Source organism: Achromobacter piechaudii NBRC 102461 (assembly GCF_001571245.1).
Classification (GTDB): domain Bacteria; phylum Pseudomonadota; class Gammaproteobacteria; order Burkholderiales; family Burkholderiaceae_B; genus Achromobacter; species Achromobacter piechaudii.
Genome location: NZ_BCTK01000013.1, coordinates 170,249 through 226,027 on the forward strand (window position 1 = coordinate 170,249; position 55,779 = coordinate 226,027).

Genomic DNA, 55,779 nt, shown 5'->3' on the forward strand with positions numbered 1-55,779 from the left:
AGCCATAGACGAGCGGGCACAGCGCGATGTCATCGCGCGAGCTCATGTGGCCAAGCAGGGCGATGGGGTTGTAAGCCAGGGCGTGCGCGGGGGTGAGCCGCGCCAATTCACTGAGCACATCGCACGCGTCGGCAAGCGTCGCATCGTCGTGCCAGGCGCCGTGCGGTCGCAGGTCGGTCTCGGGCGCGATGGCGGCCGCGATCGACAGCAGCGACAGGAATGGGTGCGGGCCGCCCCAACTGAGCGCGACCGCGCCGCTGCGTTGCGACAGCGTCAGCACCTCGCGCCAGGTGCGCGGCGCGGGGCCGTCGAGCCGATCGGCGCGCGTGGCCATGACCTGCGTGGCGGCGTCCAGCGGCAGCGCCCATTGGCGATCGGCCATGCGATAGCTGTCGTACGACAGCCCGATGCTATCCCGCGCTATCCGCGCCAGCTCGTCGGGCGCGAACACGGTGTCCAGCGCTTGCAGGCAATCGTGCGCCAGCGCCTCGCCCAGGTGGGGGTGATCCAGCACCACCAGGTCATAGCGGGCGCACAATTCGGCGATGGGCGCCGATTCGAAGCCTTCGAGCGACTGCGTGTCCCATTGCACAAGCGGCGTGTGCGCGGAGGCGGCGTGCAGGGCATTGAAGCCGCGCGGATGGTCCCAGGTCAGGCCACGGTAGGGCAGGGCGCGCTCGCTCATTCCGAGGCTCCGCGCAGCACCGCGCCCGAGGCCGCATGCGCGGCGATCTCGTCGGCGCTGAAGCCAAAATCGCGCAGCACTTCGTCGGTGTGTTGGCCGGTGAGCGGCGCGCCGCGCACCACCTGGCTTGGCGTCTTGGAAAAGCGGATCGGAAAGCCCGGTGTCTTGATCCGGCCTTCGGTCGGATGCTCGTACTCGACGAAGGTGCCGTTGTGCGCTATCTGCGGGTCTTCGACCAGATCGGCGTATCCATAGACGGGGCTGCACCAGATGCCGGCGGCATCGAGCTTGGCGAACCAGTCGGCCGTCGAGGCCTTGGCGAGCGTGTCGCGCACGAGCGCATAGATCTCGTCGCGCTTTTCCCAGCCGTCGCGTTCGCCGGCGTAGTCCGCCAGGCGCGGCTCTTCGGTCACGCGCGCCAGCACGTTCATGTCGGGCATGGCCAGCGCCAGATAGCCGTCGCTCGTTGCGAAGGTGCCATAGGGGGCGCGGATGTACACGTGGGCATGCGGCTCGGCACTGCGCACCTGCGGCTTGTGCCCCACGGTGTAGACCGAGAGTTCCTGCATCTGGATCGTGGTGATCGCATCCAGCATGTTGACCTCGACCTTCTGGCCTTCGCCGGTACGCTCGCGGTGCAGCAGTGCGGCCAGCACGCCTTCGAAGGCGCAATACGCGGTGACGGCGTCGACCACATACTGGCCCGCCGCGCGGGGCGCTTCGCCCGCACGGCCCGACGACAGCATCGCGCCCGACATCGCCTGCAACAGCAGGTCCTGGCCTGGGCGCGTGGCATAGGGGCCGTCTTCGCCGAAGCCCGACATCGATACATAGATAAGGCGCGGGTTCAGCGCCGACAGGGTCTCGTAGTCCACACCCAGACGGCCGGCGACACCCGGACGATAGTTCTGGATGAACACATCGGCCTGCGCCGCGAGCTTCTGGATGATCTCCTTGCCTCCGGCGCTTTTCAGATCGATTGCGAGCGAGCGCTTGTTGCGGTTCAACGAGAGAAAGGACACGTTGATCTTGTTGCCCGTGATGCCGCCGGCTGGCGCATGCCGCTGCCATTCGCCGGTGGGCGGCTCGATCTTGATCACGTCGGCGCCCAGGTCGCCCAGGCGCTGCGCCGCGAAAGGCCCCGCCATGGCGATGGAGCAGTCCAGAACCTTGTAGCCAGAAAGAATACTCATGCTTCTACCCTCTGCGTGCGCCGATGCGCCTCAATGCATGACCCAGCCGCCGTCAACTGCCAGCGTCTGTCCGGAAATGAAACCCGCCTCGTCCGAGGCAAGGAAAACGATGGCTGCGGCGATGTCGCCTGCGTGCCCCCGGCGCTTCACCGACTGGCGTTCGAGCACCATGCGGTTGTAGCCCTCGGGATCGGGATGGATCTTCTCGGCGTCGGTGGGAAACGCACCCGGCGAGATGGCGTTGACCGTGATGCCCCACTTGCCGAATTCACGGGCGAAGGCGCGCGTGGCGCCCACCATCGCGCCCTTGGATTGCACGTAGGGCAGCAGGTTTTCCCAGCCGCCGGACAGCGTGATCGACGAGATGTTGATCACTCGGCCCCATTGCTGCTCGCGCATGCCGGGCAGCGCTGCGCGGACGATCTGAATGGCCGCCTCGACGTTCACGCGGTGCACACGCGCCAGCTCTGCGTCGCTGTATTCCTCGAATGGGCGCGAAGGGTAGATCGCCGCGTTGTTGATGACCACATCGATCGGGCCCTCGGCGGTCAGTCGCTCAAGGTGCGATTGCAGCGCGCTGGCGTCAGCGAGGTCAGCCTGAAGGATGTGAAGCTGGCCGGAAAGCCGCGCCGGCACGGTGCTGCGCAAGCGATCGATATGCCCGGCGTGGTTGTCGAGCGCGATCACACGCGCGCCGGCTTCCAGCAGCGCAATCGTGGTGTCCACACCGAAGCCGCCCGCCGCGCCCGTGTAAAGCACGCGCCGGCCTTGCAATGAAAAGCGTGCGCTCATGTGCGCCCCGCGATGGGCGCAAAGCGCCCCGACAACGGCGGATAGTCGGCCTCGGGCTGCACCGCGATTGCGCGGATGCGTGCTTCGCATGCCGCAATATCGGCGGCCGAGCCCAGCACGCTGAACGTGGTGTCGTAGCAGCGCTCTTGCCCATGTTCCAGCCAGATCAGCTCGTTGCGCTCACGCGCCGCGCCCTGGCCCAGCACATGGTTGGTCGAGGGCTCGATGCCCATCGCGTACTGGCCCGATTGCAGGTTCTGCCATTGATACTGGCAAGGGAATTGATGCTTGAAGGTGCTGACCTGCATGCCCAGGGCCAGCTTATCGTTGACCAGGGCCACCGGGACGCTGCCGTCGTCGGCGGCGGCCATCTCGTGCTGCCACACCTGCTCATGAAAACCCAGTTGCGGCGCCGGCATGCGGCGGTAGCCGACGCCCTGCTCGCGGTAGGTTTGCTCGTGCGCCGCCCACACCACATCGCGGATCGGCGCCAGATAGCGCGAGTCGGCGTCCAGCACCGGATAACCCAGATTGATGTGATAGCAGAGCATGTGCGGCGTGCGGTAGAAGCCGCGATTGACCACGCGATCCGACAGTTTGATGTCGTTGGTGCCCACCTCGATCTCGATGCGGCGGTGCAGCTCCAGGTGCTCGCCGAACACGGTGCCCTGGCTGACGACGCCCTCCGCCCACAGCACGCAGCGGTCGCCGTCCCAGCGTTCGCCGTAGCCGGTCAGGCGTGCCGGAATGGTGCCGACGCGGCCATGGATGGATTGCCTGGCGGTCTTGCGCGGGCCGTACACATAGTTGTCGGCCGGTGCGTCGTACATGAACAGGATGTGGTCCAGTCCGCAGGTGATCATGAGGCCCGAGAACGAGCGCATCCAGCCCAGCCCGCCTTCGCCTTCGTAGTCGTGCAGGCCGGGATGGCGAAAGCCCGAAGGCGACTGCCATCCCATGGCGAAGCTGCGATACTCGCAATCGGCGATGTCCATCGCGCGATCCACCAGCACCGTAAAGCGCAGGCCCGTGCCGCTGCGGAATTCCAGCATGCGGATACCGCGCTCCAGCCCGTCGTCCAGCGTCATCAGGCGTACGCCGGCAAACTGCGCAAGCTGCCCGGTGCGCGCCTCCACGTCGCGGCGCGTCATCCAGGTTCCGTAAATGTCAGGCATGAGTTCTCCCTGGCGAAGGCGCGGGTGCGCGTTTGCCGGTGTCGGTGTTCAGAATCGTGTTCGCTGGCGCGCCGCGGGCTTTATGGCATGGTGCCTCGCGGCGCGCCGCTGTTGCGGCAGGCGGCCTACAGGCCGTTCGCGCGCAGCCGCTCGTCCAGGAAGCGCTTGGCGCGCGGCACGTCGTCTTCGGTCAGGTGTTCGATGATGATGGGAATGTTGGGGTGCTTCTTCGCCAGGCGTTGCAGGTAGAGGTCGTAGTTGAGCGCGCCCAGGCCCGGGGCCGGCAACTCGATCTCGCCCACGCCACGGAAGGTATGGCTCTCGGCCGCGCCCTCGTCACCGATGTCGCTGTGCTTTTCCGACTTGTCATCGCCCGAACGCTTCACGTCCTTGGCATGTGCGATGCAGATCTTGTCGGAGAGCGCGTCGAACACCTGATTGAGCGTGCGGTCCATCTGGTCGATGTTGTGCGCTTCGAAGTAGTTCGTCGGATCCATCAAGAGGCCAAGGCCAGGGTGATCCACCTCGGCGAACATGCGCAGCGTTTCCTCGACGGAGCCCACCACGTTGTTCACGTAGGTCTCAAGCAGGAACACCGCGCCATGGTCATAGGCATGTTGCGACAGCTCCGCGATCACCGCGCGGCACTGGTCCCAGCCTTCCTCGGTCTTGTTCCTGGGGTGATGCACCCAGTCGCTGTCGGTGGCGAACGTGCCGGTTTCCGAGATCACGTAAGGCGAACCCAATTGGCGCGCGTGCGTCAGGATCTCTTTGAGATAGCCGTTGCGGCGCTGACGCTCCGCCGGGTCGGGATGAACGATATTGGTATAGGCCGAGATGCAGGACACGGGCAGGTTGTAGTTGCGGAAGGTGTCGCGGATCTGCGTGCATTTCTGCGCGGTCAGCTGTCCCGGGCCGAGCTCCATGTCCTTGAAGTGCAGGTCCAGCTGCACGGTGTTGAAGCCGTGCGAGCGGATCACCTTGGCGGTGCGTTCCAGCTCATAGGGAAAGTAGCCCGAGAAGATTCCGGTCTGGATCATGATGCTTGTCTCCGTCTGTTTTTTCTGTCTGGTTATTCAACAGCCGGCAGCCGTACTGTGCGGCTTTCGGCGATGGACGTATACGCGGCCTCGACCAGCGCCATGGTGCGTACGTTGTCGGACACGCTCAACGCAGGCTCGGTGCCGCTGGCCAGCGCGTACTGCAACTGCTCCATCACGCCGATGAAGGCATGCGGAAACCACATCGTGTCCCACGTGGGCGTGATCCAGCGCCCGTCGGTATGGCCCTGGGCCGCGCGCGAGGCGTAGCTCAGGGTCGACGGCTCGCCGGTGGGCCAGCCGATGGTGCCGCGCGCGACGCCCTCGGTGCCTTCCACGCGCCAGCGGATGTGCTGGTCGTCGGGGTATCCCTCGGCCCGCGGGCCCGACCACACATCTTCGAGCGACAACGCCAGCAGGCCGTTGCCAAAGCGCAGCGTGGTGCTTACCAGCCCGTCCTGATGCGCGAACTCGGTGCGCGGATCGGGGCGGGTGATGCTGGTGATCTCGGTGGGCTCGCCAAACAGATAACGCAGGGCATCGAGGTGATGCACGCTCATGTTCGAGAGCGTCAGCCGGTCATAGCCGCGCAAAAAATCCTGCCAGTGCGGGATCGCGTGCATGTCGATCTGCGCGAACACCGGCGTGCCCAGCACGCCCTGGTCGAGCAACTGCTTGAGCGCGCGCATCGATTGGTCGTAGCGCATGTTCTGATTGACCGACAGGATCTTGCCAGCGGCCCGCGCCTCGTCGCGCAAGGCGCGGGCTTCGTCCAGCGATAGGGCAAGGGGCTTTTGCGCCAGCACGCCGCGCACGTGCGGGGCGCGCAATGCGGCGCGAATCAACGCGGGCTGCTGGTCGGGCGGATACGCGATGTCGACGATCTCGATCTGCGGATCGGCGATCAGGGCCAGGGGATTGTCATGCACTAGCGGGATGCCGTAGCGTTCGGCGACCTTGGCCGCTTTGCTGCGGGTGCGCGACGCGATTGCCGCCACGGTGAAGCCCGCCTGCTGGTAGGCCGCCAGATGGCACTCGGCCATGATCATGCCGGCGCCGATGCAGCCGATGCGAAAACGCCGTTCCCGAACGGGCGGGTCGGGCACCAGGGTAGGGTGCGACATGTGCTCCTCCTGCCGGCCTGGTATGCCTTGTCGACTGCCTGGCATCCTGCCGTGCGGTGTTTGATGTTATTGAGCCGCGATATTCACATCAAAACAATCAGGGGTAAAGACAGATGCCGCCTATAGGGCAGCAACGTTACTTTTTTGATCACGAATGATTGCAAATGATGGTTTATGATGGCCCCGCTACCATCGTCCTGATGGTTTCTTAAGAGCCTAGTCCCCCAATGCGCCCCACCATTTCCCTCATTGCCCGTGAAGCCGGCATGTCCACCGCCACCGTGGACCGGGTGCTGAACGACCGCGACGGCGTGCGCGGCAAGACGCGCGACCGCGTGCTGGCCATCGCCAATCGCCTGGGCTACTTCGTCCAGGGCGCTGATGCGGCCAGCCAGGAAGTGCGGGTCGATTTCGTTTTGCCGGCCGGCACCAACAGCTTCATGACCGCGTTGGGCCAGCACCTGCTTGAAGAAGCCGCCACCCGCCCCGATGTGCGGGCCCGCCTGCATCTGATCGAGGGATTCGACGCCAATAAGCTCGCGCAAAAGCTCTACGAACTGCGCGACCAGACGCAGGCCGTTGGTCTCGTCGGGCTGGACCATCCCCAAGTGCGCGACGCCATCATGGCGCTGCGCGACAGCGGCGTGCATGTGAGCACCCTCGTGTCGGACATTCCGATCTCGGCGCGCCTGGGTTACGTGGGCATCGACAACCGCGCCGCAGGCCGCCTGGCCGCGCTGTTGCTGGGCCGGTTCCTGCCACAGCACACAGAGCGCAAGGTCGCGGTGTTCGTCGGGTCACTGGCGTATCGCGGCCACGAAGAGCGAGAAATGGGCTTTCGCTCGCTGCTGAGTGAAGAGTTTCCGCACCTGCGCATCGCACACATTCTTGAGATCGGCGACGACCGCGACCGCGCCTTTGCCGTCACGCAGGATCTGCTGCGCAAAGAGCCGCCGCACGCCATCTACAACATCGGCGCCGGCAATCAAGGCATCGCGCGGGCGCTGAAAGAGGCGCGCCTTGCCGAGGCGTGGCCAAGCGAGCCGCGCGCAAGCAAGACAGCCTCTGCCCATCGCATTGTCTTCGTGGGCCACGACCTCACCGAAGCCACGCGCCGCCTGCTGCTCGATCGCACCATGGACGCCGTGATCGACCAGAACCCGCGCGTCGAAGCGCGCGAGATCGTCAAGCTGCTGGTGGCGGCCGTAAAGGGCGCGCCCGAACCCAGCTACCTGCCGCGGCTTCAGGTCATCTTCCGGGAGAACATTCCGGAGCCGTGATGGGTTGGGGGCGGTGTTCAGGGCTCAGGGCCGGTCGGGCGACTTCCTGGTGTCCGTACTCGCTGCGTCCAGGGGCGCTGAGATCAATCCAGGGGGACAGCCAAGCCAGACCAAGCCCGGCCTGCTTGGCTTCAGGCCGCCTGGTTACTGGCTGCTGGCGGGTTGTTCCTGGAACGCCCGCGTTTGACGATCCAGGCTTTCCTTCCATTGTTCGCCCGGCTGAAACGCAAGTACCGCCGCGTCGCGCCCCGACGCGGCCAGGAAGGCGGGGTCTTGCAGTGTGTCTTGAAGTGCCTGCTCCAGCTTTCCCCGGATCGACTCGGGCAGATTCGCCGGCCCGCCCATGCCGCGCTCTGACGAATATCGCAACGCAATGCCGGCCTCTGCGGCCGTGGGGATGGTTCCGTTGTGACGCTTGTCGCTGGTGATGGCGATGGCCGCGAAGGGACCGTTCGGATCGGTCAGTTCCGGCACTTCACTGACCGTGATCAGGCCGTAGTCGATGTGATTGCCGAGCATGCCCAAGCGGATGTCGCCGCCGCCCTTGAACGGAATGCTGTTGCCGCGTACGCCCTGACTGTGCTCAAGGTCCATCAGCGCGAGGTGTCCCGTCGTGCCGTCGCCGCTGTGCCCGAAGGACAGCGATTCGGACGATTGCCTGAGCTTTTGCACCAAGCCCGGCAGATCGTCTGGCGCGCTTGATCCGCGCCGCTTGATGAACAACAGCGGATCGTCGACCAGGCGGGCGATCAGGCGGATATCTTCGGGCTTGTACTTCGCGCCCTTGCGCAGGGGCAGATACACGAAGCCCGGAGCGTTGATCATGCCCAACGTGTAGCCGTCCGGCTTTGCCGCTGCGACGTAACGCACGGCGATCTCGCCGCCTGCGCCGGGCTTGTTGATGACGATGATCCGCGCATTGGCGCCAAGACGCTTCTCCAAGTGCTGCGCCACCAACCGGGCCATGACGTCCGTGCCCCCGCCAGGCGCAAACCCTACGACGAGCTCGATCGGGCGATCATCCGGCCAGGCGGCGCAGGCCGCGTTGGCAACCAACGCCAGCGTTCCGGCCGCGAAAATCCGTTTCAAGGTAAGTGCTTTCATGCTGTCTCCCCAAGCGGCTGCTGTGAGCCGTTATTCCCTAGTTGACCTGAATGCCTGCCGACAGGATGAGCTTGCGATACCGGTCCAATTCCTGCGCCCAGAACGCAGTGAAGGCAGCCGGCGTGCTCTGCCGCAATTCCGCGCCCATCGCGATCAACCGTTGTGAATAGTCGGGATCCGACATCACGGCGTTCAGCGCGCCGCTCAGTTTGTCCACGATGGGGGCGGGCGTGCCGGCTGGCGCCGCCAGGCCGAACCACGTTGTCAGCTGCATCCCCGCCATGCCCAGCTCCTCGAACGTCGGCACGTCGGGGATGGCCTTGAGCCGCGTATCCGATGCGACGGCCAATGCGCGCACGCGCCCGCTCTGGATGTGGCCAATTGCGCCGTTGTCGAACATGAAGTCGAGCCGCCCGCCCATCAGGTCGGTCAGCGCGGGGTTGTTGCCCTTGTAGGGAACGTGAGTGACCTTGATTCCGTTGATCGAACTGAAAAGTTCGCCGGACAGGTGCCCGGAATTACCTGTGCCGCCGGAGCCATACGACAGCGTGCCGGGCTGCTTGCGCGCAGCAGCCACGACGTCGGCGGGACGTTTGAAGGGGGACTCGGCGGAAACGATCAGTACGCTGGGCACCAGCGCGACCTCACCGATGGGTGTGAAATCCTTGATGGGGTCGAAATGAACCTTGGCGTAGAGATTGGGCGCCGACACGTTCGCCGAACTGCTGGCGAGCAGCAGGGTGTAGCCGTCTGGCGCGGCGCGCGCGAACTGCGTGGTCGCGATCGTGCCGGATGCACCGGCCAGGTTTTCCACGACAACCGTCGCGTTCAGGCGTTTGCCCAAGGCATTGCCCAACGATCGGCCGATAGTGTCCGCCGAGCCGCCTGCGGGCCATGGCACGATAAGTCGTATCGGCTTGTCCGGGTACGGTGCGGCAGCCAGTGCCATGGCGCTGAACGCGGATGCCAGGGCGCCGCACGCCCAACGCCTGATGGGAAAGCGCATGTTTGTCTCCTTGGTGGATCCTCCCTCTTGCTCATTGGCGTATCGGGGAGGTGTAGGCAAGAGCCACGATCAATCTGTACGAGCCTTGGCGGACTCCTTGGGAAGGTGCGCAAGGACGAGGGACAGCAGCACGTCCTGCGAATGATTGAAGAAATGGTCGGCACCCGGGACCACGATGATGGGATGCGAGGTGGGACGCGCCCAGTCCAGCAATGGGGGCAAGGGCGCCTGCGCGTCCATTTCTCCATGAATCAACACGACATCGGCAGGCAGGGGCGGCGTGTTGTAGACGCGGTCCCCTTCGACCGTGCCGACCGGCAGGCCGGCAAGAATGGCGACGGTGGGCGCCACGCCGCTGTCGGCCAGCACGCGGATCGCGCGGGCAAGCACATAGGCGCCAAAAGAAAAGCCGATCAATGCCAATGGCGCCCGCCCGGATTCGTGGCGCACCGCCTCTACCACGGTCAGGATGTCCAGGGTCTCGCCCACGCCGTGGTCGTAGATGCCGGCGCTATTTCCGACGCCCCGAAAGCTGGGGCGCAGGACGAGCCATCCTGCATCGCGCAGGCCGTGAGCGAGCTTGTGCGGAATCTTGTGGCGGGGGCTGCCGCCCAGCAGGGGTTGGGGGTGCGTGACGATCGCCATGCCCACAGGCGGTGCGACGGGGCGGTCGATAAGCACTTCGAGCGCACCGGCGGGGCCGGGCATCAACCGTGATTCCGTTTTACCGGTGGACGGCTGGTCCAGGTCGATGAGAGGAGGCATGTTGACCACATAACGCAATCGGGATGCCCCAGATTAATCCGTTATGAAAATGCTGAATAAATAGAATTTCGTGATGGATATGATCACACCGGGAGATGGCGCAGCGGCGGGCTATTTGGCGAGCCATCGCGCTGAAGGCCAGCGATCCTGCCGGACCGCGTCGCGTGCGCACTGGAGCAGTTCGTTCATGACGCAGTGCACAGAATTTGCCACTGCGCGCGTCGCGGGTTGCGCCAGCACGATGCGACGCACCAGAAGCGGGTCGACGACCGGAGCCGCCGCCAGGATTCCCCGATCCACATCGTCGGCCACTGCAATCGAGGGCAGGATGGTGTAGCCATGGCCGTCCAGCACCAGACGCTTCTGCACGCTCATCGCGTTGGTCTCAGCCACGATATGTAGATCCGTTTCCTGCGCGCGCGCGGCTTGCTCGACAAGCGAGCGCAGACCATGCGGCGCGCTCGGCAGCACCAGCGGACGCCCGATGATGTCGGCCATGCGCACGGGTTTGCGCTTGTCCAGCCCGCTTGTCGGCGGGCCCACGAACCACAGGCTTTCTTCCAGCAACGGCCGGAACTTCAAGGCTGGGTTCGGCTTGGAGTCGTAGAGCAGCGCAAAGTCCACGTCGCCGGTTTCCAGCCAGGATTGCAGGTGCCCGGCGTAGCCGGCCGTCAATCGCAGGCGAATGCCCGGGTAGTGGGCCGTCACCGCACTGAGCAACGCACTGGACAGCATGTCCGCAGTGCTGGGCAACAGGCCGACGGTGACGATGCCTCCCACGGTCCCGCTGGACGGCCGGATCTCGGCCCGCGCCCGATCCAGCTCGTTCAAGGCGCGGCGGGCGTAGTCCTCAAGCGTCTTGCCGGCATCCGTCAGCTCCATCCCAAGGCGGCCGCGAGTGAAAAGCGGCGCACCGATGTCATCTTCCAGCAGCTTTAACTGGCGCGAGACCGCTGGCTGCACGATGTTCAGCAGACGCGCGGCGCTGGTCACGCTGCCAGTCTCCGCCACGGTCACGAACGCCTTCAATTGCTTCAGATCCATCCCTGCCTCCGGGGTATGCAGATGGGTGATGAGATCCATCAACAAATTCTATTTAGTTTGCGATTCTATAGCGATATAAGATGGATCGAACGACTCAGCCCCTGGGAACAGAACCATGACTTCGACCACTACCGAGGCGCCGGCTTGGCAGCAAGCCGTGTTTGACGCCTTGAAATCCGGCGGCATCCGCCAGATTGCCTATGTGCCGGACGCCGGCCATGCCTATGCCATTCGGCAGGCGCAGCTGGACCCGGACATCAACGACGTCGTTCTGACGACGGAAGAGGAGGGCGTGGCGGTGGTCAGCGGTGCGTGGCTTGGCGGCCAGCGCGCCGCGCTGCTGATGCAAAGCAGCGGCGTCGGCAATTGCGTGAACATGTTTTCGTTGCTGCGCAGCTGCAACTTTCCCTTCCTGACGCTGGTGACCATGCGCGGAGAGTACGCCGAGTTCAATCCGTGGCAGGGCCCGATGGGCAAGACGACCCAGCAGGCGCTGGAACTGATGGGCATCACGGTACTTAGGGCTTCGAATCCCGAGGAGGTCGGCGAGATCGTCAGCGCCGCGCTCGATTCCGCCTTTCTGGCGGGCGAACAGGTGGCCGTACTGCTATCGCAGACCTTGATCGGACGCAAGAAATGGGAGCGCAACTGATGTCGACCAACATGAACTCATCCGGCGCCGCCGAGCGCCGCGCCTTCGTGTCGCAACTGATCGCCGCTGCTCCTGACGCGTTGGTCATTTCCGGCCTGGGGTCGCCGTCCTATGACGTCTTTGCCGCCGGCGACCGGGACCACAACTTCTATCTCTGGGGCGCCATGGGCGGCGCCGCGGCAATGGGACTTGGGCTGGCGCTGGCGCAGCCCGAGCGCTCGGTCGTCGTGATAACGGGGGATGGCGAACAATTGATGGGTGTCGGCACGCTGGGCACGATCGGCGCCAAACAACCAAAGAACCTGACGATCGTCGTGCTGGACAACGGCCACTTCGGCGAAACCGGGATGCAGCGCAGCCACACCAGCCTGGGCACCGACCTGGTCGCGGTGGCCCGAGGATTCGGCATCAAGGACGCCTTCAGCATCCGCGAAACGGATCAGGCGAGCGAGGTCGTGGAACGGGTGAAGGCCCGGCGCAGCGTAGCGTTCGTGCAGGTGTTCATCCGGCCCGACGAGCCGCCGCGCGCGCTTCCTCCGCGCGATGGCGTCCACGTCAAGAACCGGTTTCGGGCCGCCTTGGACTTGCCCACATTCTGAGCGGATGCGGCCACGCAGGCCGGCCCAGTCACCACGCTGCCGCAGGGGCCGGCATGCGGCAATGATGCAGCCGCATCTTCGTCCAATTTCTAGTCCATCCGCACTCCGGCCTGCTTGGCCAGCTTGCCCCATTTCTGGCTCTCGTTTCGAATGAAGATGGCGAACTCCTGGGGTGTGCCTCCCATCGGATCGGCGCCTTGCCCTTTGATGAACGCGTCGACCTCGGGGGCGCGCAACACGCGGTTCAGCGCGGCGTTGATCTTCTCCACCACGTCTTTGGGCAATTGTGCGGGTCCCATGATGCCGTACCAGGTCCCGCTGATCACATCTGGCAGGCCTTCCTCGTTCGTCGTGGGCACCTGAGGCAGAGTGGCGATGCGATTGGAAGAAGTGACCGCCAGCGCGCGTAGCCGGTTGTCGGCAATGAAGGCGGACACGGCGGGCGCGTCCGCGACCATCATGTCGACGGTGCCGCCGATGACGTCGGCAATGGCGGGCGCGGCGCCACGATAGGGGATATGCGTGATGGACACGCCCGCGGAACGCTTCAGCAATTCCGCGCCGAGTTGCGTGGTGGTTCCATTGCCCGCCGACGCAAAGTTCAACGTATCCGGCTTGGCCTTGGCTGCCGCCAACAGGCTGGAGAGCGAGGTGTAGGGGCTTTTGGCGGCCACCACCACGACCTGCGGCGTGTTCACCGCCAGACCGACGGCGACGAGATCCCGGTCCGGGTTGTAATTGACGTTCTTTGTGATGGCGGGAATGATCACCAGGGCGCCGGTCGATGAAAAAAGGATGGTGTGACCATCCGAGGCCTTGGCCACTTCGGCCGCACCTAGCGTGCCGCCCGCGCCGGCGCGATTCTCCACGATCACCGTCTGTCCCAGCTCGGGGCCCAGGCGCGCCGAGATAAAACGGGCTAGCGCGTCGGCGGGTCCTCCCGGCGCGAACGGGACGATCAGACGAATCGGTTGTCTTGGCCACGATACCTGTTGGGCTTGAACAGCCGAAGAAAGCGGCAGCCCGCCGCAGACGATCAAACTGGCCAATAGGGCCGAGACTGCGCGGCGCCGAGCCGGACTCTGGGGAATTGTCATGATGTCTCCTGTTATTGATTTGTTGTGGCCGCCGTGACGCTGGCAGCCCGGTCCTTGCTGATTCAGCTTTCGGGTGGCATGCGCGTGCGCGCCAGCTCCGCCAGGATCTCGGGAAGTCTCTGCCGCGCGCTGAGGCGGACATCCTCGTACAGACTGTTGCCGTGGGCGTCGATTCCCACCGTGGCGGGCCCCAGGCCTTCGACGCGCAGGCGCACGATGCGGTAGTGGGTCAACATGTCGGGCCATCCGACTTCGACGACTTCCTTCACGGCCAAGGTGAGCGGCGTGCAGCCTCCGCCGAGGAATGACAGATATACGCCGCCCGTAAGCCGCAGCGCCTGGACGCTCGCCGAATCCAGGCCGCCCTTGCCGCCGACGGCGTGCAGGCCTAATTCCCGGATCAGCGTGGGCATGTAGGGGTTGAAGCGCGTGCTGGTCGTCGGGTTGATGTAGCGCACGTCGAAATGGTCGCCGCGTTGTTCGCTGTAACTGCCGATATGGAACAGGCTTTGATCCCGCATCGCCAGCGGCAGCGGTTCATGCCCCTCCAGCGCGCGCAGTAGTCGCTGGTGCGTGGGCAGTCCAGCCGTCACCAGGATTTCTCCGTCGAGTACCACCAGGTCGCCCACGCGCAGCTTGCGCGCGGCCTCGGCGGAAAGCGGGAAGCGCATTCGGTGCAGGGATGGCGTCATTCGATCACCTCAACGCGGCCATCGTTATGCAGGCGAGCCCGCGTGCGTCGGTTGATCCAGCAGTTGAACGCGACCGCTACAGGGATGAATCCGTGCCCCGCAGCGTAGTTGACGTGCACGGCGTAGGCGGTGCTTGTTCCGCCCGTGCCCATGGGGCCAAACCCGGTCTGGTTTACCGCGGCTGCCAGCCGGCGCTCCATATCTGCCACGAATGGCTCGGGATGAACCTCGCCGATGGGACGCAGCGTGGCTTCCTTGGCCATTTTGGCGGCGTAGTCAAAGGTTCCGCCAATTCCCACGCCAACGACCACGGGCGGGCAGGGCTGGGTGCCGGCTTCCATCACGGCCTCCATGATGAAAGCTTCGATGGTCGCCAGGTCGGGGAAACTGAATATCTTTAGCGCTGCCCACCGCCCTGAACCCAGTGCCTTGGGACTGCAGGTGATGTCCAGGCAATCGCTGCCATCGACCATGTCGAACGTAATGATGGGCATGCCGGGGCCGGTGTGGCCGCGTTGCAGGGTCAGCGGATGCGTGACATGGGGAAGCAGCGGCGGGTTGATGGTGTCCACCAGCGCTTCATAGCCGTCGACGATCGCCCGGCGCAGATCACCGTCCAGCTTGGCCTGCGTACCCACGCGCACGAAGTAGACGGGTATCCCTGCGTCGGAGCAGACGAAATGATTGGATTGCCTGGCTGCATCGGCGCTTTGCAGCATGATCCGCAGCGTGTGCCGGGCGGTTTGATTTGATTCGCGCTGTTCAGCTTGCGCAAGCGCCTGGCGAGTGTCAGCAGGGATGCCGCGCAGCGATCGGTCGAACAGCTCGGCGCACACGGAGGCGATCAGTTCAGCGGAGATTGCCATGGGGCGTCTCCGTATTCGATGGCGCAACCAGGGACCGGGCTCGGAGCGCCGCCAACGCATGAACCGTGCGGCAGTGAGGCATGTTCACGTCCGTTCGCACGGCCAGCTCGATCGCCGCGCCCAGGATGGCAGCCAGCTCGATTGGACGTCCTGCCTCGGCGTCCTGAAGCATGGACGTTTTCACGTGGCCAAGGCGCCGCGTCGTTGCGATACGTTCCGCGGGCGACACCGCTGGTGCGATACCCAGGGACTGACCAAGCGCCAGCAACTCGCTCATCATTTCCGTGAACACGCCATGTACGCCTGGATCGTCGATCATGACGTCGGTAGCGCAATGGGTCAGTACGCTTACGGGGTTGAAGCATGCGTTGCCCAGCAGTTTGTTCCAGACTTCTGTGCGGATGTCTCCTGTCGTATGGGCGTCCAGCCCGCAATGGCGTAGCAGCTTCACCCATTGCGACAGCCGTTCTTCGTCGGAATCTGACACGACATTGCCGAAAACCAGCCGCGAGCCCGCGCCGTGCCGGGCGAGGCCGGGCTCGGGGCAGGAACAGGACGGGTACACGACCGCGCCGATGATCCGCTCTGGCCGAATCGCGTTGCCGAGTTCGCCATGCGGGTCCGTGCTGGTCAGCGGCTCTGCCAGCGAAGTTTGGCCCGCACCGAACCACCACGGAAGACCATTTATCGCTGGCACGACGATCGTCTCCGGGCCGACCACGCGCGCCAGCAGAGGAGCGAGCGACGGCAGGGAATGGGATTTGACTGCCAGCAGGACGACGTCCGGTATCCATGGGTCGTCCTGCCCGAAGCCGCTAACGACGTCGGTGTCGAAGGCGGGAACGCTTTCGACAATCCGCCGCCCGTCTATATCGAGTCGCCAGCCGTGCTTCCTGATGGCGGCCAGCGTCTGACCTCGTGCAATGACGCGGACATCGACACCAGAATGCGCCAGTTGGACACCAAGAAAGCCGCCGATGGCGCCCGCGCCGATGACGCAGACCCGCGATAAGGGGTTGGGTCGGAGATCAACAGAACTCTTTTCCATGCTTTGATCCTTCGGGAAAGTACTGAATTGAATCCGTTGCTCCGCCGCGGGATAAATGAATTCTTCGGCTAGACTCATAAGTTCCACTTATAAATATCGCGCCATGCATGTCACTTTGCGTCAGTTGCGGGTCTTGCTCGCGGTAGCCGAGACCGGCAGTTTCAGCGCGGCGGCGCGAGCAGTGGGCTTGTCCCAGCCAGCGGTCAGCCAGAGCATCCGGGCCGTGGAGCAGGCGCTCGGGGTCTCGTTGCTGCAACGAAGCACCCGCCACGTCGTTCTGACTCAAGCAGGCGAACAACTGGTCGCACCATTGCGCGACGCGCTGAGGGCGCTTGAGGACGTCCTGACAAAAACACAGCAGGCTGGCGAGCGCCTGAAACGCGTAGTGCAGGTGGCTGCCACCCCATCCCTGTCCGGCAGTCTGTTGCCACGGTGCCTGGCCGATGTCTCGCAGCAGCTCCCCGGCGTTGCCGTGCAACTCAAAGAGCAGGCCCAGGAAGCAGCGCTCGAATCCGTCAGGCAAGGGACGGTCGATTTCGCGCTGGCAGTGGGTGATTCCGGGCCTTGCGAATTGCAGCGCACCTCGCTATTCAAGGATCGCTTCGTGCTGGTGTGCCGGGGCGATCATCCGTTTGCCCGCCGTGACAGAGTCTCGATTGGGCATCTTGGCCTGGAGCGCCTGATCGTGCTCGACGCGGCAAACGGCGGACGTCAGGGGCTGGACCGTGTGCTGCTTGCGCACGGTGTCTCGGTCGACGTATTGCAGGAGGTCGCGTCGGCCTCGACCGCATTCGAAATGGTGAAGGAGCGGTTGGGCGTGGCGCTGCTTCCGGCCAGTTGTGTGCCGACGTTCTCAATGAAGCAGGTGCGCTCGGTCGGCCTGGAGCCTGACGTTCTGCGCGATGTGTCACTCTTCAGCCGCCGGCACGAGACCTTGTCTGCGGATGCGCGCGCGGTACACGACATCATTCTTGCGCGGGCGCAGGGCGGAACCCGAGGGGTGTCGCGGCCGCTCACTGTCCTCGTTCCGTTTCCCAAGCGAGGGCCGGTTGATAGTTACGGCAGAGCGTTCGCGAAGTTGCTGGGCGCACGCTTGGGCAAGGATGTGGTCGTGACGAATACTGTCGGCTTGGGCGGTGCGCAAGGCGTGCACGCCGTCACGCGTTCACGGGCGGACGGCTATACCATTGGCATCGCCGGCAACGGTGCGACCTTATTTACGCCGGCCAATGGTCGGCAACCGTTGTTCGATGTCTTCCAGGACCTGACGTTTCTCAGTGGTTTGGTGCGTGTGGCGTCAGTGCTGGTGGTGGGCGCTCATACCGCCGCCCGAGATTTGGCGCAGTTGCGTGCCCTGGCACGGCTGCATCCCGGGCGTTTCGTTATCGGGGCTGCGGGCACAGGTTCGAGCCGCATGCTCGCGGAAATGCTGGAGCGCCAGACCGGCATCAAGCTGACCCATAAATCCTATGACGGACTGGCACCCGCGCTGGACGACCTCGCCAAAGGCAAACTTGACATGGTCTTCGGGGAGCCGGTCGGCGTGCTTACGCTGGTGCGAGCCGGAAAGGCATTTGCGCTGCTCACGACCGGCGATGAGCGTTGCTCGTTGTTGAGCGACGTGCCGAGCGCGGTTGAGGTCGGCTTGCCGGATCTTGCGACTGACGGGGGCTACTGCCTGGTTGCGCCGCCATCATTGCCCGCCAGCGTCCTTGAGCGGCTGTCAGGCGCAATTGCGGAAGTGCTCCAGTCCGACGAGCTGAATCAGACTTTCGCTTCGCTGGGAGTACGGCCCGACTTCCGAAGCGGGCCGTATTACGAGAATTTCGTCAGGGCAGAGCAGTCCCGCTGGCAAGCATTTCTTGAGAGAGATTGATCGTGGGCGTTTTGGATCAGCGGGGGCGGGCTCGTATGGACGAGGGTAGCCAGCGAATCGCGATTGCGGCATCATCGCGGCGACGGATTTTCACTGTTTAGGATGTCTGCCATGAAATATGAAGGAAGCTGCCATTGCGGCCAGATCCGGTTTGAAGCCGAGGGGGAGATCGGCCAGGCCATGTCGTGCAATTGTTCGATCTGTCAGCGCAAGGGCGCGCTGATGTGGTTCGTGCAGCCTGAGGCAATGCACCTGCTGACGTCGGAATCGGACATGAGCTCTTATGTGTTCAACAAGCATCTGATCAAGCACCGGTTTTGTCCGGCCTGCGGCATGCATCCCTATGCGGAAGGCACCGCGCCGTCGGGGCAGGCTATGGTGGCGATCAACCTGCGCTGCATTGAAGGAATCGACCTGGACGCGCTCCCGGTCAAGCATTTCGACGGCCGCGCGCTTTAAGCCTCGGACAGCGATTCCTTTGGCTGGAGGGGCGTTGTCGCGAAGTATCGGCCGTCACTCCGACCACCCCGCGCCGAGCGCCTTGTACAAGGCAATGCCCCCTTGCAACTGCGCAAGTTGGCTCAGGGCCAGTGCATCGCGCGCCTGGATCAGGCTGCGTTGAGCCACCAGCACCGGCAGATAGGCGCTCAACCCACGCGCGTAGAGTTGGGTGGCCTGTTGCAGGGCTTGTTGGCTGTCGGCCACGGCCTTCTGCAACGCGGCTTGTCGTCGGCGCTGGCTGGTCCATGCGGTCAAGGCGTTTTCCACGTCGCGCAGCGCCAGACGCACGTCCCGCTCGTAGACGCGCAGTACGGCGTCGGCGTTGGCCTGTGCCGCAGCCACGCCTGCGCGCGCGCGATCGGCGTCGTAGAGGGACTGGTTGCCCTGCACGGCCGCCGACCATGCCAGGCTGGCGCCCGAGAACAGGTCGTGGATGACGCTGGCGGTGGTGCCCAGCCCCAAGGGAATACGGAATGTGGGAAAAAGTGCGGCCTGCGCCACGCCGATTTGCGCGGTGGCGCTGGCCAGGCGTCGTTCGTCCGCGCGCAGGTCGGGGCGTTGGCGAATGACGTCCGACGGCAGTGACAGCGGCAAGTCGGCTGGCATGGGCAAAGCCGGCGTGGAAGTTGCGAGGTCAGCATGCCAGTCTCCGGGGAACCCGCCCGCCAGCACTCCGATGGAATGGCTGAAACGGGCGACGTCCGCGTCCAGCAAGGGCGGCTGCGCCTCGGCAGTTTCGCGCTCGGCGCGTGCCAGGGTGACGTCGGCCAGCGTGCCCAGCCCACTGCGATGCGCTTGTTCGGCCAAGCGTTCGGCTTCGGCCAGCGTACGAATGCTGTCTTGTGCGATGGCCAGGCGCAGTTGCGCGGCACGCAGCCCGGCGTAATCGGCCACCAGTTCGGCCACGAGGCTCACTTGCAGCGCACGATGGTCCTCGGCCAAGGCCTCGATACCCGCATCGGCGGCCTCGACCGCGCGGCGTGTGCCGCCGAACAGGTCCAGCTCCCAACTCGCATCCAACCCCAGGTGCCAGGTTCGCGCCTGTCCGCCCGGCTGCGAGCTGAGTGCCTTGCTGCCGCGTGCAGCCTCGCCGCCGGCTCCGACCGAGACCTCGGGCAAGGCGGACGAGGCGATTTGCACGCGTTCGGCGCGGGCCTGGCGCAGGCGTGCCAAGGCGATGTCCAGATCCTGATTGTGCGCCAGGGCCTGCGCGACCAGGCGTTCGAGCAAGGGATCCTGGAAGGTGCGCCACCAGGTGCGCAGGCCGTCACGGTCGTCATCTGACATGGAGGCGTCGGCATCGATCCAGTGCGCGGGCACATCCAGCGTCGGCGTGCGGTAATCCGGACCCACGGTGGTGCAGCCGGTCAGGAATGCCAACAGGGAAGAAAGCAGCGCCTGCCGAAAGCGCGACTGGGTGCAAGGGATGGGTACATGCATGGTCGGGTCCTCACATCCAGCGGTGTAGCAGCGAAATCAGACGGCCCTGGGGCACCCGCGCGCCTGCCAAGGGCGTGACCTCGATGCTGCCGGTCATGCCGGCCGCCAGCAGGACGTCATGCGGCACATGCTGGAATTCGACGCGCACCGGGATGCGCTGCGCCAGACGCACCCAACTGAAGCTGGGTTCCACGCTTGGCAGGCCCTGCGCGTCGGCCTGCTGGTTGCTGTCGGTAATGCCTCGCCCGATGCTGGCCACCCGCCCCGGCAACTCCTGGTCGTAGCCCATCAGGCGGATCCGCGCCAAAGCGCCGGGTTGGATGCCGCGCAGTTTGGTTTCCTCGAAGTACCCGGTGATCCAGAAGCTGTGGGCGTCTATCAGGGCGATGTTGGCCTGGCCCGTCACGGCGTAGTCGCCCTTGTTCAATCGCAAGCGCGTGACGTAGCCGTCGGTGGGCGCACGCAATTCAGTGCGTGCAAGATCCAGCTTCGCCCTTTCCACGGCGACCTGTGCACTGCTCAGGTCGGACCGGGCGATGGCGGCCGCCTGGTTCGCCCGCTGGATGTCCTCGGCTGGCACCAGGCTTTCCATGCCGCGGCGCCGCCGCGCCTCCTCGGTTTTCTGGCGGAAAGACACTTCGGCGGATGCCAACTGCGCTTCGGCCTGGGCCAATGCCAGCGCGAAGCTGGAACTGTCGATGCGATAGAGCAGGTCACCCTGTTTGACGTATTGATCGTCCATGACCGAGACCTCGGCGACGGTGCCTGATACCTCGGGAGCGATACGCACGATCTGTGCGCTGACACGGCCATCGCGCGTCCAGGGGGCGACGACGTAGGCGCGCCACAGCGCGCTGACCAGAAACCCGGCGGCAACGACCACCGCGAAGGTGAGTCCTGCCCGCAGGAGTTGGGCGGGAAATGAGCGTTCAGACATAAAGCACCAACAGGGAAACAAGGCAAAGGGAAATGGCGAACTCGAACAAGCCTGGATGCCACACCCAGCGCAGCACCCCGCAACGCACTAACACGAAGCGAAGGCCCATATAGATCGGCAGGGCCACGCAGGCGTAGACAAGGAAAGGCGGCAGGTAAATGCCGGCCAAAGAAAATTCACTGAGCATGGGTATGGCCTTCAGAGGGGGGCGGAACGTCGTTTGCATGGCGCTCCAGCAGCGCGGCGATGTCGAGCAGCACGACCGCCACGCGCCGCGCGTCATCCATCGTGGCGCTGGACCGCACCGGCAAACGCGCCAAGGAGGTCGCTGCGCGGCGAGCATGGCGTGCGGCCCGCGCGGGATCTCCGGCCTGCTGGCGCAGATGGCGCAGCGTGCGCGTCACCACGCGCGGCCACTCGGCGTCCCGGGGCGCCTGGCGCAGCCAGCGTCGCAGGCGCAGCATTTCCCTACCCAGATGCAGGCTGGTCAGCGCCTGGGCGATGGCGCTATCCATCGCTTGCGGCTGCCCCCTGAGCAAAGCGCCGAGTTGCGCGATGCGGTGTTGTTGGCGCCATTGCCAGGCCGGCGCATCTGGGGGCTCGTTGCGCAAGGTGCCCAGCGCCGCGTGCCGGATGCGCTGGCGTAAGCGTATGACGTCGCGCGCCCCGCTGCGCGGCAGCACGATCGTGAAGCCAAGCAGCGTAAAACATGTCGCCAGGATCCAGGCCACCGCGCCATTGAGGAACAGTGCAAAGTCGTAGCGCATGGGGTTGTCCGCCGCCGCCAGTGTCGTGAACGCCACCAGATAGGCCACGCCCGCCAGCGCATAACGCGGCATCGTGGTGGCATATACGCCAGGCAGCCAGAACAGGCTCAGGATCAGCAGCAGCAGCGGCAGGCCCGAGACATGCGGCAGCACGATGAAGGTGCACAGAAAGGCCATCGCCGTGGCGGCCACCGTGCCCTTGATGAATTCGACCGCACCCAGCGCCGGATTGGGCGCAGTGGACAGCAGGGCGCATGCCGCCGCCAACCCCGCCAGCATCATGTTGCCTTCCGTCCAGCCGGTGGCGATCCAGAAGGCGCCTCCCATCAACACAGTCAACAGGGCGCGCACGCCATTCTGGAAGGCCGCCACAGTGTCGCGGTGAAACGGTACGGACACGCGCGCCGGCGTCGGTCTGGGTTGGTGGAAACGCTCGATGCCTTCGAGGGCTTGCAGGTAATCGTCGAGTTGTTCGATCAAGCGATCACCTGCGATCATCAAGGCTGCCTGCTCGGAGGCATCGTCCAGCGAGGTAGCGGAAAGGACGCTCAACACCCGAGCGCGCAGAGCGTTCAGTCGACCGATGGCTCGCGTCCTCGAAGTCGGGCCGCGTCCGGCCGAGTCACCTTTCTGCGCCAGCGCCTGCGCGACCTCCCGCCACGCCTCCTCCCAGTCCGGCTGCAACGCACTCAGCACAGCGAGGCTGGCGCTGTGATCGCGCAGAGGCGGCGCGCCGCCCACGATGGCGGAGAACAGCGACACCATCGTGTGCCGCACCGTGCCGGCACGATGGGCCAGATCGGCGGACTCGGCTTTGCCCAGCGCCAGCAGATCGTCCACGCCATACGCCTCGGTGATGACCGAGCGCCGTTCGGCATCCAGGGGCTTGGCGCCCGGCTCCGCGCTGCCTTGAATGGCCTGGTGATGCGTGGTCAATACGTGCGCCGTAGCGCCCGCCAGGCGGTCGAGCAGTATGGCCAGGCGGCTGTGCACGCTGCGGCTGCTGAACAGGGCCGACACCAGCGCCAGGCAGACCACGCCAACCAGCACGGACGCGCCGCGCCCCATCACCTGATCGAAGGTGCGTTCCGGATGCTGCATGGCGCCGTAGGCCGCCAAACCCACGGTATAGCCCGCCAGCGCGGCGCCATAGGCCCGGAAATGACGCAGCAGCGTCATGCCCACCACGCACACCCCCAGCCATGTGCCGAAGCCGAACAGAAAGAGCCACGGCATTTGGCCGAAGGCGCTCATCAGCACGAAGGCTGCAAGCATCCCGACCAGCGTGCCCAGCACCCGCCACACCCCTTTGCCGATCACGCCGCCTTGGACAGGGTTGATGACAAGCAGCACGCTGGAAGCCGCCGCGTAGGGCGCGTGCAGTTCGAGCAGATAGGCCACCACCAAGGCCAGGCAAGCGGCCAGGATCGAACGCATCACATAGGTCGCGCGTGGCGTCGTCAGATCGAGATAAGGCAGTCCACGCGCCCACCGATCCCGAAACCGGGAATGGCGTGGAGAGACGCCCGAGTTTGCTTCAGGCACGTTCGCCGAATGCACGATGCAACCCTTCTACAGTGATTAATACGCATCACTGTAGGTAGGGTCAATCATTCAGAAAAGTGAATTTATTGCATTCCAATGATTGCGTCATACGCACGCATCGCGGCAGGCACCCCTGCTACGGCTTGCTGCGCGTGGCGGCCTGTGCCTGGCTCTCGTGCGAGAGCGTATGAATGGTCTGCCGCAACCATTGATGGGCCGGATCACTCTCGAGGCGCGGGTGCCAGGCCTGCGTCAGCAGTACCGTTTCCAGCGGCGTCGGCAGATCGAACACGCGAATGTGCAGGCCCGCGGACAGCGCGGCGCTGGCCAGATGCCGCGGCAGGGGCAATAGCAGGTCCGAATCCTGCAATGCGAACAGCGCCGTGTACGGATTGGGCACCACCAAGGCGACGTGCCGGCGCAGCCCCTGCGCCTCCAGCGCGGCATCGATAGGCCCGGCTGCCTTGCCGCGCCGCGACACGTTGATGTGCTCCCAGCGCGTGAGGCGTTCGGGCGTGATCTCGTCTTCGAAAATGGGATGGTTGGCTCGCGCGACACCCACGAACGTCGTGGTGAACAGTGACTGCACGCGGATCTCGGGCCCCAGTTTGCGCGAGGCGCTGATGAACAGGTCGATGCGGCCACTGCGCAGCGCCTCTTCGTCCACGTCGTCTTCCTCTGGCGAAAAGCGCAGCATGGCTCTGGGCATCTCTCGCGCCATCGCATCCAGCAGATGGCCCAGATGGATGCTCACGAACTCATCCGTGGCGCGGACGTTGAAGCGCCGATCCAGCGATTTCAGGTCGATCTCGGTATCGGAGGCGAACACCTTCGATGCCTGTTCCACCACCACCCGCACCTGTTCGCGCAGTGCCAACGCCTTGGGCGTAGGCATGAGGTTGCGGCCGACTTGGACGAACACCGGATCGCCCAACGCCTCCCGGATGCGGCTCAAAGTGCGGCTCATCGCCGGCGCACTCAAGTGCATGCGGCGTGCGGCGCCGATGACGCTGCCCTCGTCGAGCAGCGCATCCAACGCCAGCAGAAGATTAAGATCGGGACGTGGCACGGCTGACCCCCTATGGATTTACATTTTTGCAATCATAGTTTCCATTGAACAACGGGCGCGGCGCCCACCGCTTTGCGGCACATCCGCCCCTTGCACAGACAACGCTCAAGCAATCCGCTTTCATCAACACTGAACTCACTCCTGTCGTGAGTGCCGTGAGTCCTGGTGCGATCGGCACCACCGTCGCAGCGATGTTGCATGAGGTCGGCCGGACGCCCTTGCTATGTGTGTGAGCTTCTGGCGATCAGCTGACGCTGCTGGAGCAGGCCGCGCTATGACCCTCTTCCTTGTCGCCCTTGATGCCGGAACTCTCAGGGGCCGAAAGCCACTGAGCCGCGTATGGCGATCTCTCGTACCCCAAATTCGGTATGGCTCAAGTCTTTTTAGCCGACTAGCGTGTTGAGTGCTGCCGCGCGAGGTCGGACACCGGGATAAGGCTGTTGAGGGCCAATAGCTGCGCTTCCAGCGTTTTTGTTGCTGGGGCGGCAAAGCGGCCAGGGAGCTTACGGTATCCACCCACGGAGGCACTCTCATGTCACGTCGACTCACTCGTCGTTCGTTTCACCGTCTAACCGTCTATGGTGCGACGCTCATTGGAAGTCACGCGTTGTGGCCTCTTGCGAAGGCCGACGAGCCGGTCGATGTGCCCTGGGCCTACGACGACCCCCATCTCAGTGGCAACTTTCTCCCAGTGCTGCGCGAGGTCGATGTTCAAGATCTGCGGTTGGTCGCCGGGCGTATTCCGTCCGACTTGCGAGGCGTCTATCTGCGCAACGGACCCAACCCGGAATTCAGGCCGATCAGCTACGCCTATCCGCTGGACGGCGATGGCATGATCCATGCCGTGCACATCGAGGACGGGAAGGCCCGCTACCGCAACCGTTTCGTGAAAACGGCCAGCCTGGCGGTGGAGCGCCGCGCAGGGCGCGCGGTCTTTGGCAGCTTCACGCGTCCGTCGCCTGTTGATCCCGGCATGTTCCTGCCGGGCGAAGCGCCGTCGCAAATCAAGAATGGCGCCTTCGTCAACATCATTTGGCACGGTGGCCGCTTGATCGCGCTTAACGAAGCCACGACCAGCTACGAGATGAGCGCTGAACTGGATACCGTGGGCCAATGGACTGCGGGAGGCTCCGAACCGTTGCGTCTGGGCGCTCACAATCGGCGTCACCCGCGCACGGGGGATCTATTTGCGATTGAATACAGCTGGCGTACGCCGACAGTCAAGATTCATCGCATCAATGCGTCAGGGACGTTGGTGGATACAAAGGCCGTGGACTTGCCGATGCCCACGATGATCCACGATTTTGTCCTGACAGAGAACTACGTGGTGCTCATCGCAGGGCCGGCGGTATTTGATATTCAGGCAGCAAGGGCCGGCCAGTCGATGCTGCAATGGCGCCCCGATCTGGGCCTGCGCATCGCCTTGCTGCCACTGGCTGGCGGCGCCCCTATCTGGATTGAAGGCGAGCCTTTTTTTGTCTTTCACTTCGCCAACGGCTTCGAGCGTGGTCAGCAGATCATCGTGGACTACGTGCAGCACGACAAATTCGCATTGGCGAACGGCCCCGCGCCGACCTTCAAGCGGATGACCATCGATCCGGCTGGCCGCAGCTTCAAGGTTGCCAGCTTCTCGGACGAGCTTACCGAGTTCCCGCGCTTCAACCATCTACGCGAGGCGCTTGCCACGCGTTACGTCTATATGCCGACCCTGACTTCCTCGCTGAAGGAACTCAGCCCGCCGTCGGCGGTGTTCAATACGGTGCTCAAACTCGATACCGAGACCGGCAGGTACACACGCCACGACCTGGGAAACCAGATTGTCGGTGAGGCTGCGTTCGTACCGAAGCCGGGCGGCGGGACGGCGGAGGACAATGGCTATCTGGTGGCCTTCACCTACGATCCCGTGGAGCGCCGCAGCAACCTGTTGCTGCTGGATGCGCGCCGGATCGAGGAGCCCCCTGTCGCCGTAATTGAAATGCCCCAGCGAGTACCGCAGGGACTGCACGGCAACTGGGTCGCCCGCGTATGAAGCAAATCGACACGCCCATCAATCTGTAGAGAGGGCGTTTGCAAAGATGCCGCGCATTCGCGGCTTTCCTTGACGGTGACGCCTTGTCTGCATCAGGACAGCGCTTTAGCCACCATCACCGTATCGACGTACTGCGTCATGCGCACGATCTTGCCTTCCTGGATTTCATACAGGTGGGCGAAGGCGGCCTGCATCGACTTTCCTGTGGCTTTGTAGGTGCCGGAATACAGACCGAAGGCGGCCACCCGGTTGCCATCGGCCAGGTAGGTATGCACCTGGGCGCGGTAGTCGATCCACTCTTGCGCCAGACGTGAGAACACGCCCGCCATCAATGCGTCGACACCCACGTAGGTGCCGGCATAAGGAAACCCTTCTGCCTCGGTCCACTCTACCTGCGGGTGAAGAACGGCCATCAGGTTGCGGCCATTTTCCTCGGAAGACCCTTCGTAAGTGCGGCGGATCAGCTCAAGATTGCTGTTCATTTCCAACTCCGATCTTTGATGAATAGGGCGGCGAGCGGCCGATAAAGGCCCCTCGCCACGACGCGACATCCCGGTTCAGAACGACTTCTTCAGCCGCCGATCGATCGACCACAGACCGCCGCCGAAGGCGGCAAAGAACAGGCAGCCGAAGGCCCAGATGCTGGATAGCTGGACTGCCTTGTCCTGCAGGAGATTGGTGAACGCGACACCCGCATCCATGAGCCGCTTTGTGCCGTTGGGCGTCAGGAATTCTGGATGTGCCTTGATTGCCCCCAGGCCCGCGCTGCTCAACAGCGGTTCGGCGTTGTACGGATAGTGAAAGTGAAACCACACAGTCACGAACAGCATCACCGCGTTGGCCAGCGCAAAGGGCCGCGTCAGGAGCCCCAGGATGAGCGCGATACCGCCGAAGACTTGCATGATGGCCAGGATCGGCGAGAACAACCAGCCCGGGTGAAATCCGATCATTTCGACGAACTGCACCTGGCCCATGGGGTTGAGGATCTTCGGCCAGCCTTCGTGCAGCAGCCATCCGCCTACGGCCAGGCGAAGCAGCAGCCATCCGGCCGGCTGGGCGAACCTCTCGTAGATGCTTGCTAACGCCGGGATGACCAGGCTTTCCCTGGGAACGCTGAAATCAAGGGGGGTGCGCATAGAGGACCTCAGAAAGTTGGGGAGGGGAATGCTGTGCACCGGAGCGCCTTCATGCTGCTCGCGGGCACAGCAGCAAGGGTCTATCAGTCCTTAAGCGGAGAGATGCCTTGGACAGGTCCGATCAGACGCTCGAACAGGCTCTTGAGACGCTCGACGCGGGCGCGGTCCCGCATGAAGGCAACAAAGTCCTCGGGACTGGTGTTGTAGTGGTCCAGGGTCTGGAAACCCGGCAGCGGCGCCACGTCCTTGCGGATTGGGAACTGTCGCGGGTTGGAGGCCACCGGCAGCGACAACTGCCAGCTCATGTACAACTTGGCCGCAGCGGGGTGCTTGGCGTTCTTGAAGATGGCGCCGGTCTGTGCCCAGGTGAGAAAGGGATCGTTCTTGGGCAGCACGAAGCGCAGTGCCGACGATTCCACGGGAACGAAGCTGCCTGACGTGCCGGTCGAGATGGCGTACTTGCCGGCTTCCACCGCGTCCCGAGGCGTCTGCGTGCCGCGCACCCACTGCACGCCGTTGGCCTTGAGCTGGTCGATGAACCCGATGCCGTACTTCTGGATGATTTTGTCGAACATGTACAGCACGGCGTCGTCATCGTTGGGGTAGGCGATGACGATGCGGTCCTTGAACTCGGGCTTGAGGAAATCCGAGTAATCGCGCGGTGCGTTCTCCGCCGACACGTAGTTCTTGTTGTAGCTGTTGGCAAAGGTCAGCATGAACAAGCCGGTGAAGCGGCCGTCCGGGTCCTTGTAGGCCGTGGGAATCTGGTCCCAGCCGATGGGCTTGTACGACAGCAGAAGCCCGCGCGCCGCCCAATCGTCGAAGTCGTGCAGCGTCTGCAAGTGCGCCACATCCACGTCGAGGTTCTTGCGCAGCAACTGCTCCTCGATGCGCGCGTCGTGGTACTTGCTCAGGTCGACCACGATGTTGAGCTTCATGCCGGGAAAACGGCGCTCGAAATTGGACTTGATGCCGAAGCCCTGGGTCACCTCGTCGCCGCCGGCGTACACGGTCAGTTGGCCGCCTTCCTTGAGGGCTGCCTTATAAAGGTCGTCGATCGATTGGCCCGCGCCGTCGCGTTCGACGGCGGCGCCGGTTTGCGATTGCGATTGCGGTGTCTGGGCCACGCTCGGGACGGAGAAGCTGGCGGCTGCAAGCGCGAGAGCCAGGCAAGTGAGGCGCAACGGGAGAAGAATTTTCATGTCTGTTCTTTCAAGGTCAACGGAATCAATCAAGCACGCCGCGCGGGCGGCAAGTCACAGAGGCGGGACGCTTCGATCAACCCCACTTCATCTCGCCCTTGGCGACCTTGGCGCCGATCTGCAGCGCGGCGGGCAAACCTGCGTTCGGGTAGCGCTTGTTCATGGCTGCGATCAAGGCATCGCTATTGGCGGCCTTGCCGACTTCTTCCTCGAAGGCCAGCAGATAGTCGCGGGTGTACGTCACGGCCGAAACGTCCAGCGCGCCCGTGGCCGACATATGGCCGGGCACCACCACGGCCGGCTTGCGTGCGGCGATGGCGTCCAGGTTCTTGACCCAGGCCGCGCGCAAGGCGGGCGTCGCGGTGTCCGCCGTCCACACGTGCAGGCCCGAGAAGACCAGCACGCCACCGAACACGGCGTTGAGCGAAGGCACCCACAAGTAGCGGCGCGCACCCAGGTCCTGTGCCTTGACGATCTCGATGACGTTGCCTTCCAGGCTCAGCGAGGGGCCGTCGAAGGGCTCGGGGAAGACGATATCGGCCAGCGTCTGCGGGCCGTTTTCCTTGAGCTGCGGTGCCCAGATATCGATCTTCTTCTGCACGTTGGCGCGGATGGCCGCGATGGTGTCGGAAGCGGCGATCACCTTGGCGGCCGGGAAGGCGGCCTTGATCGGGCCCAGGCTGAAGTAGTAGTCGGGGTCGCTCTGGCTGATGTAGATCGTGGTCAGCGTCTTGCCCGAGGCCTTGATCGCTTCAGCCACGGCGCGGCCGTCGGGTAGCGAGAAGCCGCCGTCGATGAGGATGGCTTCCTTGGTGCCCGAGAGCAGCACCGGGGCGCGGAAGAAGCCCTTCTCGCCGGCCGGGAAGTGCTTCCATTGCAGGGGGGCGACAGTCGCCGAGGTAGCAGCGCAGCCGGCCAGAGCCGTGGCTGCGCCGACAGCGGCGGCGGCTTGAATGAAGTCTCGGCGAGTCATCATGATGGTTCCTGGTGTGAAAAAAAGGTGAGAGAGACGCGGGATTCAGGCGCTGGCTACTTGCGCCAGGAAAGCTTTCGGGTTGGAGAACACGGCGTTCGAGGGCAGCAGTTGGCGCTGTCCGTTCTGTTCCAGGATGAAGGTGGGCACACCGCGCGCACCGAACTGCTGCAGCAGCGCCTGTGCCTCGATCACGCGCGCACGGTTGGCATCGAGCAACGCAGCATCAGGCTGGACCAAACGCTGGGCGGCATCGTCAAGGCCCTGCGCCTTCAGCACGGCAACCAGCGTGTCCAGCGACGTGACGTCGCGGCCTTCGACGTAGCGGGCTTGCTGGATGACCTTGAGTGCCTCGAATTCACGCACGGGCGTGGTCAGCGCCACCGCTGTCAGTGCCACGGTGGCAGGCCCGCTGTCGAACATCTGGCGCTGGTCGGCCAGCACGTCGCTGCGGTACTGCTCTGAGAACCGCTGGCCCGTGAGGCGTTCGATGCGCTGGTCATTGCTCCAGGCGTAAGTGGCGAAGTCGTGGGTCATCGGACGCGCGCCTTCACCGGAGAACAGGCCGCTGGGCAGCAGACGCAACTCGACGCCAGGCATGGCTGCGAGTTCCGCCACCGTGGCGCCAGCGCCGTAACACCAGCCACAGAGAGGATCGAAGAGGTAGTGCAATGTCTTGTTCATGGAGGGCTCGAAAAGGGCGTTTGGATGCGCTTTGAACGGCTCGGTTTTGTTCGATTCATGGATGGTAAGCAGCCGGCGTTGACAGATAAATACGGACGGAGTAGATAATCTGTATGGAAAAAGCAAACAATGCAGAGCAATCTGACGCCAGCCATCTCGCCAATCTCAAGCGCCTCGCGTATTTCGCGGCGGTGGTCGAGACAGGCAGCTTTACGGCGGCCGCGGAACGACTGGGTATCACCAAAGCAGTGGTCAGCCAGCAGGTGGCACGGCTGGAGCGGGAGTTCCGCACCACGTTGCTCACGCGCACCACTCGCAGGGTGACGGTCACGGATGCGGGCAAGGCATTTCACGAGCGCTGCGCCTTGATCCTGAAAGAGGCGCACGACGCATTCGATGCCCTCGGCGAAGGCGCCACGGAGCCTTCTGGCACGCTGCGGCTGACGGCCCCGCTGGACTACGGCATCACTACCATCGTGCCGGCCATCACCGAGTTCACGCGCCGTTTTCCGCAATGCAAGGTGGACGCGGTGCTGAGTGACCAGTCGCTCGACCTGATGTCGGGCCAGGTCGAGCTGGCGATCCGCGTGGGGTGGTTGACGGACCTTAGTGTGCAGGCGCGGCAGATCGGCAGCTTCCGGCAACTGCTGGTGGCGGCGCCCTCATGGCAAGGCCAGGTTGCCGGGTTCAAAACCCCTCAGGACATGGTCCAGCTCCCCTTCGTGGCCAACACCGTCTTGCGCGAGCCCGCGCGCTGGAGCTTCTCGCGCGGCGAGCTGGAACGCCAGAGCGTCACGGTGCGCGCGGTGATCTCGATGGATGCGACGTTGGCTGTGCGCGAGGCCGTGCGCTATGGCGCGGGGCTGTCCGTGTTGCCTGACTATGCCGTGGCCGAAGACCTGGCAGCCGGGCGGCTGGTCCAGGTGCTGCCGGAATGGGCACTGCCTTCAGGGGGCATCCACGCGGTGTTTCCTACCGCGCGCTTCAGGCCCGCGAAGGTGCGTGCCTTCGTGGATCTGCTGCAGGAGACGGCGGCGGGGGCCGCGCGTTTGGGTCGGTTGCTTTGAAACTGCGGTCGACGCGCTTTTGATTCGTGCTGGCCGGAGCGACCTCGATCGTAGAGGCACGTCGATTTGTTGAGAGCTAGAGGCTCGCCTTTTCGAAAAGCAGCATTTTCGGATTGGTGGTTCTTCCGTCAAAGTACGCCTTTTTGAAGGGTACCGTCTAAACCGCGCAGCATCTCGACCGGCGACTTGCCTGTCCTGGAATATGTCCTTTACGTCAGCGCTCGAAGAAAGCGATCAGATGGGCCATGCCCTATAGAGCGTCCGCCGCCGGCCATTGGAAGCGCTGCGCCACCTTGTCCAGAAAGCGGCCTGCCGCCTCGCGGTGGTACTCGGAGGAACGAGCCACGCCCTGGCCGGCGGCTTCCAGGTCCAGCATGGCGCTCAGGTCGCTGTTGAGCGAAGCGTTCAAGCCGCGCTTGGTGATCGCCAGCGCCGCCATGGGCAGTTCGGCCATGGACAGGGCGATCTGCCGCGCTCGTTCGTGGATCCGTTCCTGCGGCTGGATCTCAAACACGATGCCCATCTCCTTCGCTTCCTCGGCTTGGAACTCGCGGGTGGAGAAGGCCAGTTCCTTGGCGCGCTGCAGGCCCACCATTCGCGGCAGGGTGTACATGGTGGCGCAGTCCGGGATGGCGCCCAGCCGCAGGAAGGATAGGCAGAAGCGCGCCCGCGGCGACGCCAGGATCAGATCGGCGGTCAGGGCAAGGCCCAGCCCGGCGCCGTAGGCCGCGCCGTCGACCGCCGCGATCACCGGCCGGTCCAGCGTGATCAGGCCTTCTATCGTTTGCAGCAGGCTGGCCATGCGCTCATGCGCTCCTTCAGCGGAGCCGCCCGAGCCCATCGTGGCGATGTCGCCGCCCGAGCAGAAGGCCCCGTCGGCCCCGGCCAGGATTACGACGCGCACGCCGCGGTCGCGCCGGAGCTGGCCCACCAGATGGGCCAGCTCTTCGCGCATGACCATGTCCAGCGCATTGCGCTGCGCTGGACGGTTCAGGGTGATGGTGGCAACGCCGCCTTCCACGGCATAGAGCAGGGTCTTGAACTCGCTAGAGCTGGCTTGCATCGTATTGGTCTCCATGTCTTCCATGATGGCCGGGCCGCGCCATGCGGGCCTGGCCGCAAGCTGTCGCGGGCCGTCAGGCGATGGCGCCGCATTCGCGCAAGGCCTGGATCTCGGCTTGCGCCAGGCCCAATTGCGCCAGCAGTTCTTGCGTGTGCGCGCCAGGTGCGGGCACCGTGCCGGCCTGTCCCGGCGTTCGCGAAAGGCGCGGCGCGGGGGCGGGGTGCACGATGCCGTCGGTTTCAATGAAGCTGCCGCGCGCCTGATGGTGCGGGTGCAGTGGCGCTTCTACAAAGTCCAGCACCGGCGCGAAACAGGCGTCCGTGCCTTCTAGCAGCGCGCACCAACGCTCGCGAGTCTTGCCAGCAATGATGCCCGCCAGCTTGGCGCGCAGCTGGGGCCATTGCGCGCGCTCCCATTGCTGCTCGAAGTCCGGGTCGTCGATGCCGCAGCGTTCCAGCAATAGGCGATAGAACTGCGGTTCGATCGCGCCGATGGACACATACTTGCCATCCGCGCAGGCGTAACAGCCGTAGAAGTGGGCGCCGCCGTCCAGCATGTTGGATTGGCGCTGGTTGACCCAGCTGCCGTCTTGCAGCTTGCCGTGGTAGGCGCTGGCCAGCAGCGAGGCGCCGTCGCAGATGGCGGCGTCCACCACCTGGCCGTTGCCCGAGCGGCCGACTTCGAGCAGGCCGCACAGCACGCCGAAGGCCAGCATCATGGCGCCGCCGCCCATGTCGCCGACCAGGTGCAGCGGCGGCGTCGGCGGCAGCCCGGCATATCCCATGGCGTGCAGCGCGCCGCTGATGGCGATGTAGTTCAAGTCGTGGCCGGCGGCCTGCGCCAGTGGGCCGTCCTGGCCCCAGCCCGTCATGCGTCCGTACACCAGCCGCGGATTGCGCGCCAGGCACTCGTCGGGCCCTAGGCCCAACCTTTCCATGACGCCCGGCCGGAAGCCTTCGAGCAAGGCGTCTGCCTTGTCCAGCAGCCGCAGCACGATGTCGGTCGCCCCGGGTTTCTTGAGGTCCAGCGCGATGGTGCGGCGGCCCCGGTCGATGAGCGTGCCGCCTCCGCCCAGGAACCCGGGCGTCAGCCGGTCGATGCGGATCACGTCCGCGCCCATGTCCGCCAACATCATGGCGCAGAAGGGGCCGGGCCCTATGCCGGCCATTTCCACCACCGTAAATCCACTCAGGGGACCAGCCATGTCTATCGTTACTCCATGATGAATCGGGGTTCTCAGGATTCGAAGAATTCGGCGCGCGCGTCCAGGATAATCTGGACGTACTTCTCCATGTTGGCGTCCATGCGGTGGGTCGGGCCGACGATGGAAAGGGCGGTGAGCTGCCCGCCCACGCGCCCCGCAATGCCGACGGCCGATACCCCTTCATTGCCTTCGTCGCGGCTATTGAAGTAGTGCTTGGGCAACTGCGATTCGATCTGCGCGCGCAAGGTGTCAGGGTTGGTGATGCTGCTGGCCGTGACGTGTTCAAACGGCAGCGTATCGATTAGCGCATTGCGTTCCGCCGCGTCCATCTCGCCCAGCAGGGCTTTGCCCAATGCTGCAACCTGCAAGTCGAAGGTGGTGCCGGGCTGCACCACGTAGCGCAAGGCGCGCGGGCTCTCCTGGCTGGCGTAGATCTTCACCTTGTTGCCGTCGAGCAAGCCGCACATCGATGACTCGCCGGATTGGCGCGTCAGGATCTCCAGCGCTTCCGAAGCGAAGGACTGCAGCGGGTCGGCTGCCGAGATGCCTTGGGCCACGTCTAGCAGCCTGCCTGTGGGGTGGAAGTAGCGCGATTTCGGCGTGCGCAGCAGGTAGCCCGCCTGACGCAGCGTGTAGAGCAGGTCCGAGCAACTGCTGTCGGCCAGATCGAGAAAGCGCGCCATTTCCGAGTTCGTCAGGGGACGGCGTTCCCGCGCATAGACTTCGAAGACTTGTAGTACACGCTGTGCGGTAGGGAGGATTTGCGGCATAGGATGTCGGAATTGAGTGGGGAACCGGCCCGGGCGGTTGCGTAGTCGGTCATTTCAACGCGGAAATGCCCAGCACGCTCTGTGCCATGAGCAGGGCCTGGATCTGGTTGGTGCCTTCGGCAATGCTCAGGTGGCGGGCGTCGCGGTAGTAACGCTCGACGGGAAACAACGCGGTGTAACCCGCGCCGCCATGCACCTGCATGGACAGTTCCGCCACGCGCAGCACGGCGTCGGTGGCGTGGCGCTTGGCCATCGAACATAGCATCTGGCTGTCGGCGGCGTTGCGGTCCAGCGCGTCGGCGGCGCGCCAGCACAGCAGGCGCGAGGTTTCGACCAGCGTCATCATGTCGGCGATCATATGCTGGACCAGCTGGAAGCCGCCGATGGGCCGGCCGAACTGGACCCGGTCGCCGGCGTATTTTACCGCTGCCTCATAGGCCGCCTCGGCAATACCCAGCGCCGAGAACGCGACTACGCAGCGGCCGATGTTGAGGTATTTCTTGGCCAGCGCGAAACCCTTGCCCTCGGTGCCGATCAGGTTGGCCGCGGGGATCTCCACGTCTTCGAACAGCAACTCGCCCAGCGGGCAGCTCAGCATGCCCATTTTGTGGATGGGGCTGGACGAGAAACCCGGCATGGCGCGCTCGAACAGCAGACAGGACACGCCGCGTTCGCCGCTTTGACGCTGGGTCTGCACGAACACCACGCCCAGCTCGCAAACCGTGCCCAGGCTGATGTAGAGCTTGCGGCCATTGACGCGCCAACCGCTGGCGGTTTCGACGGCGCGGGTTTCGACGTTGGCGGCGTCCGAGCCGATGTTCGGTTCGCTGAGCGCGAAGCTGGCGATCGCCTCGCCCGACAGGACGCGCGGCAGGTACTTTTCCTTGAGATAGGGCGAGCCGCCGTCGCTCAGCACCGAGGCGGCGAGATTGCTGGTGCTGACGATGCTGCGCAGCGAAGGCCAGACGCGCGCCAGCTCGGCGATCAGCATGCCGTAGGTCGTCATCGGCAAGCTATAACCGCCGTCCTTTTCCTGCAGCATGCCGCCCAAGAGGCCGAAGTCGCGCATCGCGCGGACCATTTCCTGCGGGACCACGCGGGCTTCGGCCTCGTAGCGGTTGACGATGGGGGCGACTTCGGCCGTCAGGTAGCGACGCAGCGAATCGCGCAATTCGATCTGGGTGGAGTCCAGTGAGAAGTCCATGCGGGTCCTAGGCGGGTATGGTCGAAAAGAGAAATCCGGTGGCGGTCATGGCAGGCGTTGCCCCAGGCCGGCATCGGCGTCAGGCCGCAGGCCGATCAGCGCGTCCAGCGGCATCACGCCTTGCCCCTCGGCGCCGACCCAGACCGGGTTGAGCTCCATTTCCTGCAAGGCGTCGCGGTGGCTCCAGGCGAAGTCCGAGACCCGCAAGATCAGCGCCTCCAGCGCGGCGAGATCGGCAGCCGCCTCGCCGCGCACGCCGTCCAGCACTTCGGCGTAACGGATCTCGCGCAGCAGCGCGCGCGCATCGTCGCGCGACAGCGGCAGCATGCGGTGGGCCACGTCACGGATGGTTTCGACGAAGATGCCGCCCAGGCCGAAGGTCAGCACCAGGCCGAAGGCTGCATCGCTGTGCACGCCTACCAGCACCTCGCGTCCGCCTGGCGGCAGCATGCGCTCCACCAGGATGCCGTCTATGACGGCGCCAGGGCTATGGCGCGCGACGGCCGCATGGATGGCCGCATAGGCCTCGCGGGCGGCGCCCGTGCTGGCGATGCCGAGCTTGACGCCGCCCGCTTCCGTCTTGTGCGCGATTTGGGCGCTGACGACCTTCATCACCACGGGAAAGCCCAGGCGCTCGGCCTCGCGGGCCGCATGCTCGGCGCTGGTGACTACCTGCCCTTCAGGAATCGGCAGGCCGGCTTCACGCAGTAAGGATTTGGCCGCGGCTTCGCTGAGCATGCGGGCCGGCGCGACGGCGCCATCTGCGTGCCTGGATGCAGCAGCCGTCCCGCCTTCGGGCCGCTGCCACGGTATGGCTTTGGACAGGGCGGCAATGGCGTCTGACAAGGACAGGAAGGGCAGCAGGCCGGCGGTTTCCAGCAACTGGAAACCGCCGCCCAGGCGCCGGCTCATCCAGACCGGGACGATCAGGGTTTCGGTTTCGGCCGCCACCGTGGCGACAGCCTGCGCCATGCCGTCCGTGATGCTGCCGTAATCCATGGGAATGGGAAACAGCACCGTGCCTACCGCCGGGTCGGCGCAAATCGCGCGCAGGCACGCGGCCGAGGCTTGGGGGTTGCGCAGGATGTCGGCGGTGGTGTCGACCGGATTGTCCATGCTGGCGAAATCCGGCAACAGCTTGCGCAGAGCGGCCTTGGTCTCGGGCGCGAACACTGCCATCGGCAGACCGGCGGCGCCGGCAATGTCGGCGGCCAGCGCGGCGGTGCCCCCGGAAAAGGTATAGATGCACAGGCCGTTGCCGCTTTTACGGGTGATGCGCGTCAGCAGGCGCGAGACTGCGAGCAGCTGGTCCAGGTCATCCACTTCGATTGCGCCGAATTGCCGGAACACGGCGCTGTTGACGGCGGCCGTGCCGGCCACCGAGGCCGTGTGCGATTGCGCGGCGCGCACGCCGGCTTCGGAGCGCCCCACCTTCAGCACAACCACCGGCTTGTTGCGGGCGCGCGCCAGCTCCAGCGCCGATGTCAGGCGCCTGCCGTGCTTGACGCCTTCCATCAGAAGGGCGATCACGCTGATCTTCGGATCGTTCGCCATGTGAGCGATGAAGTCCGGGATTTCCAGGTCGACCTCGTTGCCGGCGGAAAACCACAGCCCCACTCCCTGGCCATAGGACAGGCCCTGCAGCAGGTTGCGGCCCAGTCCGCCTCCCTGGGTCGCCAAGCCGATGGAACCGGTGTTCAGATCGTCCTTGAAGGCGGGCGAGAAGGTCATGCCCAGGCGGTCGCGCACATTGACGAAGCCAGGGCAGTTCGGTCCGTAGACGTGCAGGCCGGTGGACTCGCACAGCTGGGCGATCTCGCGTTCCAGGCGCTGGCCTTCCTCGCCGGCTTCCGAGAAGCCGGACGTCATGACGACCGCAAACGGAATGCCGCGCGCCGCGCATTGGCGCAACGCATCCAGCACCAGCGAGGCGTTGATCATGATCAGGGCCACGTCGATTTCGGCCTCGGGCAAGGCGCTGATCGACGGCCAGCAGGGCCGGCCGCCGATCTCCTGGTAGGCCGGATTGACCGCGTACACCTCGCCCGGGACCGCCGAATGCAGCACCAGATTGTCGTACAGGCGGCGCCCTTGGCTGGATTCGCGGGCGGAGGCGCCCACCACGGCCACGTTGCGCGGATTGATGAAGCGGGTCAGGTCTGCGAACGGTTTCATGCCGAGCCCTCCAGGGACCGCAGCACCATCGCGAAGTCGGCCTGGACCACCACGTCGCCGCGCTGGTTGACGGCTTCACGCCGGAACACCACCTTGTCCTTGCCGGGCCGGTACTGCTCGGTCTTTTCCGTCACCGTCACCTGCACGACGATGGTGTCGCCGATGAAGGTGGGTTTGGGAAAGCGGCAATTGATGTCGATCAGCGCCAGCACGTAGGGCTCCAACAAGCGGTAGCCGTTGGATTGGGTGGTCAGCCCGGATAGCACGGACAGTACCAGCAGGCCGTGGGCGATGCGCTGGCCGAAGGGTGTGGACCTGGCGTACTCATGGTCCACGTGCAGGCGGTTGAAGTCGCCGGACAGACAGGCGAAGTTGACGATGTCGCTCTCAGTAATGGTGCGGCCGGCGGACTCGAAGCGGTGGCCGACCTCCAGCGAGGGCAGGCATGTTGGCGGTGGCAGCGGGAGCGGGGTGGCGGGGCTTGCGCTTTGCATGGCTGATCGGATTCCGGAGTAGGGGCGCGGTTAGGGCGTTTTACGAAGCGTAGCGGCCGCCGGTCACGTGCAGCAGTTCGCCCGTGATGAAGGAGGACCGCTCAGAAGCCAGGAAGGCCACGGCGTTGGCGATGTCTTCGACCGCACCCAGGCGCGGCACCGGCTGGCGCGCGAGCGCGTTGGCGCGCAGGGTTTCATAGGTGGACAGGCCGCGCACCAGCGGCGTTTCGATCAAGCCAGGGGCGATGGCATTGGCGGTGATATTGAACTTGCCCTGTTCCAACGCCAGCGCGCGGGTGAAGCCGATCAGGCCAGCCTTGGCGGCCGAGTAGTTGGTCTGGCCGGGGTTGCCCCAGTGCGCGCGCGAGGCGATGTTGATGACGCGGCCCCATTTCCTTTCCATCATCGAGGGCAGGGCGGCCTTGGTGCAGTAGTAAGCGCCCTTCAGGATAGTGTCCACCACCGAATCCCAGTCTTCCACCGGCATCTTGAGCAGGTATTTGTCGCGCGTGAAGCCGGCGTTGTTGACCAGGATGTCGATGCCGCCGAAGGCGTGCGCGGCCAACTCGGCCATGGTCTGGACCTGTTCGGGATCGCAGACGTCGAGCACGGCGCCGATGGCCTCATGGCCGGCCTGCTTCAGGCTGCCGACTGCCTGCTCCACCGATTCCGGGTTGATGTCGGTAATCACAATCCGGGCGCCTTCCTGCGCCAGGGCCAGCGCCGAGGCGTAGCCGATGCCGCGGCCCGATCCCGTGATGACAGCGACTTTACCGGTGAGTTGCAGGTCCATCTCCATTCCCCCTTCTATGACTGGTGGATGCCCTGGCGCATGGATCCGAAATCCGATATTTCGGAAATGGCCGGGCAGGGTTAAATTTATTCCGAGGTACCGAAGAAATATACACAACACCGGAAATATTGACAATTTATATCGGCACCTAGTTATACTGTTCGGTATGTCGGATTTAGTTGGCCCGGCATTCCCCTATCTCTAAAAATGGAAGGAGATCGACTCATGACAATGTTGAAGGGATTGTTGGCCGCGGTACTGAGTCTGGCTGCCGTGGGTGCGGCCAGCGGGGCCGACGCGTATCCGAACAAGCCGGTACGGGTGTACGTGGGCTTCGCACCGGGCGGCGCGACCGACCTGCTCGCGCGCCTGTACGCCAAAAAGTTGGGCGAGCGTTTCAACCAGACATTCATTGTTGAAAACCGCCCTGGAGCCGGCGGCAATATCGCGATCCAGGCGCTGACGCAAGCGCCGGCCGATGGCTACACCATCGCGATGGCGGCCAATTATGTGGCGGCCAACGCCGCCATGAAGCGCAACCCCTACGACTGGGAGCGCGACTTGATGCCCATCGGCATGGTGGCGTCCACGCCCAACATCCTGGTGGTGCCGCCCGGCTCCAGCATCCAGAGCGTCGACGACCTGATCCGCAAGGCCCGCGCGCCGGGCAACAAGCTGACCTTCGCTTCGGCTGGCATGGGGTCGTCCATCCACCTGGCGGGCGAGCTGTTCAAGGTCATGGCCAAGGTCGACATGACGCACGTGCCCTACAAGGGGGTTTCGCCGGCGGAAGTGGACCTGATGTCGGGCTTGGTCGACATGATGTTCGGCAGCGTCTCCACCGCGATCCCGCTGGTGCAGTCCAAGAAGCTGAAGGCACTGGCCGTGACCGGACGCGAACGCATGAAGGCGATGTCGGATCTGCCCACCATCGAGGAGGCCGGCCTCAAGGGCTACGACGTCGAAGCGGTGTACTTCCTGGCGGCGCCCGCCAAGGTGCCGGCGCCGGTTCTGAAGACGCTGGCCGACGCCGTTGCCGACATCAACAAGCAGCCCGACGTGCAGGAGTTCATGGACCGGATCTACGCCCGGCCCTTGACCGGCGGCCCTGAAGAGGCCCGCGCTTTTCTGAAGACCGAAGTGAAGAAGTGGCAGGGCGTGGTCGACGCCACCGGCATGAAGGTGGACTGACGCGACGGTAACGAATCCGCTCATCGGATCCCAGACAACGGGCGCCACAAGCCCGCGGAACACAAAACTATCAGGAGACATACATGAACACACGCAGGCGAGTCGCGCTGGCAGTGCTGGCCGGCCTGATGACCTCATTGGCCCTGCCGCAGATGGCGCGCGCGGCGGATGGCTATCCGAACAAACCTCTGCGCCTGATCGCGCCCAGTTCGCCGGGCGGAATCCTGGACATCACCAGCCGGGTGATAGGGAAGAAATTGTCCGAACGGCTGGGGCAGCCGGTCGTGGTGGAAAACATGGCGGGCGCGGCCGGCATCCTGGGCATGCAAGGCTTGCTGCGCGCCGAGCCCGACGGCTACACGATGGTCATGGGCAGCAGCGGACCCAACGCGGTCAACTACACCCTGTACAGCAAGCTGCCCTACGCGATGTCCGACTTCGCCCCGGTGATCCGCATCATCACCATGCCGAACGCGTTGGTCGTCAATGCCAACGCGCCCGTCAAGACGCTGGCGGAGTTCCGCGACTATGCCCGTAAGAAGCAGGGCAACCTCTCCATGGCGGTCTCCATGATCGGCACGTCCGGCCACCTTGGCGGCGAGTTGCTGAAGAGCCGGCTGGATTTCACGGCGGTCACCGTGCCCTACAAAGGCGCCGCGCCGGCGACCAATGACCTGGTGGCGGGGCAGGTGGATTTCACCGTAGAGAACGTGATCACCGTGGCGCCGCTGGTCAAGGCCGGCAGGCTGCGCGCGCTTGCGGTCACCACCCGCGAGCGCAGCCAGATCCTGCCTGACGTGCCGACCCTGGCCGAGCAGGGCTATCCCGATGTCGACGTCGGCGCCTGGTTGGGCGTGCTGGTCGCGGCGCGCACGCCGCCGGCCGTGGTCGCGCGCCTGAACACGGAGCTCAACGCGGTCCTGGCCGATGAAGAGGTCAGGAAGCAGCTGGCTCAGCAGGGCGGCATTCCGTTGGGCGGCACCCCGGCCGAGTTCGACCGCTTCATCCGGTCGGAAAAAGACCGTTGGGAAAAAATCATCAAGGCCGCCGGCATCAAGGCGGAATGACCTGCAAGCCGGCGGCAACGCGCCGCCGGCTTGCACAGGGAGGAATGATCCATGGCAATCGATTATCAAAACCTGCGCAACTGGAAGTTCGAGGACCGCGTCGATCGCTACAGCGCGCGCGACTGCATGATCTATGCGTTGGGGCTGGGCTACGGCAGTGATCCTGCGAATGAAAGCGAACTGCGCTACGTGCATGAAGAGGAAACGGCCGTGGTGCCGACTTTCCTGGCCACCATCGGGGCGCCCAACGGCTGGGCGGCGGATCCCGCCACCGGCATTGACTGGTTGAAGATCCTGCACGGCGAGCACCGCATGACTTTCCATGCCCCGCTTGCCCCCGCCGGCGCGGTACGCAGCCAGACCCGCGTCACGCGGGTGGTGGACAAGGGCGCCAGCAAGGGCGCGCTGGTCGTGACCGTGCGCGATATTTCGGACGCCGAGAGCGGCGCGCCGCTGGCGACCGTTGAACATGTGTCGTTCTGCCGCGCAGATGGCGGCTTTGGCCCGGGCGACGCATCGCCCGAAGCATTGCCCGCCACGCCAGAGCGTGAACCCGATCAGGTCGTGCTGCTGCCCACGCTGCCGCAACAAGCCTTGCTGTACCGCCTGAACGGCGACCTGAACCCGGTGCATGCGTTGCCGCACATGGCGCGCGCCGCTGGTTTTGACCGGCCCATCCTGCATGGCCTGTGCACCTATGGCATGGCGGCGCGCGCCCTGCTGCAGGCGTGCGCGTGCTCGGCGTCCCAACGGCTCGGCACGATCGCCGCGCGCTTTTCCGCGCCTTTTTTTCCGGGCGAGACGCTGCGCGTGGAGATCTGGCGCGTCGGCGATAGCCTGCAATTTCGCGCAGTGGCCGACGAGCGCGACACGGTGGTGCTGAGCAACGGCGTCGCCAGCCTGGCGCATGTCGCGAACGAGAGGTGAAACCCATGTCTGCACTTGAAGCCCATGCCCGGGAGATGCCCGACCGCATCGCCTACCGCATGATTCCCTCCGGAACCACGGTGACCTGGCGCGAACTGGAGCTGCGCAGCCGCAAATGCGCGGCTGCCTTGCTGGACGCCGGCCTGCGGGCCGGCGACGTGATAGCGGTGTTCCTGGAAAATCACCCGCGTTTTTTTGAGCTGCTGTGGGCCGCGCATCGCGTCGGCCTGTACTACACCACCATCAGCCGCCACCTGAAGCGCGAGGAAGCGCGCTACATCATCGACAACTGCGACGCGCGGGTGCTGTTCTATTCGAGCCACACGCACGCCGAAACGGATGCGGACAGCCTGGATGCGCGCGGCGTGTTGCGCGTCCGCATGGACGGCGCCGACGCCGGCGCGATCTCTTACGAGGCGTGGATCGGCCGCTACGCCGACGATGTGGCGCTGCCGGAAACCCCGGAAGGCACGGATTTCCTGTATTCGTCGGGCACCACCGGCCTGCCCAAGGGCATCAAGCGTCCGCTATCGGTGGCCAACCGCTATTTCCGGGTGGGGGACGCGCCCAGCAGCGCGTGGAAGGCATTCGACCGCGACACGGTCTATCTGTCGACCGCGCCGTTCTATCACGCAGCCCCGGTGCGCTGGAACATGGCGGCACTGCGCGCGGGCGGCAGCTGCGTGATGATGGAAAAATTCGACGCGGCTGCGGCTCTGGATGCCGTCGCCACTTATGGCGTCACGCATTCGCAGTGGGTGCCAACGATGTTCATCCGCCTGCTGCGCCTGCCACGGGAAGTGCGTGAGCACCATGACTTGTCCACGCTGCGCTATGCCGTGCACGCGGCCGCGCCGTGCCCGGCCGACGTCAAGGAAGCCATGATCGCGTGGTGGGGGCCGATCCTGTACGAGTACTACAGCGGCACGGAACTAGTGGGGCGCACGTCGTTGGGCTCCGAGGAATGGCTGACGCATCGCGGGTCGGTCGGCCGGCCGGAGTTCGGCCAGGCTCACATCATGAGCGAGGACGGGCTGAACGAACTGCCCGTGGGACAGCCCGGCGTCATCTACTTTTCTGGCGGCGGTTCCTTTGAATATCACAAGGATCCGGACAAGACGCGCGGCGCCTACAACGCGCGCGGCTGGGCCACTTACGGCGATATCGGCTACCTGGACCAGGATGGCTATCTGTATCTGACCGACCGCCTGTCCAACATGATCGTGTCGGGCGGCGTCAACATCTATCCGCAGGAAGCGGAGAACCTGCTCAGTACGCATCCCGCGGTGGCCGACGTGGCGGTGGTGGGCGTGCCGAACGAGGAGTTCGGCGAGGAGGTGAAGGCGGTCGTGCAATTGCGCGATCCCGCCGCCGCCAGTCCCGAGCTGGCGCAGCAACTGATCGCCTATTGCCGTGACCGCATCTCGCCCGTCAAGTGCCCCAGGAGCGTCGATTTTTCCGGCGACATGCCGCGCACCGAGACCGGCAAGCTGCTCAAGCGCCTGGTCAAACAGCGTTACTGGCCGCAAGCCTAGGCGGCCCACCATGACAGATCAGGAGACGGCATGAACCAGCAGCGCAGACTTTTCTCTGCGGACCATGAACTGTTCCGCGACACCGTGGCGCGTTTCATCGCGGACGAGATCACGCCCTACCACTACCAATGGGAACAGGACGGTCTCGTGCCGCGAGATCTGTGGCGCCGGGCCGGCGCGGCCGGCATCCTGCTGCCCAGCACCCCCGAGGAATACGGCGGGGGCGGCGGGGATTTCCTGCACACCATCATCGTGGTGGAGGAGATCGCCCGCGCGCTGGCCACTGGCGTCACCGGCTTCACTACCCATTCAGACATCGTGGCGCCCTATCTGCTGAACTTCGGCACCGAGCGCCAGAAGCAACGCGACCTGCCCGGCATGGCACGAGGCGACATCGTCGCATCCATCGCGATGACCGAGCCGGGAGCGGGCAGTGACGTCAAGGCCATACGCACCGCGGCGGTCAAGGCGCAGGGGGGCTACGTCATCAACGGCCAGAAGACGTTCATAACCAATGGCTTTCACGCCGACCGGGTGCTGGTGGTGGCCAAGACGGACCCCGGCGCCGGCGCGCGTGGCATCAGCCTGTTCTGGGCCGATACCGCAGCCACTGGATTCACGCGGGGACGGCTGCTGGACAAGGTCGGTCAGAAGGCGCAGGACACGGCCGAGCTGTTCTTCCAGGACATGTTCGTGCCGGACGAGGACATGCTGGGCGAGCCGGGCCAGGGCTTCGGCTATCTGATGAAGGAACTGGTGCGCGAACGCCTGATGATCGCGGTGCGCTGCGCCATGGCGCTGGAGAGCGCGCTGCAATGGACCGTCGACTACACCAAGCAACGGCGCGCCTTCGACAAGGCCTTGATCGACAACCAGTACATCCGGTTCAAGCTGGCCGATATCAAGACCCTGGCCGCCGCCACCCGCGCCTTCGTCGACGGCTGCGTGCAGCAATACCTGGACGGCGAACTCGACGCCGGGGGGGCGGCCATGGCCAAACTTTGGGCGTCCGAAGCCACCAGCGCGATCGATGATCTGCTGCAGTTCCACGGGGGCTACGGCTACATGCGCGAATACCCCATTGCCCGCGCCTACACCGACGTGCGACCCAACCGGATCTACGGGGGCGCCTCGGAAGTCATGCGCGAACTGATCGCCCGTGCGCTTTGAACTTTCTTCTTCGACTTCGACAGGAACTGATCCCTACATGACCAAGCATCTTTCGAAATCGGTCGCCATTGTCGGCGCCGCCGAATCCGACCTGGGGAAAGTCCCCGGCATGACCTCGCTGGACCTGCAGGCGCAGGCGGCCGCCCGAGCCCTGCGCGATGCCGGGCTGACGCTGCAGGACGTCGACGGCGTATTCGCGCATGTGGACGACAAGTTCGCCGGCCTGCATCTGGCGGAATACCTGGGCATACGGCCGCGCTACGTGGATTCGACCAGCGTGGGCGGCATGTCCAGCGTCATGCACATCCGCCACGCCATGGCGGCCATCGAGGCCGGCATGTGCGAGGTGGCGCTGGTGGCCTATGGCAGCACCCAGTTGTCGGACGGCACGCGCAAAGTGGGCGGCACGCCAGAAGACATGCGCATGCCGCGCGGCCAGTTCATCACGCCCTACGGGCAATTGAGCCCCATCGGCTATTACGCGATGGTGGCGCAGCTGCACATGCAGCGCTATGGCACCACCCACAAGGACCTGGCCGAAGTGGCGGTGGCAGCGCGCAAGTGGGCGCAGCTCAACCCCAAGGCCTACCGGCGCGAGGACACCTCGATCGAGGAAGTCATGGCTTCCAAAATGATTGCCGACCCCTTGCGTCAGCGCGACTGCTGCCTGGTGACCGACGCCGGCGGCGCCGTCATCGTCACGTCCGCCGCCCGCGCCCGGACGCTCAAGCGCCCGCCGGTCTACGTGATGGGTATTGCCGAATCCTTCTCGCATCACTACACGCCCTTCAATACGGTGGACTGGTTGGACACCAATGTGGCGCAGACGGCGGATACCGCGCTGGCCATGGCCGGCGTCGCGCGCGCGGACATCGACGTGGTGCAGATCTACGACCACTTCACCATCGGCGTGATCCAGTCGCTGGAGGAACTGGGATTCTGCAAGCGCGGGGAGGGTGGCGCCTTCGTGGCGGATGGGCGCCTGGCTCCCGGAGGCGACTTCCCTATCAATACCTCCGGCGGCGGTCTGTCCTACAACCATCCCGGCCAGTTCGGCATGCTGCTGCTGCTCGAGGCCGTGCATCAACTGCGCAAGGAATGCGGCGAGCGCCAACTGCCCAAGGCTGAACTAGCCCTGGTGCATGCACCCGGCCTGGTTTTTTCCTGCAACACCACCCTGATACTCGGAGTCTGACCATGGACCAAGCCCAACGCCCGCTGCCGCAACCGACCCGGATCACCCAGCCTTACTGGGATGCGGCGAAGGACCATCGCCTGGTCATCCAGCAATGCGGCTGCTGCAAAACGCGCCAGTTCTACCCGCGCGAATTCTGCGCCGCCTGCCTGTCGGACAGCATCGAGTGGATCGAGTCCGCTGGCCGGGGAACCATCTACACCTACACGATCAACCGGCGCCCGAGCAACGCCGCCCTGAGCGAAAAAGTGCCCTATGTCGTTGCCATGATCGACCTGGACGAAGGCGTGCGCATGATGGCCAATATTGTGGAGTGTTCAGCCGAAGCGATCAGAATAGGCGCCCGGGTGCGAGTGTGCTTTGAGCCGGTCTCCCCCGAGATCACATTGCCGCAGTTCAGATTGGAGGCCTAGTTCCCTTGGCCCCCGCCCTTTAAACCCACTGAGAACCGATCCGACGAGAACCCAAGGGCGCTTTAACGCATCGGCTTTGGATCCCAGCACGCCGGGCGTGATTGTCCTGCGGCGCCGGCCCTGGGACAGCCCATGACCCGTCGCGATCATGGCAAGTCTTGTCGTTTCGCGCCTGAGGCGGGCTGCATGAGGCGCCCGCTGGGGTAAGCGGCTCGCGGGAACATCATTTATCGGTTTGGGCGTTCTCACGGCCATGGGCACGCGCTCGGCGCGCTGACGCGCTTTGTCATCCGCGCCGAACGTCGGCTTCCGGCCGCGAGCAGCCGGGGGTGACGGGCGGTTTCCGACCCATTGCTGCCGGTCATCAGCGGCCGCTTCGGGAGGCATTTAGTGCTCCGCTTGAGCAAGCCAAACAGTGTGCCCACCGCAATCCGGGTCTTCGACGACATGCTCCACAACCAGAAACCCATTTTCTTTCAGAAGCGCTCGATACTCTTCGGGAGCCAAACTAGCGTGATAGAGAGGTTCACCACGGTACGAGCCAATGGCTTCACCGTGCGAAGGCCCGCTGGTAAACATCAGCGCAGCGCGCGGTGACGCGTGTCGCTTAAAGATTGGAAACATTCGGCGCTGATCATCGTGGCTGAGATGAAAGAAGCTGTCCCAGGCGAGCAAGCCATCGAATATCCGATCTAGCGCGAGGCCACGCATATCCGCTACACGCCAAGACCGTTGCGGAAACCGCTCACGGCAGAGCGCTATCAACGTTGGGGAGCTGTCGATACCATCCACCGCAAAGCCTTGATCGACGAGATATTCCGCCATCGGCGTGCCTGAACCGCAACCAATGTCGAGTACCGCTGATCCTCGTTTCAATAGCGCACAGAATCTGTCGAGCCAAGCGGCTTCGTTCCCGTTGCTGTGCCGACGATCCGCGACGTAGTCATGCGCATGCCGGTCATACAGATCGATGATCTTGTCCGCGTCTGATTTCATGCGGTCCGACTCCGGGGGATTAATGCCGTGAACAGGCCTACGACGATCATTCTATGCTTTGTTCCATCTGGTGCGCAGCAGCTTACGTTGCACTGTGAATGGCAGTTTTCGCTCGCGCATTTCTTGTTGGCGAATGTCTCAAATTGGCCGAAACCGGTCTTATAAAATATTTTCAGTACCAGAAGCGTGCCTGCGCGCTTTGGAAATTGCGGAGGGTGCGGTCCGTGGGGCCTGAGTCTCGGTCATGGCGCTTCTCGCCACGATAGTAGGTGCGGGTGACGGGACAGAGCATGGTGTGATGCTACAAATACTGAATGGCCATGGGTCTTTGTCGAGGTGTGTGGGTACGAGGAAATTCTTGAACTGCGGCCATATTTCCGAACAAACCGGTTAATGACTACGTAGGGGTTGAGATGGTTGCAGAAAGCGACTGGACTGTTTTTCCCGGCAAGGGGCTGGGGCAACTCAAATTCGGCATGTCCTCGGCGCAGGTGGATGCGCTGTCCGGCACGTACGGCGCCGTTACCGGGCGAGGCAACGACAGCATTCCGGACGATCTCTTGCGCGACACGCTGGAGAAGTTCGGCGGCGCCATGAGCGACGAGGAAAAGCAGGCGTTCATCAGCGTCTATACGCAAAGCGGCCCTTGCGCTGACAGCGTGACCGAAACGCGCGGCAATCCGGGCCTCATACTGGGATACCGGGCTGAGCGCCTGGCCGAAATCATGCCGGCTCAGAATCAGCGTCCGCTATTTCTTGATGGCACGGACATACTGTCGCTCGGCGCGCGGGAGGCGTTGGCGTTGCTTGAGCGCTTGAACGGCGGCCCCGGGCGCTACGCCGCCACAGAGGCGGCCTTCGACAATCTTGCCATGTCGGTGGAGGGCTTCTGCATCGCCGATCCGATTACCGGCGTGCGCATGCTGGATGAGGCCGATGCGCGTTTCGCGGGGCGCACTATGACCTTGCGGGCCGAGCCCTACCTGCCTGAAGGCGAGATGGACCGGTTCGTCATCCATTCGGTCCTGAAGACTGCAATATCATAGATACCCTATCCGGGTAACCCGACATGGCATCGCAGCCGCAACGCTTTCTCGATCATCTCGCCGCTCATGGCTGGACGGTGCTGCGGACCACGCCCACCTCGACGCCAGCGGCCGCGCCGCTCGCGTCCACCGCGCCAACGGCGCCCGACAGGAAGAGGGAGTATGGCCGGACATGCTGCTCGACAGTGCCCGTCTGCGTATCACGGTACGCGCCGACCTTGCGGCCGATTTCAACAGCACCCTGGCACAAGGGTTGCGTACGGCGGTGACGAGCGCGCCGACCGGCGCCGACGTGGCCTTGGTGGCGGCGCTGGCCGCCTTGACAGCCGTGGCTGGCGATTGGGGCCGGCACACGCCTCGACCTGGATGGAAGGAGCGATTCGATGAATACTGAGCAGATTCCACCAGACTATGTGCCGCTTTCCGTGCCGGGCCTGCCTACGCTCTATGGGCAGAAAAATGGCTGGCGCGTATGGCTGACGGCGTTGCCGCTTCCCGCCACGTCGCGATTGCGCGGCGTCGACTCCCTCGCGCCATCCAAGGGCTACGCCCGCGATGACCGCATTGCGGAACCTGGCGAGGTCATCGCCTTGTTCGAGAACGACGATGGCGCCGGCGAGCGGCCGGAGCTGATGATGACTGCGGCGGCCCAATGGTTGTTGGCCCACGACGCGGTGTTCTACCGGGCGGTGATGGACGCGATGCTGGCGGATTTGCCACGCTTGCGTGCCGAGCAGGAGAGCATCGTGTTAAGCGATGACGCCTTCCGCTTGCCTCGGCATTGGGACGAGGGCCTCGTGCGAAAGCTGGTCCGTCTGAACAGCATTACGTTTCATCCTGTCGACGGCGCGCCTTATATCGGCCTGGATTTCCGCTGTGCCTGGGATGAGGAGCACGGCTATGGATTGATGATGGCCGGCATCGAAGTCGTGGAGTCTGGAGGTGCCGACTCCGGGACATTGTCATGGATTGCCGCGCGCCACGCAGAGTCCCGAGGGCCCGGATAATTGCGTCCCGCCTGTGGTTCACGCTTCCGGCGCGGCGCAATGCCAAGCGTCCTTCCGCATTGCCAGTGGCCAGCATTTTCAGGAGAGGGTATGGCTTTGAGGTTACCGGTTCGTTCAATCGCCAACATGGCTGGCAGGCTCAGCCGGCGGCAGCGACATCCTGGCCGCGCGACGCGATTTCGGGCCGCGGTGCTGTTCTTGGCATTGTGCTGCGCACCGATGGCTGTTTGGGCGCAAGACAGCCAGGACGATCGATTCAAGCAGGGTTATGCGGACTACAGCGCCGGCGACTACGGCAATGCGCGGGAAAAGTGGCGCCCCTTGGCCGAAGCTGGCCATGCCAAGGCCCAATATGGCTTGGGCCTCATGTACGCGAATGCGCAGGGTGGGGAAAAAGACGACGCGCTCGCAGTATCGTGGCTGCGCCGTGCTGCCGAGCAGGGCGAAGCAGGCGCGCAGTTCAATCTGGGCGTCATGTATGCCAACGGCCGCGGCGTGCCGCAGGACGACGCGCTCGCCGCGCAATGGTGCGAGAAGGCCGCCGTCCAAGGCAATGCCGAAGCGCAAACCATGCTTGGCCAGATGTACGCTCGCGGCCACGGAGTGGCGCGCCGGGATGACCTGGCGTTGCAGTGGTGGCGCAAGGCCGCAGCGCAGGGCAATGCCGAAGCGCAATACCAACTGGGCGACCATTTTTTCGACGGTCCGTCCACGCAGCAGGATGGTGCCCAGGCCATGCACTGGTTCGCCTTGGCGGCGGCCCAAGGCCATGCAGAGGCGCAAAACAACCTGGGCGCCATCTACGCGCACGGACTCGCCACGGCGCCGGATGCCGGTAAGGCGGTCGAGTGGTTTGGCCGCGCCGCAGAACAGGGGCTGGCCAAGGCGCAGAACAATCTCGGCGCGATGTATTTCACCGGCACCGGCGTTCCCCAGGACGATGCGCTCGCCGTGCAGTGGTGGCGCAAGGCCGCCGACCAGGGAAATGCCGCCGCGCAGGATCGGATGGGTGGGGCGTACCTTTCCGGCCGTGGCGTGCCCCAGGATGATTCGCAGGCGGCGCAGTGGCTGCGCAAGGCCGCGGATCAGGGCCATGCGCCAGCCCAGGACACGCTGGGCACGCTGTATCAGCAAGGGCGAGGCGTGCCGAAGGACGAGTCGCAAGCCGTGCAGTGGTTCCGCCGGGCGGCCGATCAAGGGCTTGAGACGGCGCAGTACAACCTGGCGCAGCAATACGACTTCGGGCGCGGCGTGCCGCGCAGTATTGCATCGGCTCGGGACTGGTACACGAAGGCCGCCGACCAGGGCTACCCACGGGCACAGTTCAATCTTGCCGTGATGTATGCCAACGGCGACGACGTGGCGCAGGACGATGCAAAGGCCGTGCGCCTGATGCGCCAGGCGGCCACGCAGGGCCACCGCTTGGCGACGTTCAGCCTGGGGGTTATGTATGCCGAAGGACGCGGCGTGGCGCGCAACCTGGCGACCGCCTTCGCATTGATCAGCGTCGTTCCCTCGCCGGACGAGGAGATGATGCAGTATCGCGATAGGCTCGCCACCGACATGGCACCCTCCCAACGTGACCATGCGGTGCAACTTGTCAATAAGTTGCTCACCACTGGGGTCACCGAAGAGACACTACGACGCGCGGATGGCCAGTGACTTCGACACGGCGCTGATCGCATCGAATTGGCAAGCTCGGTCTGGCTTTGCCGCAATTGCAATACGGCGCGGGCGCGCCGGGCTTTTGCGTGCGCCGCCGTCAGCAGCCGCTCGGAATCATCGGCAGCTACCGGGCGACAGAAAGCACGCGGCCCTTCCCAGCTAAGTGCCGCCAGGGGGGCGTATTGGCGGAAACGATCCTACCGGCAAGCGAAAGACTGATGGAGTGCCTCGCTTACCAGCGGGCCGGCATTTCCCGCGAGACGGCTGGTCGGCAGCTTGGACAAGTAGCTGTACACCCTGTCCTTCAATTCGTGAGGAAGGACGCCTGTGGGGGTGCACCAGACCGTGCCCTGTGTCTGGTCGGCGATGCCGACGACGTAGGCCTGCGCATAGGAGGAAGCAAATTGGCGGCGAAGCGATGCATCTCGGATCTCTGAGGGCATCCGGCCTTCAAGGGCCGCGGCCAGCTCGACGCCTGTAAAGTGCCAGGTCCTGGTTCCTTGCGCCTGACAGACCGCGCAAGCGGACAGCATGATAACCAGTGGCAGTAATCGCATTGGAGTTTTTACCTCTCTGGCCCGCCTGGCGGCCCTGTCGTGTGCACTCTGTTGTCCCTGCTTGACGCAGGTCTGGTCTCAAAGATGGTCGAGTTGATTGCGCGGGTGGAACTCCGGATCCTCTTTGCCTTCCAGCATCGCGTCCACCATGGCCTCGAATGCGCGAGCGGCTTGGCCGAGTTCTTCGGACGCCAGGAATATGGAGCTGCCGTTTCCGGCGAGGTTCAGCGCAGCCACCGTTTCTCGTTCGTCTTCCTCGCCCCAGAGATAGTCGTGAACCACTGCAAGGCCACGACCATCCGCCTCGAAAAAATCGGCCGCTCCGCGCGCTATCGAAAAAAAAACGATGAGGTCGTAGAGGTTTTCGGAATAGGTCAGCGAGCCTGCGACGAAGCACGTTCCTGTACGATCATAGGCCGCAACTTTGATGTTCTCGGCCTCCGCGGATTTCAGGATGGCCCCCAGCGCCGCGCGGTTGTCCGGATGGCGAGCCAGCATGGCGTCGCATTCCGAAATGAGCCTGCCCAGATCCTGACTGCTGGAGGCAGCCAGATCCTTGCCTTCGGAGAGATACCACTGGCCGCCGATGGAACGCCAGTCCGACCATCTTGATGCCGCCGGCGCCGGGGCAGCGAGCCATCTGGCAAGATTCTCGCGGGACATCTGGAGGTTGAGAAAGGCAGAATAGGGTTCGGACATGGTAGCCGTCGACTCTCAGGTTCTGATCAACGTTGCTTTTACCAAATAAGGGCTGTCAGGCCAACTCTCGACAAGATCCGTTCAGTTGAGAGGCCGGTAGCGAGCAGATAGCTGCGACTTTGGAAGGGGTCAAAGCAATGAACCTTCCGACGAACGGCGCATGATGGCCGGGAGCCGTCTATGACAAAGGCCGCTCCCGCCCCAAAGCGGACGTTAGCGTTGCACGAGAGTGGTCACTAAAAACGGCGCGAGTCCCGCGGGTTTATCACTGACCGTGGCCGCATCGCATTCCTACTTCTGGCAATCGCTAAAAGTAGAGGGATTACAACAGCCTAATCGCAAATACTGGTTTTCAATATTGAAACTAACGTTTACATTGGCAATTTCAACGACAAGAATCCCCATGACTGAAGTGCATATTCATCTTCGCTTTGAAGGCGGAGAGGCGGACTCGGGCCGCTTGCCACTTTATGACGCAGGACAATCTCTTGAGGGAACTGCCCGAACGGTAAATATCATCGCGCACTCGTTCGCCAACAACCAAGTGTTGCGTACGCGTGCAGCTACTGCCGAGGGCGTACAGGCCTATGTGCATGCGCCAAAGAAAGGGTGCTTTGAGGAGAGAATCGATCTAGTCTTCTCAGATCTAGTCACCGAGAAGATCGGGTCTAGCGTGATCACTGGCCACTTTTGGGACTACTTTGTATTCTGCCTAGCATCTGCAACGGGACAAGAGTACGAACCGCAAACTCCTTACTTGCGTAAGATTCTCGACGGCACCGATGCATTCGTGGATGCTGTCGCTCAGAGTGTGGAAAGTCCCCTTGCTCAGATGCAGAGACCCGTCGGAATGCAAGATGGAATGACTCTGAACATTGCTCGCGACCGAGTCGGAGACCTCATTCAGTTCGACAAGTCAACCTATGAACACGTTGCTGTACAGAACACGTCGAAGACAGATGAATACTTCATCGGAAACGTGACGAAGCTAAATGGGATATCCGGCGTGGGAAGAGCTTATTTGCGAGAGTTCGGTGAAACCGTTCCGTTCCTCGTTAATAAGCGAGATAAGAATCAGCGCACCGTTCAAGCTGCCGGCGCTTCGCTCCACGAATATCTCAGTGACCCAGACAACGACGTGGGTGGAGAGCGCACGTTCCGCGCTCGCCGTGTTCACTCCGCTCATGGACGTCTGATCCGCCTGCTTGTAGACGAAATCAACGTTAACTGAGCTGGTCTCAATGGACAGATATTGTGCGGCGGTCAAGATACCGCTTGTAGACCGTTGTATGCCGATGGCTGACTGGTCAAGCCTGTGGTCCAGCTTGGGGACGCTCGGTACACTCGTGTTCGGGACGATAGGCGCTGTTGCTGCGATCCTGGGCGTACACAAGGTGCTTATCGAGCTACGCAACCTCAAGGAACAGAAAGTGCGCGAGTCAGGAATTCGTGCTGAAGAATTAGCTCTCAAGCGAACTCAATTTTTTTTGGCTCAGCACAGACGACTTTTCGAAGATCCAGACCTAGCCAGCGTCTTGCAACATCTGGATGGCGACGGAGACGCGCTGGCCACCCCAGAGATGGCGGACAAGAATCGAAAGTTTCTTACCTTCATCGAAGAAATAGCTTTATTGGTGAACTCTAGCCAAATCAAGCCGGAAGTGGCCTTTTACATGTTCGGGTGGTATGCACGATGCGCTAGAAATGGATCCAACTTCAACGAAAATATAGACACTAGTGAAGCGCACTGGGCGATATTTCAAGCGTTTGCAGACGACTCCGCAGCCTACGCTGAGAAGAATCCACAGGGCCCTCAAAACCCTTTGACGCTATAACAACCAGTTGGGGCACGCCAAGCGACTGACCGACGCCTATCTATCTGCTAGCGCCTCGCACACCGCCACGTCGAATCGGGTCAGCGTGGCCTTTTAATCAACGAGACTTATGTGTACTTGACCTTCTCGTGAGGGCATGGTCCGTTTATCACTCCCCTGAATGATGCTTCTCACCACGCGACAGCCGTGATTCGTTTTCACTGTTATGGCCTATTTCAACGAGTGTTGAAATAGGCCATAACAGTGAAATTCAGACATCGTCGGATTTGCTAGCGGACACCTCGGCAGCTTGTAGGGCCTGTCCTTTGCTAAGTTCGCCCTTCATCTTGGCACCGAGCGCAGAATGGAACCGGGTAACTTTCCGATCTTCCCCCGCGCGCTGTGGATGGCGCTTGCCTCGGCAGGCTCGGTTGAAGCGAGAGCAAATACTGCTTGGTGCACCTGAGCTCGGATGCGACGCCGCTCAATCGCTGACAGAACTGGATGTTCATTGGTGACCAAGCTGTTGACTATCATCGGAACGCTTCACGGTAAACCCGTGGCGCTGAATGAAGCCGATCGCCGTCCTTGTACTGCGGGTAATTTCGTCCTGGGCAACGGGAGTTTGCTTCGAGAGGGTGATGTCGTCCGTCAGCCTCGAGTAATTCCAGCCCCGCACTTGAAGAGCCCGCACTAAGTCGTATTCGCTCTCCCGCAGTACCAGGTTAGCTAGGCAGCTGCTGGTCGGAGCGCCTTGTGGAAGGAAGCAGTCCTTCGTAGTCAGCTTGATGAGCAACTCGGCTACCTGTCTAGGGAACCAGAAAACACCACTGCCCTCTTGGCCCAAACAACTGATGATGGATCGACACTAAGATAAGGCGTGCCAGTTCGGAACTCTTGGAGCGAACCCGAAGAGCGGCGTAGCCCCAGAACCTTGCGTGAACAAGAGAATGTCGAACAGACGCCCTGGCTCGTCGACCAACCAGGGATAATGGCTATCAGCGGCCGCGCCTGTTAGCAAGGCCCTATTTGCGGCAAAACATTCACCGAGATAGAAGGGCAACCGCGTCAGCTTCCGCGCTCTGAGGCTGCCCATGTCGGCTGGCAGCAAGAACTGAGTAGCGGTGGTGCCGACGAAGCCGGCGCTCGACAGCCCTCGGCGAACTTGACTGTCCAACGCCGGCATAAAGCCGGTCAGCAGAAGGAGCACTTTCATTGGATATGTAACGTTCGTATTTCCAATGAGAAGTAGGGCTGACATGTTGGACAGGACGGAAAGCAGACGCGTATCAAATTCTGTGCAATGTGCTTCGGCAGCCAAGCCTCCAATCATGCGGGCGTGACCGTCGACTACTGTTAGCGTTGCAAGTGCTCCGCCCGTGAATCCAACAAGAGACGCATGAAAC

At 63.9% G+C, this 55,779-nt stretch carries 55 protein-coding genes and 1 pseudogene (2 of these 56 only partly in view); 21 read left to right on the plus strand and 35 right to left on the minus strand.

Annotated elements, in window-relative coordinates:
- From API01S_RS23810 to API01S_RS23835, 6 genes are all read right to left on the minus strand, one after another.
- Nucleotides 1–685, minus strand: partial view of a type 2 periplasmic-binding domain-containing protein gene (locus API01S_RS23810; protein ID WP_061306298.1) — the 5' portion only. It extends 464 nt beyond the left edge of the window; only the first 685 of its 1,149 coding nucleotides appear in the window; it begins with the start codon at nt 683–685; its stop codon lies beyond the left edge, outside the window.
- Nucleotides 682–1,878 (minus strand): CaiB/BaiF CoA transferase family protein, encoded by a 1,197-nt coding sequence (locus tag API01S_RS23815; RefSeq protein ID WP_061306299.1) that lies wholly within the window; start codon nt 1,876–1,878, stop codon nt 682–684. Before API01S_RS23815 ends, API01S_RS23810 begins: the two co-directional genes overlap by 4 nt.
- A 30-nt stretch (nt 1,879–1,908) precedes the next feature.
- Nucleotides 1,909–2,670 (minus strand): SDR family NAD(P)-dependent oxidoreductase, encoded by a 762-nt coding sequence (locus API01S_RS23820; RefSeq protein WP_061306300.1) that lies wholly within the window; start codon nt 2,668–2,670, stop codon nt 1,909–1,911.
- Nucleotides 2,667–3,845, minus strand: a complete 1,179-nt coding sequence (locus tag API01S_RS23825; RefSeq protein ID WP_061306301.1) for an aldose 1-epimerase family protein — start codon at nt 3,843–3,845, stop codon at nt 2,667–2,669. Before API01S_RS23825 ends, API01S_RS23820 begins: the two co-directional genes overlap by 4 nt.
- A 125-nt stretch (nt 3,846–3,970) precedes the next feature.
- Nucleotides 3,971–4,885, minus strand: a complete 915-nt coding sequence (locus tag API01S_RS23830; RefSeq protein WP_050730731.1) for a sugar phosphate isomerase/epimerase family protein — start codon at nt 4,883–4,885, stop codon at nt 3,971–3,973.
- A 32-nt stretch (nt 4,886–4,917) separates the two neighbouring features.
- On the minus strand, nt 4,918–6,009 hold the full coding sequence (locus tag API01S_RS23835) for a Gfo/Idh/MocA family protein (RefSeq protein ID WP_061306302.1): 1,092 nt from the start codon (nt 6,007–6,009) through the stop codon (nt 4,918–4,920).
- A gap of 227 nt (nt 6,010–6,236) precedes the next feature.
- Here API01S_RS23835 and API01S_RS23840 point away from each other — a divergent pair, with 227 nt between their 5' ends.
- Nucleotides 6,237–7,289, plus strand: coding sequence for a LacI family DNA-binding transcriptional regulator (locus API01S_RS23840; protein ID WP_061306303.1), 1,053 nt, complete (start codon nt 6,237–6,239; stop codon nt 7,287–7,289).
- Nucleotides 7,290–7,433: 144 nt separating this feature from the next.
- On the opposite strand, the gene API01S_RS23845 is transcribed toward API01S_RS23840, so the two are convergent.
- The 4 genes from API01S_RS23845 to API01S_RS23860 all read right to left on the minus strand — a co-directional run bounded on the left by API01S_RS23845 (nt 7,434) and on the right by API01S_RS23860 (nt 11,247).
- The gene (locus API01S_RS23845) at nt 7,434–8,393 is read right to left on the minus strand and encodes a tripartite tricarboxylate transporter substrate binding protein (RefSeq protein ID WP_084802494.1); all 960 of its coding nucleotides are present in this window, start codon (nt 8,391–8,393) and stop codon (nt 7,434–7,436) included.
- Between the two features lie 37 nt (nt 8,394–8,430).
- Nucleotides 8,431–9,399 (minus strand): Bug family tripartite tricarboxylate transporter substrate binding protein, encoded by a 969-nt coding sequence (locus API01S_RS23850; RefSeq protein WP_061306305.1) that lies wholly within the window; start codon nt 9,397–9,399, stop codon nt 8,431–8,433.
- Nucleotides 9,400–9,468: 69 nt separating this feature from the next.
- The gene (locus API01S_RS23855; RefSeq protein WP_061306423.1) at nt 9,469–10,164 is read right to left on the minus strand and encodes an alpha/beta hydrolase; all 696 of its coding nucleotides are present in this window, start codon (nt 10,162–10,164) and stop codon (nt 9,469–9,471) included.
- 111 nt (nt 10,165–10,275) lie between these two features.
- On the minus strand, nt 10,276–11,247 hold the full coding sequence (locus API01S_RS23860) for a LysR family transcriptional regulator (RefSeq protein ID WP_254598623.1): 972 nt from the start codon (nt 11,245–11,247) through the stop codon (nt 10,276–10,278).
- A gap of 76 nt (nt 11,248–11,323) precedes the next feature.
- On the opposite strand from API01S_RS23860, the gene API01S_RS23865 reads away from it, so the two are divergent.
- The gene (locus API01S_RS23865) at nt 11,324–11,860 is read left to right on the plus strand and encodes a phosphonopyruvate decarboxylase (RefSeq protein ID WP_061306307.1); all 537 of its coding nucleotides are present in this window, start codon (nt 11,324–11,326) and stop codon (nt 11,858–11,860) included.
- The gene (locus API01S_RS23870; protein ID WP_061306424.1) at nt 11,860–12,459 is read left to right on the plus strand and encodes a thiamine pyrophosphate-dependent enzyme; all 600 of its coding nucleotides are present in this window, start codon (nt 11,860–11,862) and stop codon (nt 12,457–12,459) included. Before API01S_RS23865 ends, API01S_RS23870 begins: the two co-directional genes overlap by 1 nt.
- Nucleotides 12,460–12,548: 89 nt before the next feature.
- On the opposite strand, the gene API01S_RS23875 is transcribed toward API01S_RS23870, so the two are convergent.
- The 4 genes from API01S_RS23875 to API01S_RS23890 form a co-directional block, all read right to left on the minus strand.
- The gene (locus API01S_RS23875) at nt 12,549–13,508 is read right to left on the minus strand and encodes a Bug family tripartite tricarboxylate transporter substrate binding protein (protein ID WP_167351736.1); all 960 of its coding nucleotides are present in this window, start codon (nt 13,506–13,508) and stop codon (nt 12,549–12,551) included.
- 110 nt (nt 13,509–13,618) lie between these two features.
- On the minus strand, nt 13,619–14,248 hold the full coding sequence (locus API01S_RS23880) for a fumarate hydratase C-terminal domain-containing protein (RefSeq protein WP_061306309.1): 630 nt from the start codon (nt 14,246–14,248) through the stop codon (nt 13,619–13,621).
- A complete protein-coding gene (locus tag API01S_RS23885; protein ID WP_156329986.1) occupies nt 14,245–15,114 on the minus strand; it encodes a fumarate hydratase in 870 nt (289 codons plus the stop codon). Before API01S_RS23885 ends, API01S_RS23880 begins: the two co-directional genes overlap by 4 nt.
- Nucleotides 15,098–16,240, minus strand: a complete 1,143-nt coding sequence (locus API01S_RS23890) for a ketopantoate reductase family protein (RefSeq protein WP_061306310.1) — start codon at nt 16,238–16,240, stop codon at nt 15,098–15,100. The genes API01S_RS23885 and API01S_RS23890 overlap by 17 nt, the downstream gene beginning before the upstream one ends.
- A 25-nt stretch (nt 16,241–16,265) precedes the next feature.
- Between API01S_RS23890 and API01S_RS23895 the strand changes: the two genes are divergently transcribed.
- Nucleotides 16,266–18,038, plus strand: coding sequence for a tripartite tricarboxylate transporter substrate-binding protein (locus tag API01S_RS23895; protein ID WP_061306311.1), 1,773 nt, complete (start codon nt 16,266–16,268; stop codon nt 18,036–18,038).
- Between the two features lie 111 nt (nt 18,039–18,149).
- Complete coding sequence (locus tag API01S_RS23900) at nt 18,150–18,497, plus strand: GFA family protein (RefSeq protein WP_061306312.1); 348 nt, start codon at nt 18,150–18,152, stop codon at nt 18,495–18,497.
- Between the two features lie 54 nt (nt 18,498–18,551).
- Here the strand turns inward: API01S_RS23900 and API01S_RS23905 are convergent, their stop codons facing one another.
- The 5 genes from API01S_RS23905 to API01S_RS23925 form a co-directional block, all read right to left on the minus strand.
- Nucleotides 18,552–19,979 carry an efflux transporter outer membrane subunit gene (locus API01S_RS23905; RefSeq protein ID WP_061306313.1) on the minus strand — a complete coding sequence of 476 codons (1,428 nt, stop codon included), beginning with the start codon at nt 19,977–19,979 and terminating at the stop codon, nt 18,552–18,554.
- Nucleotides 19,980–19,989: 10 nt separating this feature from the next.
- Nucleotides 19,990–20,916, minus strand: coding sequence for an efflux RND transporter periplasmic adaptor subunit (locus tag API01S_RS23910; protein WP_061306314.1), 927 nt, complete (start codon nt 20,914–20,916; stop codon nt 19,990–19,992).
- The gene (locus tag API01S_RS23915) at nt 20,909–21,103 is read right to left on the minus strand and encodes a DUF1656 domain-containing protein (RefSeq protein ID WP_061306315.1); all 195 of its coding nucleotides are present in this window, start codon (nt 21,101–21,103) and stop codon (nt 20,909–20,911) included. Before API01S_RS23915 ends, API01S_RS23910 begins: the two co-directional genes overlap by 8 nt.
- On the minus strand, nt 21,093–23,120 hold the full coding sequence (locus API01S_RS23920) for an FUSC family protein (protein ID WP_061306316.1): 2,028 nt from the start codon (nt 23,118–23,120) through the stop codon (nt 21,093–21,095). The genes API01S_RS23915 and API01S_RS23920 overlap by 11 nt, the downstream gene beginning before the upstream one ends.
- Before the next feature lie 244 nt (nt 23,121–23,364).
- Nucleotides 23,365–24,297, minus strand: a complete 933-nt coding sequence (locus API01S_RS23925; protein WP_061306317.1) for a LysR family transcriptional regulator — start codon at nt 24,295–24,297, stop codon at nt 23,365–23,367.
- A gap of 122 nt (nt 24,298–24,419) precedes the next feature.
- Between API01S_RS23925 and API01S_RS29615 the strand changes: the two are divergent.
- Together API01S_RS29615 and API01S_RS23930 are read left to right on the plus strand one after the other, a co-directional pair.
- Nucleotides 24,420–24,524 (plus strand): annotated as a pseudogene (locus tag API01S_RS29615) (oxidoreductase); the annotation flags it as partial.
- A gap of 305 nt (nt 24,525–24,829) precedes the next feature.
- A complete protein-coding gene (locus API01S_RS23930) occupies nt 24,830–26,326 on the plus strand; it encodes a carotenoid oxygenase family protein (RefSeq protein ID WP_084802498.1) in 1,497 nt (498 codons plus the stop codon).
- A gap of 92 nt (nt 26,327–26,418) precedes the next feature.
- On the opposite strand, the gene API01S_RS23935 is transcribed toward API01S_RS23930, so the two are convergent.
- The 5 genes from API01S_RS23935 to API01S_RS23955 form a co-directional block, all read right to left on the minus strand.
- Nucleotides 26,419–26,808 (minus strand): nuclear transport factor 2 family protein, encoded by a 390-nt coding sequence (locus API01S_RS23935; RefSeq protein ID WP_050730748.1) that lies wholly within the window; start codon nt 26,806–26,808, stop codon nt 26,419–26,421.
- Between the two features lie 75 nt (nt 26,809–26,883).
- Nucleotides 26,884–27,501, minus strand: a complete 618-nt coding sequence (locus API01S_RS23940; protein WP_254598622.1) for a DoxX family protein — start codon at nt 27,499–27,501, stop codon at nt 26,884–26,886.
- A 44-nt stretch (nt 27,502–27,545) separates the two neighbouring features.
- Nucleotides 27,546–28,664 (minus strand): ABC transporter substrate-binding protein, encoded by a 1,119-nt coding sequence (locus tag API01S_RS23945; protein WP_061306320.1) that lies wholly within the window; start codon nt 28,662–28,664, stop codon nt 27,546–27,548.
- Between the two features lie 76 nt (nt 28,665–28,740).
- Entirely contained in the window at nt 28,741–29,640 is a 900-nt protein-coding gene (locus API01S_RS23950) for an MBL fold metallo-hydrolase (protein WP_061306321.1), read from the minus strand.
- 42 nt (nt 29,641–29,682) lie between these two features.
- Nucleotides 29,683–30,321: a DsbA family protein gene (locus API01S_RS23955; protein ID WP_061306322.1), complete on the minus strand. Its 639-nt coding sequence runs from the start codon at nt 30,319–30,321 to the stop codon at nt 29,683–29,685.
- Between the two features lie 113 nt (nt 30,322–30,434).
- Here API01S_RS23955 and API01S_RS23960 point away from each other — a divergent pair, with 113 nt between their 5' ends.
- Nucleotides 30,435–31,388, plus strand: a complete 954-nt coding sequence (locus API01S_RS23960) for a LysR family transcriptional regulator (protein ID WP_061306323.1) — start codon at nt 30,435–30,437, stop codon at nt 31,386–31,388.
- A gap of 250 nt (nt 31,389–31,638) precedes the next feature.
- On the opposite strand, the gene API01S_RS23965 is transcribed toward API01S_RS23960, so the two are convergent.
- Genes API01S_RS23965 through API01S_RS23995 form a run of 7 tightly spaced genes read right to left on the minus strand, consistent with a single transcriptional unit; the run spans nt 31,639 to nt 39,091 of the window.
- A complete protein-coding gene (locus tag API01S_RS23965) occupies nt 31,639–32,466 on the minus strand; it encodes an enoyl-CoA hydratase/isomerase family protein (protein ID WP_061306425.1) in 828 nt (275 codons plus the stop codon).
- Nucleotides 32,467–32,524: 58 nt separating this feature from the next.
- Nucleotides 32,525–33,655 carry a CaiB/BaiF CoA transferase family protein gene (locus tag API01S_RS23970; RefSeq protein WP_061306324.1) on the minus strand — a complete coding sequence of 377 codons (1,131 nt, stop codon included), beginning with the start codon at nt 33,653–33,655 and terminating at the stop codon, nt 32,525–32,527.
- Nucleotides 33,656–33,687: 32 nt separating this feature from the next.
- A complete protein-coding gene (locus API01S_RS23975; protein ID WP_050730755.1) occupies nt 33,688–34,425 on the minus strand; it encodes an IclR family transcriptional regulator in 738 nt (245 codons plus the stop codon).
- Nucleotides 34,426–34,474: 49 nt separating this feature from the next.
- Nucleotides 34,475–35,629: an acyl-CoA dehydrogenase family protein gene (locus API01S_RS23980; protein ID WP_061306325.1), complete on the minus strand. Its 1,155-nt coding sequence runs from the start codon at nt 35,627–35,629 to the stop codon at nt 34,475–34,477.
- A 45-nt stretch (nt 35,630–35,674) separates the two neighbouring features.
- Nucleotides 35,675–37,804, minus strand: coding sequence for an acetate--CoA ligase family protein (locus API01S_RS23985; RefSeq protein ID WP_061306326.1), 2,130 nt, complete (start codon nt 37,802–37,804; stop codon nt 35,675–35,677).
- Nucleotides 37,801–38,298, minus strand: a complete 498-nt coding sequence (locus tag API01S_RS23990) for a MaoC/PaaZ C-terminal domain-containing protein (protein WP_061306327.1) — start codon at nt 38,296–38,298, stop codon at nt 37,801–37,803. Before API01S_RS23990 ends, API01S_RS23985 begins: the two co-directional genes overlap by 4 nt.
- Before the next feature lie 40 nt (nt 38,299–38,338).
- Nucleotides 38,339–39,091: a beta-ketoacyl-ACP reductase gene (locus API01S_RS23995; RefSeq protein ID WP_061306426.1), complete on the minus strand. Its 753-nt coding sequence runs from the start codon at nt 39,089–39,091 to the stop codon at nt 38,339–38,341.
- Nucleotides 39,092–39,316: 225 nt separating this feature from the next.
- On the opposite strand from API01S_RS23995, the gene API01S_RS24000 reads away from it, so the two are divergent.
- From API01S_RS24000 to API01S_RS24030, 7 genes are all read left to right on the plus strand, one after another.
- Nucleotides 39,317–40,282: a tripartite tricarboxylate transporter substrate binding protein gene (locus API01S_RS24000; RefSeq protein ID WP_061306328.1), complete on the plus strand. Its 966-nt coding sequence runs from the start codon at nt 39,317–39,319 to the stop codon at nt 40,280–40,282.
- 83 nt (nt 40,283–40,365) lie between these two features.
- On the plus strand, nt 40,366–41,349 hold the full coding sequence (locus tag API01S_RS24005; protein WP_050730760.1) for a Bug family tripartite tricarboxylate transporter substrate binding protein: 984 nt from the start codon (nt 40,366–40,368) through the stop codon (nt 41,347–41,349).
- Between the two features lie 51 nt (nt 41,350–41,400).
- On the plus strand, nt 41,401–42,276 hold the full coding sequence (locus API01S_RS24010; RefSeq protein ID WP_061306329.1) for a MaoC family dehydratase: 876 nt from the start codon (nt 41,401–41,403) through the stop codon (nt 42,274–42,276).
- 5 nt (nt 42,277–42,281) lie between these two features.
- Entirely contained in the window at nt 42,282–43,811 is a 1,530-nt protein-coding gene (locus API01S_RS24015) for an AMP-binding protein (RefSeq protein ID WP_061306330.1), read from the plus strand.
- Between the two features lie 30 nt (nt 43,812–43,841).
- On the plus strand, nt 43,842–44,981 hold the full coding sequence (locus tag API01S_RS24020) for an acyl-CoA dehydrogenase family protein (protein WP_061306331.1): 1,140 nt from the start codon (nt 43,842–43,844) through the stop codon (nt 44,979–44,981).
- A 37-nt stretch (nt 44,982–45,018) separates the two neighbouring features.
- Nucleotides 45,019–46,176, plus strand: a complete 1,158-nt coding sequence (locus API01S_RS24025; RefSeq protein ID WP_061306332.1) for an acetyl-CoA acetyltransferase — start codon at nt 45,019–45,021, stop codon at nt 46,174–46,176.
- 2 nt (nt 46,177–46,178) lie between these two features.
- Nucleotides 46,179–46,589 carry a Zn-ribbon domain-containing OB-fold protein gene (locus API01S_RS24030; RefSeq protein WP_061306333.1) on the plus strand — a complete coding sequence of 137 codons (411 nt, stop codon included), beginning with the start codon at nt 46,179–46,181 and terminating at the stop codon, nt 46,587–46,589.
- A gap of 387 nt (nt 46,590–46,976) precedes the next feature.
- Here API01S_RS24030 and API01S_RS24035 read toward each other — a convergent pair whose 3' ends face one another.
- Nucleotides 46,977–47,585, minus strand: coding sequence for a class I SAM-dependent DNA methyltransferase (locus API01S_RS24035; RefSeq protein WP_061306334.1), 609 nt, complete (start codon nt 47,583–47,585; stop codon nt 46,977–46,979).
- Between the two features lie 413 nt (nt 47,586–47,998).
- Between API01S_RS24035 and API01S_RS24040 the strand changes: the two genes are divergently transcribed.
- The 4 genes from API01S_RS24040 to API01S_RS24055 all read left to right on the plus strand — a co-directional run bounded on the left by API01S_RS24040 (nt 47,999) and on the right by API01S_RS24055 (nt 51,300).
- Nucleotides 47,999–48,631 carry a hypothetical protein gene (locus API01S_RS24040; RefSeq protein WP_061306335.1) on the plus strand — a complete coding sequence of 211 codons (633 nt, stop codon included), beginning with the start codon at nt 47,999–48,001 and terminating at the stop codon, nt 48,629–48,631.
- Between the two features lie 172 nt (nt 48,632–48,803).
- Nucleotides 48,804–49,025 (plus strand): hypothetical protein, encoded by a 222-nt coding sequence (locus API01S_RS29245; RefSeq protein WP_061306336.1) that lies wholly within the window; start codon nt 48,804–48,806, stop codon nt 49,023–49,025.
- Entirely contained in the window at nt 49,015–49,638 is a 624-nt protein-coding gene (locus tag API01S_RS24050; RefSeq protein WP_061306337.1) for a DUF6985 domain-containing protein, read from the plus strand. The genes API01S_RS29245 and API01S_RS24050 overlap by 11 nt, the downstream gene beginning before the upstream one ends.
- A gap of 126 nt (nt 49,639–49,764) precedes the next feature.
- Complete coding sequence (locus tag API01S_RS24055; protein WP_084802500.1) at nt 49,765–51,300, plus strand: SEL1-like repeat protein; 1,536 nt, start codon at nt 49,765–49,767, stop codon at nt 51,298–51,300.
- Nucleotides 51,301–51,500: 200 nt separating this feature from the next.
- Here the strand turns inward: API01S_RS24055 and API01S_RS29380 are convergent, their stop codons facing one another.
- Both API01S_RS29380 and API01S_RS24065 read right to left on the minus strand, forming a co-directional pair.
- Entirely contained in the window at nt 51,501–51,860 is a 360-nt protein-coding gene (locus tag API01S_RS29380) for a Rap1a/Tai family immunity protein (protein WP_061306339.1), read from the minus strand.
- 78 nt (nt 51,861–51,938) lie between these two features.
- Complete coding sequence (locus API01S_RS24065) at nt 51,939–52,559, minus strand: hypothetical protein (protein WP_061306340.1); 621 nt, start codon at nt 52,557–52,559, stop codon at nt 51,939–51,941.
- A gap of 403 nt (nt 52,560–52,962) precedes the next feature.
- Here API01S_RS24065 and API01S_RS24070 point away from each other — a divergent pair, with 403 nt between their 5' ends.
- Nucleotides 52,963–53,790, plus strand: a complete 828-nt coding sequence (locus API01S_RS24070; RefSeq protein WP_061306341.1) for a DUF7946 domain-containing protein — start codon at nt 52,963–52,965, stop codon at nt 53,788–53,790.
- Nucleotides 53,791–53,848: 58 nt separating this feature from the next.
- Nucleotides 53,849–54,394: a hypothetical protein gene (locus API01S_RS24075; RefSeq protein ID WP_156487171.1), complete on the plus strand. Its 546-nt coding sequence runs from the start codon at nt 53,849–53,851 to the stop codon at nt 54,392–54,394.
- 847 nt (nt 54,395–55,241) lie between these two features.
- Here API01S_RS24075 and API01S_RS29250 read toward each other — a convergent pair.
- Nucleotides 55,242–55,779, minus strand: partial view of a hypothetical protein gene (locus API01S_RS29250; protein WP_156487172.1) — the 3' portion only. 272 nt of this gene lie beyond the right edge of the window; 538 of the gene's 810 nt are visible here — the last part of the coding sequence; its start codon lies off the right edge, out of view; its stop codon occupies nt 55,242–55,244.

Bases quoted from the DNA above. Each gene is read 5' to 3' on its own strand.
- API01S_RS23995 (WP_061306426.1), bottom strand. From the start codon at position 39,091: ATGGACCTGCAACTCACCGGTAAAGTCGCTGTCATCACGGGATCGGGC.
- API01S_RS24050 (WP_061306337.1), top strand. From the start codon at position 49,015: ATGAATACTGAGCAGATTCCACCAGACTATGTGCCGCTTTCCGTGCCG.
- API01S_RS23895 (WP_061306311.1), top strand. From the start codon at position 16,266: ATGCATGTCACTTTGCGTCAGTTGCGGGTCTTGCTCGCGGTAGCCGAG.
- API01S_RS29245 (WP_061306336.1), top strand. From the start codon at position 48,804: ATGCTGCTCGACAGTGCCCGTCTGCGTATCACGGTACGCGCCGACCTT.
- API01S_RS23865 (WP_061306307.1), top strand. From the start codon at position 11,324: ATGACTTCGACCACTACCGAGGCGCCGGCTTGGCAGCAAGCCGTGTTT.
- API01S_RS23825 (WP_061306301.1), bottom strand. From the start codon at position 3,845: ATGCCTGACATTTACGGAACCTGGATGACGCGCCGCGACGTGGAGGCG.
- API01S_RS23970 (WP_061306324.1), bottom strand. From the start codon at position 33,655: ATGGCTGGTCCCCTGAGTGGATTTACGGTGGTGGAAATGGCCGGCATA.
- API01S_RS24030 (WP_061306333.1), top strand. From the start codon at position 46,179: ATGGACCAAGCCCAACGCCCGCTGCCGCAACCGACCCGGATCACCCAG.
- API01S_RS24065 (WP_061306340.1), bottom strand. From the start codon at position 52,559: ATGTCCGAACCCTATTCTGCCTTTCTCAACCTCCAGATGTCCCGCGAG.
- API01S_RS23820 (WP_061306300.1), bottom strand. From the start codon at position 2,670: ATGAGCGCACGCTTTTCATTGCAAGGCCGGCGCGTGCTTTACACGGGC.
- API01S_RS23890 (WP_061306310.1), bottom strand. From the start codon at position 16,240: ATGAGTCTAGCCGAAGAATTCATTTATCCCGCGGCGGAGCAACGGATT.
- API01S_RS23945 (WP_061306320.1), bottom strand. From the start codon at position 28,664: ATGAAAATTCTTCTCCCGTTGCGCCTCACTTGCCTGGCTCTCGCGCTT.
- API01S_RS23980 (WP_061306325.1), bottom strand. From the start codon at position 35,629: ATGGACTTCTCACTGGACTCCACCCAGATCGAATTGCGCGATTCGCTG.
- API01S_RS23975 (WP_050730755.1), bottom strand. From the start codon at position 34,425: ATGCCGCAAATCCTCCCTACCGCACAGCGTGTACTACAAGTCTTCGAA.
- API01S_RS23905 (WP_061306313.1), bottom strand. From the start codon at position 19,979: ATGCATGTACCCATCCCTTGCACCCAGTCGCGCTTTCGGCAGGCGCTG.
- API01S_RS24010 (WP_061306329.1), top strand. From the start codon at position 41,401: ATGGCAATCGATTATCAAAACCTGCGCAACTGGAAGTTCGAGGACCGC.
- API01S_RS23965 (WP_061306425.1), bottom strand. From the start codon at position 32,466: ATGGAGACCAATACGATGCAAGCCAGCTCTAGCGAGTTCAAGACCCTG.
- API01S_RS24005 (WP_050730760.1), top strand. From the start codon at position 40,366: ATGAACACACGCAGGCGAGTCGCGCTGGCAGTGCTGGCCGGCCTGATG.
- API01S_RS23840 (WP_061306303.1), top strand. From the start codon at position 6,237: ATGCGCCCCACCATTTCCCTCATTGCCCGTGAAGCCGGCATGTCCACC.
- API01S_RS24040 (WP_061306335.1), top strand. From the start codon at position 47,999: ATGGTTGCAGAAAGCGACTGGACTGTTTTTCCCGGCAAGGGGCTGGGG.
- API01S_RS23920 (WP_061306316.1), bottom strand. From the start codon at position 23,120: ATGCGTTCGATCCTGGCCGCTTGCCTGGCCTTGGTGGTGGCCTATCTG.
- API01S_RS24075 (WP_156487171.1), top strand. From the start codon at position 53,849: ATGCCGATGGCTGACTGGTCAAGCCTGTGGTCCAGCTTGGGGACGCTC.
- API01S_RS23910 (WP_061306314.1), bottom strand. From the start codon at position 20,916: ATGTCTGAACGCTCATTTCCCGCCCAACTCCTGCGGGCAGGACTCACC.
- API01S_RS23850 (WP_061306305.1), bottom strand. From the start codon at position 9,399: ATGCGCTTTCCCATCAGGCGTTGGGCGTGCGGCGCCCTGGCATCCGCG.
- API01S_RS23835 (WP_061306302.1), bottom strand. From the start codon at position 6,009: ATGTCGCACCCTACCCTGGTGCCCGACCCGCCCGTTCGGGAACGGCGT.
- API01S_RS24025 (WP_061306332.1), top strand. From the start codon at position 45,019: ATGACCAAGCATCTTTCGAAATCGGTCGCCATTGTCGGCGCCGCCGAA.
- API01S_RS23990 (WP_061306327.1), bottom strand. From the start codon at position 38,298: ATGCAAAGCGCAAGCCCCGCCACCCCGCTCCCGCTGCCACCGCCAACA.
- API01S_RS23960 (WP_061306323.1), top strand. From the start codon at position 30,435: ATGGAAAAAGCAAACAATGCAGAGCAATCTGACGCCAGCCATCTCGCC.
- API01S_RS23870 (WP_061306424.1), top strand. From the start codon at position 11,860: ATGTCGACCAACATGAACTCATCCGGCGCCGCCGAGCGCCGCGCCTTC.
- API01S_RS23855 (WP_061306423.1), bottom strand. From the start codon at position 10,164: ATGCCTCCTCTCATCGACCTGGACCAGCCGTCCACCGGTAAAACGGAA.
- API01S_RS24070 (WP_061306341.1), top strand. From the start codon at position 52,963: ATGACTGAAGTGCATATTCATCTTCGCTTTGAAGGCGGAGAGGCGGAC.
- API01S_RS23950 (WP_061306321.1), bottom strand. From the start codon at position 29,640: ATGATGACTCGCCGAGACTTCATTCAAGCCGCCGCCGCTGTCGGCGCA.
- API01S_RS24015 (WP_061306330.1), top strand. From the start codon at position 42,282: ATGTCTGCACTTGAAGCCCATGCCCGGGAGATGCCCGACCGCATCGCC.
- API01S_RS29380 (WP_061306339.1), bottom strand. From the start codon at position 51,860: ATGCGATTACTGCCACTGGTTATCATGCTGTCCGCTTGCGCGGTCTGT.
- API01S_RS23915 (WP_061306315.1), bottom strand. From the start codon at position 21,103: ATGCTCAGTGAATTTTCTTTGGCCGGCATTTACCTGCCGCCTTTCCTT.
- API01S_RS23930 (WP_084802498.1), top strand. From the start codon at position 24,830: ATGTCACGTCGACTCACTCGTCGTTCGTTTCACCGTCTAACCGTCTAT.
- API01S_RS23880 (WP_061306309.1), bottom strand. From the start codon at position 14,248: ATGACGCCATCCCTGCACCGAATGCGCTTCCCGCTTTCCGCCGAGGCC.
- API01S_RS24055 (WP_084802500.1), top strand. From the start codon at position 49,765: ATGGCTGGCAGGCTCAGCCGGCGGCAGCGACATCCTGGCCGCGCGACG.
- API01S_RS23845 (WP_084802494.1), bottom strand. From the start codon at position 8,393: ATGAAAGCACTTACCTTGAAACGGATTTTCGCGGCCGGAACGCTGGCG.
- API01S_RS23900 (WP_061306312.1), top strand. From the start codon at position 18,150: ATGAAATATGAAGGAAGCTGCCATTGCGGCCAGATCCGGTTTGAAGCC.
- API01S_RS23985 (WP_061306326.1), bottom strand. From the start codon at position 37,804: ATGAAACCGTTCGCAGACCTGACCCGCTTCATCAATCCGCGCAACGTG.
- API01S_RS23830 (WP_050730731.1), bottom strand. From the start codon at position 4,885: ATGATCCAGACCGGAATCTTCTCGGGCTACTTTCCCTATGAGCTGGAA.
- API01S_RS23815 (WP_061306299.1), bottom strand. From the start codon at position 1,878: ATGAGTATTCTTTCTGGCTACAAGGTTCTGGACTGCTCCATCGCCATG.
- API01S_RS23860 (WP_254598623.1), bottom strand. From the start codon at position 11,247: ATGGATCTCATCACCCATCTGCATACCCCGGAGGCAGGGATGGATCTG.
- API01S_RS24035 (WP_061306334.1), bottom strand. From the start codon at position 47,585: ATGAAATCAGACGCGGACAAGATCATCGATCTGTATGACCGGCATGCG.
- API01S_RS24020 (WP_061306331.1), top strand. From the start codon at position 43,842: ATGAACCAGCAGCGCAGACTTTTCTCTGCGGACCATGAACTGTTCCGC.
- API01S_RS24000 (WP_061306328.1), top strand. From the start codon at position 39,317: ATGACAATGTTGAAGGGATTGTTGGCCGCGGTACTGAGTCTGGCTGCC.
- API01S_RS23955 (WP_061306322.1), bottom strand. From the start codon at position 30,321: ATGAACAAGACATTGCACTACCTCTTCGATCCTCTCTGTGGCTGGTGT.
- API01S_RS23935 (WP_050730748.1), bottom strand. From the start codon at position 26,808: ATGAACAGCAATCTTGAGCTGATCCGCCGCACTTACGAAGGGTCTTCC.
- API01S_RS23885 (WP_156329986.1), bottom strand. From the start codon at position 15,114: ATGGCAATCTCCGCTGAACTGATCGCCTCCGTGTGCGCCGAGCTGTTC.